At 33.0% G+C, this 57,671-nt stretch carries 44 protein-coding genes and 2 pseudogenes; 31 read left to right on the top strand and 15 right to left on the bottom strand.

Annotation, left to right across the window (positions count from 1 at the left end):
* Positions 1-59 precede the first annotated feature (59 nt).
* Positions 60-638: a winged helix-turn-helix domain-containing protein gene (locus LB941_RS06880; protein ID WP_253360603.1), complete on the bottom strand. Its 579-nt coding sequence runs from the start codon at positions 636-638 to the stop codon at positions 60-62.
* Between the two features lie 115 nt (positions 639-753).
* On the opposite strand from LB941_RS06880, the gene LB941_RS06875 reads away from it, so the two are divergent.
* The 3 genes from LB941_RS06875 (at position 754) to LB941_RS06865 (ending at position 4,300) form a co-directional block, all read left to right on the top strand.
* Positions 754-2,028, top strand: a complete 1,275-nt coding sequence (locus LB941_RS06875; protein ID WP_253360601.1) for an MFS transporter — start codon at positions 754-756, stop codon at positions 2,026-2,028.
* 113 nt (positions 2,029-2,141) lie between these two features.
* Positions 2,142-2,855 carry a response regulator transcription factor gene (locus LB941_RS06870; protein ID WP_253360599.1) on the top strand — a complete coding sequence of 238 codons (714 nt, stop codon included), beginning with the start codon at positions 2,142-2,144 and terminating at the stop codon, positions 2,853-2,855.
* Positions 2,852-4,300 carry a sensor histidine kinase gene (locus LB941_RS06865; RefSeq protein WP_253360597.1) on the top strand — a complete coding sequence of 483 codons (1,449 nt, stop codon included), beginning with the start codon at positions 2,852-2,854 and terminating at the stop codon, positions 4,298-4,300. The genes LB941_RS06870 and LB941_RS06865 overlap by 4 nt, the downstream gene beginning before the upstream one ends.
* Positions 4,301-4,456: 156 nt before the next feature.
* Here LB941_RS06865 and LB941_RS06860 read toward each other — a convergent pair whose 3' ends face one another.
* A complete protein-coding gene (locus LB941_RS06860; protein WP_253360595.1) occupies positions 4,457-5,107 on the bottom strand; it encodes an MIP/aquaporin family protein in 651 nt (216 codons plus the stop codon).
* Between the two features lie 428 nt (positions 5,108-5,535).
* Between LB941_RS06860 and asnB the strand changes: the two genes are divergently transcribed.
* Positions 5,536-7,407 carry an asparagine synthase (glutamine-hydrolyzing) gene (asnB, locus tag LB941_RS06855; RefSeq protein ID WP_253360593.1) on the top strand — a complete coding sequence of 624 codons (1,872 nt, stop codon included), beginning with the start codon at positions 5,536-5,538 and terminating at the stop codon, positions 7,405-7,407.
* 172 nt (positions 7,408-7,579) lie between these two features.
* Positions 7,580-8,104 carry a hypothetical protein gene (locus tag LB941_RS06850; protein WP_253360591.1) on the top strand — a complete coding sequence of 175 codons (525 nt, stop codon included), beginning with the start codon at positions 7,580-7,582 and terminating at the stop codon, positions 8,102-8,104.
* 121 nt (positions 8,105-8,225) lie between these two features.
* On the opposite strand, the gene yicI is transcribed toward LB941_RS06850, so the two are convergent.
* On the bottom strand, positions 8,226-10,505 hold the full coding sequence (yicI, locus tag LB941_RS06845) for an alpha-xylosidase (protein ID WP_253360589.1): 2,280 nt from the start codon (positions 10,503-10,505) through the stop codon (positions 8,226-8,228).
* Positions 10,506-10,776: 271 nt separating this feature from the next.
* On the opposite strand from yicI, the gene LB941_RS06840 reads away from it, so the two are divergent.
* The 5 genes from LB941_RS06840 to LB941_RS06820 all read left to right on the top strand — a co-directional run bounded on the left by LB941_RS06840 (position 10,777) and on the right by LB941_RS06820 (position 18,255).
* Positions 10,777-12,189, top strand: a complete 1,413-nt coding sequence (locus LB941_RS06840) for an MFS transporter (RefSeq protein WP_253360587.1) — start codon at positions 10,777-10,779, stop codon at positions 12,187-12,189.
* A 27-nt stretch (positions 12,190-12,216) separates the two neighbouring features.
* Positions 12,217-13,374, top strand: coding sequence for an ROK family transcriptional regulator (locus tag LB941_RS06835; RefSeq protein WP_253360585.1), 1,158 nt, complete (start codon positions 12,217-12,219; stop codon positions 13,372-13,374).
* A gap of 415 nt (positions 13,375-13,789) precedes the next feature.
* Positions 13,790-15,040 (top strand): MFS transporter, encoded by a 1,251-nt coding sequence (locus LB941_RS06830; RefSeq protein WP_253360583.1) that lies wholly within the window; start codon positions 13,790-13,792, stop codon positions 15,038-15,040.
* Between the two features lie 287 nt (positions 15,041-15,327).
* Positions 15,328-17,292 carry a fructose-1,6-bisphosphatase gene (locus LB941_RS06825; RefSeq protein WP_425270522.1) on the top strand — a complete coding sequence of 655 codons (1,965 nt, stop codon included), beginning with the start codon at positions 15,328-15,330 and terminating at the stop codon, positions 17,290-17,292.
* 141 nt (positions 17,293-17,433) lie between these two features.
* The gene (locus LB941_RS06820) at positions 17,434-18,255 is read left to right on the top strand and encodes a TraX family protein (protein WP_253360581.1); all 822 of its coding nucleotides are present in this window, start codon (positions 17,434-17,436) and stop codon (positions 18,253-18,255) included.
* A 123-nt stretch (positions 18,256-18,378) separates the two neighbouring features.
* On the opposite strand, the gene LB941_RS06815 is transcribed toward LB941_RS06820, so the two are convergent.
* The 3 genes from LB941_RS06815 to LB941_RS06805 are packed head-to-tail and all read right to left on the bottom strand — an operon-like array spanning position 18,379 to position 21,620.
* Positions 18,379-19,845, bottom strand: coding sequence for an FGGY-family carbohydrate kinase (locus tag LB941_RS06815; RefSeq protein ID WP_253360579.1), 1,467 nt, complete (start codon positions 19,843-19,845; stop codon positions 18,379-18,381).
* Between the two features lie 4 nt (positions 19,846-19,849).
* Positions 19,850-20,797, bottom strand: a complete 948-nt coding sequence (locus LB941_RS06810) for a transketolase family protein (protein ID WP_253360577.1) — start codon at positions 20,795-20,797, stop codon at positions 19,850-19,852.
* Positions 20,790-21,620, bottom strand: coding sequence for a transketolase (locus LB941_RS06805; RefSeq protein ID WP_253360575.1), 831 nt, complete (start codon positions 21,618-21,620; stop codon positions 20,790-20,792). The genes LB941_RS06810 and LB941_RS06805 overlap by 8 nt, the downstream gene beginning before the upstream one ends.
* Positions 21,621-21,769: 149 nt before the next feature.
* Here LB941_RS06805 and LB941_RS06800 point away from each other — a divergent pair, with 149 nt between their 5' ends.
* From LB941_RS06800 to LB941_RS06745, 12 genes are all read left to right on the top strand, one after another.
* A complete protein-coding gene (locus tag LB941_RS06800; RefSeq protein WP_253360573.1) occupies positions 21,770-22,792 on the top strand; it encodes a LacI family DNA-binding transcriptional regulator in 1,023 nt (340 codons plus the stop codon).
* 118 nt (positions 22,793-22,910) lie between these two features.
* Positions 22,911-24,356, top strand: coding sequence for an L-fucose/L-arabinose isomerase family protein (locus tag LB941_RS06795; protein ID WP_253360571.1), 1,446 nt, complete (start codon positions 22,911-22,913; stop codon positions 24,354-24,356).
* Between the two features lie 156 nt (positions 24,357-24,512).
* Positions 24,513-26,057 carry a DUF5060 domain-containing protein gene (locus tag LB941_RS06790; protein WP_253360569.1) on the top strand — a complete coding sequence of 515 codons (1,545 nt, stop codon included), beginning with the start codon at positions 24,513-24,515 and terminating at the stop codon, positions 26,055-26,057.
* Between the two features lie 18 nt (positions 26,058-26,075).
* Positions 26,076-26,999, top strand: coding sequence for an ROK family protein (locus LB941_RS06785; protein WP_253360567.1), 924 nt, complete (start codon positions 26,076-26,078; stop codon positions 26,997-26,999).
* Between the two features lie 261 nt (positions 27,000-27,260).
* Positions 27,261-29,345, top strand: a complete 2,085-nt coding sequence (locus LB941_RS06780) for a BglG family transcription antiterminator (protein WP_253360566.1) — start codon at positions 27,261-27,263, stop codon at positions 29,343-29,345.
* A gap of 20 nt (positions 29,346-29,365) precedes the next feature.
* A complete protein-coding gene (locus LB941_RS06775; RefSeq protein ID WP_253360565.1) occupies positions 29,366-29,668 on the top strand; it encodes a PTS sugar transporter subunit IIB in 303 nt (100 codons plus the stop codon).
* A gap of 32 nt (positions 29,669-29,700) precedes the next feature.
* Positions 29,701-30,984, top strand: a complete 1,284-nt coding sequence (locus LB941_RS06770; protein ID WP_253360564.1) for a PTS sugar transporter subunit IIC — start codon at positions 29,701-29,703, stop codon at positions 30,982-30,984.
* 47 nt (positions 30,985-31,031) lie between these two features.
* Positions 31,032-31,424, top strand: a complete 393-nt coding sequence (locus LB941_RS06765; protein ID WP_253360563.1) for a tetratricopeptide repeat protein — start codon at positions 31,032-31,034, stop codon at positions 31,422-31,424.
* Positions 31,425-31,453: 29 nt separating this feature from the next.
* The gene (locus LB941_RS06760) at positions 31,454-32,290 is read left to right on the top strand and encodes a class II fructose-bisphosphate aldolase (protein WP_253360561.1); all 837 of its coding nucleotides are present in this window, start codon (positions 31,454-31,456) and stop codon (positions 32,288-32,290) included.
* Between the two features lie 90 nt (positions 32,291-32,380).
* Positions 32,381-33,004, top strand: a complete 624-nt coding sequence (locus LB941_RS06755) for a zeta toxin family protein (protein ID WP_253360559.1) — start codon at positions 32,381-32,383, stop codon at positions 33,002-33,004.
* Positions 33,005-33,047: 43 nt separating this feature from the next.
* A complete protein-coding gene (gene deoC, locus LB941_RS06750) occupies positions 33,048-33,698 on the top strand; it encodes a deoxyribose-phosphate aldolase (protein WP_253360558.1) in 651 nt (216 codons plus the stop codon).
* A 389-nt stretch (positions 33,699-34,087) separates the two neighbouring features.
* Positions 34,088-34,897 carry a hypothetical protein gene (locus LB941_RS06745; RefSeq protein WP_253360557.1) on the top strand — a complete coding sequence of 270 codons (810 nt, stop codon included), beginning with the start codon at positions 34,088-34,090 and terminating at the stop codon, positions 34,895-34,897.
* A 79-nt stretch (positions 34,898-34,976) separates the two neighbouring features.
* Here LB941_RS06745 and LB941_RS06740 read toward each other — a convergent pair whose 3' ends face one another.
* Positions 34,977-36,050 (bottom strand): GntR family transcriptional regulator, encoded by a 1,074-nt coding sequence (locus tag LB941_RS06740; protein ID WP_253360556.1) that lies wholly within the window; start codon positions 36,048-36,050, stop codon positions 34,977-34,979.
* A 344-nt stretch (positions 36,051-36,394) separates the two neighbouring features.
* On the opposite strand from LB941_RS06740, the gene LB941_RS06735 reads away from it, so the two are divergent.
* The 4 genes from LB941_RS06735 to araA are packed head-to-tail and all read left to right on the top strand — an operon-like array spanning position 36,395 to position 41,579.
* Positions 36,395-37,792 carry a sugar porter family MFS transporter gene (locus LB941_RS06735; protein ID WP_253360555.1) on the top strand — a complete coding sequence of 466 codons (1,398 nt, stop codon included), beginning with the start codon at positions 36,395-36,397 and terminating at the stop codon, positions 37,790-37,792.
* Positions 37,789-39,381, top strand: a complete 1,593-nt coding sequence (locus tag LB941_RS06730) for a xylulokinase (RefSeq protein WP_253360554.1) — start codon at positions 37,789-37,791, stop codon at positions 39,379-39,381. The genes LB941_RS06735 and LB941_RS06730 overlap by 4 nt, the downstream gene beginning before the upstream one ends.
* Before the next feature lie 12 nt (positions 39,382-39,393).
* On the top strand, positions 39,394-40,122 hold the full coding sequence (locus LB941_RS06725) for an L-ribulose-5-phosphate 4-epimerase (protein ID WP_253360553.1): 729 nt from the start codon (positions 39,394-39,396) through the stop codon (positions 40,120-40,122).
* 32 nt (positions 40,123-40,154) lie between these two features.
* Positions 40,155-41,579 carry an L-arabinose isomerase gene (gene araA / locus LB941_RS06720; protein ID WP_253360551.1) on the top strand — a complete coding sequence of 475 codons (1,425 nt, stop codon included), beginning with the start codon at positions 40,155-40,157 and terminating at the stop codon, positions 41,577-41,579.
* Positions 41,580-42,136: 557 nt separating this feature from the next.
* Here araA and LB941_RS06715 read toward each other — a convergent pair.
* From LB941_RS06715 to LB941_RS06695, 5 genes are read right to left on the bottom strand one after another with little or no spacing between them, the layout of a single operon-like run.
* The gene (locus LB941_RS06715) at positions 42,137-42,721 is read right to left on the bottom strand and encodes a polysaccharide deacetylase family protein (protein ID WP_275980007.1); all 585 of its coding nucleotides are present in this window, start codon (positions 42,719-42,721) and stop codon (positions 42,137-42,139) included.
* Between the two features lie 39 nt (positions 42,722-42,760).
* The gene (locus LB941_RS06710; protein WP_253360547.1) at positions 42,761-44,329 is read right to left on the bottom strand and encodes a sialate O-acetylesterase; all 1,569 of its coding nucleotides are present in this window, start codon (positions 44,327-44,329) and stop codon (positions 42,761-42,763) included.
* Between the two features lie 2 nt (positions 44,330-44,331).
* The gene (locus LB941_RS06705; RefSeq protein ID WP_253360546.1) at positions 44,332-45,879 is read right to left on the bottom strand and encodes a glycoside hydrolase family 43 protein; all 1,548 of its coding nucleotides are present in this window, start codon (positions 45,877-45,879) and stop codon (positions 44,332-44,334) included.
* Positions 45,880-45,918: 39 nt separating this feature from the next.
* Positions 45,919-47,283 (bottom strand): MFS transporter, encoded by a 1,365-nt coding sequence (locus LB941_RS06700; protein WP_253360545.1) that lies wholly within the window; start codon positions 47,281-47,283, stop codon positions 45,919-45,921.
* A 40-nt stretch (positions 47,284-47,323) separates the two neighbouring features.
* Positions 47,324-48,943, bottom strand: coding sequence for a glycoside hydrolase family 43 protein (locus tag LB941_RS06695; protein ID WP_253360544.1), 1,620 nt, complete (start codon positions 48,941-48,943; stop codon positions 47,324-47,326).
* 219 nt (positions 48,944-49,162) lie between these two features.
* On the opposite strand from LB941_RS06695, the pseudogene LB941_RS06690 reads away from it, so the two are divergent.
* The 4 genes and pseudogenes from LB941_RS06690 to LB941_RS06675 form a co-directional block, all read left to right on the top strand.
* A pseudogene (locus tag LB941_RS06690) lies at positions 49,163-49,705 on the top strand (MFS transporter); the annotation flags it as partial.
* A 111-nt stretch (positions 49,706-49,816) separates the two neighbouring features.
* The gene (xylA, locus tag LB941_RS06685) at positions 49,817-51,157 is read left to right on the top strand and encodes a xylose isomerase (protein WP_253360543.1); all 1,341 of its coding nucleotides are present in this window, start codon (positions 49,817-49,819) and stop codon (positions 51,155-51,157) included.
* A 125-nt stretch (positions 51,158-51,282) separates the two neighbouring features.
* Positions 51,283-52,788: a xylulokinase gene (xylB, locus tag LB941_RS06680; RefSeq protein ID WP_253360542.1), complete on the top strand. Its 1,506-nt coding sequence runs from the start codon at positions 51,283-51,285 to the stop codon at positions 52,786-52,788.
* A 160-nt stretch (positions 52,789-52,948) separates the two neighbouring features.
* Complete coding sequence (locus LB941_RS06675; RefSeq protein ID WP_253360540.1) at positions 52,949-54,106, top strand: ROK family protein; 1,158 nt, start codon at positions 52,949-52,951, stop codon at positions 54,104-54,106.
* Positions 54,107-54,206: 100 nt separating this feature from the next.
* Here LB941_RS06675 and rihA read toward each other — a convergent pair whose 3' ends face one another.
* The 3 genes from rihA to iolG form a co-directional block, all read right to left on the bottom strand.
* Positions 54,207-55,142, bottom strand: a complete 936-nt coding sequence (gene rihA, locus LB941_RS06670) for a pyrimidine-specific ribonucleoside hydrolase RihA (protein WP_253360538.1) — start codon at positions 55,140-55,142, stop codon at positions 54,207-54,209.
* Between the two features lie 232 nt (positions 55,143-55,374).
* Positions 55,375-55,848: a heme-binding protein gene (locus LB941_RS06665; RefSeq protein ID WP_253360536.1), complete on the bottom strand. Its 474-nt coding sequence runs from the start codon at positions 55,846-55,848 to the stop codon at positions 55,375-55,377.
* 43 nt (positions 55,849-55,891) lie between these two features.
* The gene (iolG, locus tag LB941_RS06660; RefSeq protein ID WP_253360534.1) at positions 55,892-56,917 is read right to left on the bottom strand and encodes an inositol 2-dehydrogenase; all 1,026 of its coding nucleotides are present in this window, start codon (positions 56,915-56,917) and stop codon (positions 55,892-55,894) included.
* A gap of 527 nt (positions 56,918-57,444) precedes the next feature.
* Here iolG and LB941_RS06655 point away from each other — a divergent pair.
* Positions 57,445-57,671 (top strand): annotated as a pseudogene (locus LB941_RS06655) (myo-inosose-2 dehydratase); the annotation flags it as partial.

The raw sequence follows: 57,671 nt of genomic DNA, 5'->3' as shown, positions 1-57,671 counted from the left end.
ATAACATAAGAAAAGATGGACTAGCAGTTAATTAGCTCTTTTGAAAATAATTATAAGGTTTACCATCTTTCAACTAGAAAATTAACTTCGGATTTTTCAGAACCAGTATCATTCTTTTCAGCTTGTGAGATTAATTTACTAATATCTAAGAGTAACTTATTACGAGCATCTTTTGAAAGATTGACAGTGCTATATAAACCACCAACTTTTGTTTCAGTAAGATAATTAGCGTTTTGTTTAGCTTTAGCAATATCTGAAGTAGCAGAATCTAAAAATAGTTGGGTTTTATATAAAAATAATTTAATGAAATCGTTGTCGTGTTTTGCAATCCATTCGCTAGAAATATTTAGATTTTCTTCATGATGCATAAAATCAGTTATAGAAGAATGATCATTTAATTTATAACTGGAATAGTAATATTCTTGTAAATTTTTAACTTGTTTAATAGCAACTAATTCAAGGATATCAACTTCAACTAGCTTCTTTATGGGATAATATAATTGACTAACAGGTACTTTCAATTCTTGGGCAATTTCTTTAATTGTAATTCCTTTTTTGGTATTGGTCACTTTTATAATTGTAATATTTCTTTTGTCTGCTAGAATTTTAGCAAGTTCTGAAACCTCTTTTTCAGACATATAATCACCTCTACAAAACAATAGTAATTTATTGACAAATTTAAATCAAATGATTAGTATTTGTTTAACAATAAAATAATTTTTAGCATTAAATAAAAACAAAAGAAGGATTGTTATGAAAGAAGAGCCATTATTTGAAATTACAGATAAAGCATCAAATATTCAAATTCTAAAAGACGTAGCTAGCAATTTAATTAGTACACTATCAGGGAGTATGTTTAATTTTGCATTAGGTTTGATGCTTTTAAATAATACACATTCTCCATTGAGCTTTGGTTTAGAGATGATTATTATGCCGATAGTTAATATGCTTTTTGTAATTCCAGTGGGCAATCTGGTTGATACATATCCGCATAAGAAAATCATTGTACTGTCGCTTATCTTACGATTAATCGCGCTAGCAAGTTTAGTTATGGTAATTGATTTTTTTCATAATGATGCTCTTTTTATTCCAATTATCGTTTTTGTTTTTATTAATTCAATTACTAATCTAGTTAATACAACAACCTATTCGGCGGCAATTCATGAACTTGTTAATGTTGGAAAAATTCAAACACTTAGCTCATACACACAAGCAGCTAGTGCACTTTCATCAATTGTAGCGCCTGCACTGGGGATGGCTTTGTATGCAATCTTTGGTTTTAGATGGATGATTGTTTTTGAGATAGGAGCAACAAGCGTTTCGTTGTTAATAATCATGAGTATGCGCTTTTTCTATGTTAAACAAAAAAAGATTAAGAAAGATGGTAGTCAAAAAAAGCAGCTTGAAAATTTCAAAGTGGGTATTAATTATATTAAACAACAAAAATTAATTTTAGAAATGATAACAATTGGTGTTTTCGTAAATTTCTTTTTTACAGCATTAAGTATCGGAATGCCTTACATAATTTCTGACCAATTGCATTTAGGAAACGCGCCAATTAGTTATTTAGAAAGTGGTAATGCACTGGGAATGTTGATAGGCAGCTTATTAGTTGGAACTTTTTTAAAGAAAGTGAGTTTTAAAAATAAAATGATTAGCTCTCTTTTGGTAACGATTTTTTCGGTTATGCTATTGGGAATACTATTTGCTTTTTCGATAAATGTTTTTGTAATTAGTACAGTAGGAACGCTAATTATGATGATTTTAGGTTGTTCAATTATAGTATTAAATATCATTACACAAGTTTTTTTACAGATGAAGGTCCCGAGTGAAATTTTAGGTAGAGTTATGTCAACAATCATTACAATAAATACTTCTGCTATGCCAATCGGAACACTAATCTTTACGATTATTTTTGAGAAAGTTAACTCAGGAGCAAGTGTTCTAATTATCTGTGCAGTGATAATGCTAGTATATGTTTTATGGAGAATTCCAACAATAATTAAAATTGCACCAGAAAATGAATGAAAATTATTTTCAACACTATATAGACTAATTGCGATAGACATTTTTCTCTGAGATAGGTTATTATAGTATGGTATAACGAAATTAACAGGGAATGTAAAAAGAGGTTATTAGCTATGGAAAAAATATTGATTGTTGAAGACGAAGAGTCAATTGCGATGATTGAAAAAGATTATTTAGAATTAAGCAACTATAAAACAGAGGTTGTTAAAGATGGAAAAACGGCAATCCAAAAGATTTTAACAGAAAAGTATGATTTAATCTTGCTAGATTTGATGCTTCCTGGGGGAGTAAGCGGACATGAGGTTTGCAAGCAAGTTCGTGATAAGACAGATATCCCTATTATTATGGTAACAGCACGCAAACAATCTTTAGATAAAGTATTAGGTCTCGAAATTGGTGCGGATGACTATATAGCTAAGCCGTTTGATCCGGCTGAACTTGTAGCTCGTGTAAAGGCAAACTTGAAGCAATATGCACGATTAAAAGGTGATAAATCAGATGAAGATATTAAAGAAAAAGAACTAACAGTTGGCAATAATATAGTGATGTATCCAGAAAGTTATCGGGTGTTACAAAATGGCCAAGAGTTGAAATTTCCTAATAAAGAGTTTGAATTATTAAAATTTTTAGTTCAAAATCCTAACTATGTTTTTTCAAAAGAGCAACTTTTTGAACGCATCTGGGGATATGATTATATAGGTGATCCAGCAACGGTGGCAGTGCATATTAATCGAATTCGAGAGAAAGTTGAACAAGATAGTAATAATCCACAAATTATTGAAACAGTTTGGGGGGTTGGCTATCGTTTCAATGGAGGAATGAAATGAGCCTAAAGAGAAGAATCACAACTTCTTATGTAATAATTACCTTAGTAGCATTACTAACATTACTGGGCATCGGCGGAATAGCAATGTTAGGCTATTATGCTAATTATAATGATTCAACGGATATTAGTTATTATCAAGTTGAAAAGAATAGTACCAATGTGAAAAATCTCTTGAGTAATTACACCTATTCTAAGCAAACATATCCGCAATTGGTGAAAAAATTACATCAATATAAGTATCGAGTACGTATTTTTTATCAAAATAGTAATAAAAATATTCATGTAGATAATTTTAGTTCGGATGAATGGTATTTTTTAGATTCTATGACATCACAAGATTATGTGTATACTAAAGCCACGCAATATCAGTGGGGAAGTTCAGCTTTTATTGCACGTGCTTTCAAAGTAAATGGGAAAAAAATTTGTATTGTTACGACAAGGGTAGAAAAATATCGTCAAAAAAAATATTATCGCCATTTAACTAAAATTGATTTACGAAACCGAATTATTTTTACACTTATTGCCGGTGTTTTAATAATTGCGATTGTATTGGCAACGATTTTCTTCTTTAGTCGGCGAACGTTGAGTCGAATTATGCGTCCGTTAGATAAATTAGTTAGTGCATCAAAGAGAATTGAAAAAGGTAAAGAGTTTGTACCGATTGTGTATAATGGTGGCGATTATGAAATGGAAGTTTTAATTAAATCGTTCAATGACATGCAAGAAAGTATTAAACGTTATATGGAAAAAAATTCTGCATATGAAAGAGCACGAACTAAAATGATCTCAGGAATTTCGCATGATTTGAATACGCCATTAACGTCGATTAAAGGGTGTTTGAAGGGGATTTTAGATGGAGTAGCGCGAACCCCGCAAAGACGAGATCAATATATTCAAATCGCATATAACAAAGTTGGTGAAATGGAAACTTTATTACAGCAACTGTTCTATTTGTCCAAACTAGAAACAGGTAATATGCCGATTAATATCCAAACGATAGATTTAGTAGATTTTATAAGGCATATTAATGAAATTAATAAATTAACTTGGGGAGAACGAAATGCACAAGTTAATTTGAACTATGATAAAAAATCACATCAAGTAAAAGTTGATGCCGATCAATTACAGCGCGTATTTATTAATATTATAGAAAACAGTATAAAATATAACGACAAAAAGCAAACCTTTGTTAATATTAGAATAGAAGAAAGTGGTCAATATGAATTATTGGAAATTCTAGATAATGGCCCAGGAGTTCCTGAAAATAAATTAAATGAAGTTTTCAGTGAGTTTTATCGCGTAGATGAGTCACGTAATACTAATACAGAGGGTAGTGGCTTAGGTTTATATATTGCAAAAACGATTATAATGCAGTCAGGTGGAAAGATAACAGCAACTAATGATAATGGATTAAAAATTTCTATTTACCTACCTAGAGTAAATTAATCGTAGTATATCTGATGTAACAGTAAGAACTGTAACAAGTTAGAAAAGCACAATTAATTCCAAAATAAAACAGCACTTTCAAGCCAAATCATTTCAAGCTTGAAGGTGCTGTTTTGCTATTAATATTTTAGCGAATTGGATAAGAATAAAAAAATATTATTCTTCACTACCCAATAAACGACCAGCAAAGGCGGCAATGGCTGCTCCTAAAGTTGGTGCAATTAAGTATACCCAATAATGCGCTAGACCTGAACCACCAGCGAATAAAGCGGGGCCTAAACTACGAGCAGCATTTAATGAGGCGCCCGTTAAGTTAAGTAAAACCATAATCATTAAGGAAAGTGTTACCCCGATAGCAATAGGAGCTAAGTCGGCATTGCCATACTTATTGCTTGTAACCATTAGAATAACTAAAACAAAAATAAAGGTTGCTAATGTTTCAATACCAAAAGCTTGCATAGCAGTTAACTTTGTAAAGTCTGTTTGCCCAAAGCCATTTTTAGTAAGGTTCAGTGCATGAATATAAATTGATAAAATAGCTGAAGCGACAATTGAACCTAATGCTTGTGCAACAATATAAAAAATTCCGTCTTTAATATCAAGACGTTTATTGATAACCATAGCAACCGTAACACCTGGATTAAAATGGCCACCTGAGATACCACCAACGGCAAATGCCATAACAGTAACGGCAAGACCAAACGCAAGAGCAATGGCCAACAAGTCACCTTTACCAACCACAACTGTTCCGGTTCCAACAAAAACTAAGACAAAAGTGCCAATAAATTCTGCAAAATACTTTCTCATATTTTCTCCTCTTTTCATAATTCAATCCTATCCCACTAAAAGTATATAAAAATATATATTTTGTGTAAAGTAATATGTCTTTACGTAAGCGCCATATAGCAAGGTGGTTGGAAAATTCATTTAACAAAGAAGATTTATATATTATTGAATGATTAAATAAAGATAATGTATTTAGTCTTAAAAAATAATATCTTTAGAAATTCTTAAGGGCATTAAAAAATTTGAAATGTGTTTGTAATTTGTTTAAATTTATGTGATATAATTCCAACAAGTTTTGATACAAGAAAATAATATAGAACTGTAACTACTGTAGATTCAGGGAATTTTGAATACTGCTACAGCTATATTAGCAAGGGGCGATTGTTAATATATTATTAACTTGTTTTTGTTGTTAGCTAAGGAGTATTTATTAAGAAGGGGAATAAAATATGTGTGGTTTTGTCGGTTGTCTTACAGCAACGCCGAATACAAGCATCTGTAACGATCAGGAACTTGTAAAGAAAATGAATGCGATGATTGTTCATCGAGGTCCCGATGATTCTGGTTATTTTGAAGATGAAGATATAACAATGGGATTCAGAAGATTGAGTATTATAGATCTTGCAGGTGGTCATCAACCTCTTTCGTATGCAAAAGAACGTTATTGGATGACTTTTAATGGTGAAATTTATAACTATATTGAAATACGTAATAGATTAAAGCAAGAAGGCTATGCATTTGAAACTGATTCGGATTCTGAAGTTATTTTAGCATTGTATGCTAAGTATAAGGAAAAGTGTGTTGAACATCTACGAGGGATGTTTGCTTTTGTTATTTGGGATAAGGAAACAAGGACAATGTTTGCGGCTAGAGATCATTTTGGAATTAAGCCGCTATATTATGCAGAACAAGAGGATAAATTTTATTATGCATCTGAGGGAAAAGCTATTTACAAAGTTTTAGAAAATAAGCATTTTGACGAGCAAACATTGCAAGATTATATGACTTTTCAATTTGTGCCAGAACCTAAAACTTTGACAAAGGAAATACAGATGTTGTTGCCGGGGTCCTATTTGATTAAAGAATATGGAAAGAAAGCTGTTGTAAAGCGATATTTTACTCCGCAATTTACACCGATTATTCGTCCCGAAGCTGAGTACATTAAAAAAGTACGTAACGTTTTAATTGATTCAGTTTCAAAACATATGCGTGCCGATGTTCCTGTGGGTTCTTTTTTATCAGGTGGTATTGATTCATCGATTGTTGTCGCATTAGCTAGTCAAATTAATGCTAATATTAAGACTTTTTCAGTTGGCTTTGAGCGCAGTGGTTACAACGAAATAGATGTTGCTAAAGAAACAGCTGCAAGATTAGGTGTGGAAAATTTCAGTTCGATTATAACTCCTAAAAGCTTTGTTGAGGCTTTTCCGCATTTTATTTGGAATATGGATGATCCTTTGGCAGATCCAGCAGCGGTGCCTCAGTATTTTGTTGCTAAAGAAGCTCATAAACAAGTAAAAGTTGCTTTGACAGGAGAAGGTGCAGATGAATTATTTGGTGGATATGCGATTTATCACGAGCCAAAATCATTAGAAGTGTTTAATCATACAAAAAAAATCAATGGAATTTTAAATGCTTTGGCAAAAATTATGCCAGAAGGAATCAAAGGACGTGGTTTTTTATTACGTGGGACAACGCCTCTAGAGGATAGGTACGTCGGGAATGCATTTATCTTTGATGAACAAGAAAAGCAGTGCTTTTTAAAATGTTATGATTCAAATAATGAATTTAAGAAAGTTACAGCTCCATACTATCAACAAGCAAAAGATTGTGATCCAATAACACAGATGCAGTTTGTAGATATGAATCAGTGGTTAAATGGGGATTTGCTGCATAATGCTGATCGAACAACGTTGGCACATAGTTTGGAACTTCGCACACCTTTTCTTGATAAGGAAGTTTTTGCTGTGGCTAGTGAAATACCAGCAGATTTGCGTATTATTCATCATACTACTAAGCATATCTTGCGCCAGGCTGTAAGAGGAATAGTTCCAGATCATGTTTTATTTCGAAAAAAATTAGGTTTTCCAGTTCCATTACGTTTTTGGCTTCGCGATGAACTTTATGATTGGGCTAAAAATATTATTTTAGAATCAAAGACAGATGAATATTTGAATAAAGCGTATTTTTTGAAACTGCTAGATTGTCATCGTAGTAAAAAGAAAGATTATTCACGTAAATTATGGACAGCAATCTCATTTATGATGTGGCATAAAATTTATGTTGAAAATACTGAATTGCTAGATTCAGTTAGTATGTAAAAAGACGTATTCTACATTTAGACATAGGCTACGTCTTTGAAGTTTAATGAATTTTTTGCGAATATTTAATGATTAAAAACCAACTAATTAAATAATTAACTTTGAATTAGATGTGATAAAGGGTTTCTTGTGGTATAGTTAATTACTGTAAGAAAATAGGGAGGTTATTAATGTGATTATTTCATATCTCGCCTTAAACTATGCGAATGTCTTATTCATATACGTTGTTTTGATTGCAGTTGCACTTATTGCGCTCCATTTTTTCAAAAAGATGGTTCAAGCTTTTAAGCAAACAGATGCATATAAGGGTTTAACTTCAGAGGATGTTAACGAATTTCGTAAGTTAAAGGAAGCTGACAAATCCTTTACCAAATTAACATTGGTTGTATTAGGTGCTGTTTTAGCGATTGTTATTATAACATTTTTCTTGGGAGTTTCTTCAATTAGTCAAGTTCTAATGGAAGTATTCTTCTATGCTGTAGCATTTGCAGCATTGGTGGTATATTACCGTAAAGATGAAAACATAAAAAAACGCGCTGAATTACTTGGAATCGATAAAGAAAAAGATTTTAAGCAGCATTTAAATGTGTTAAAATTACGCGGTTTAAGCTGTAGTGTTGGGATTGTTATTGCCCTTGCGGGTATTGTAACAGCATATTCTATGATACCAGCAATCTTTTCATATTTTTCTATCTAAAGAACAGAAAAGAGTTTAATAAGAAGCAGAACAGTTCATAGCTATAGTAAAAGCTCCTCTAAATGGAAATTGAATCCAATTTAGAGGAGCTTTTTACTGGTTAAATACAACTTTATAAAAATTAAAGAGATAGTACAGATGATGCACTGGAAAGAGTGAATGATTTAACCTGACCATTATTGTGGACATAAACTTTTGAAGTCCCGTTTAAACCCTTAGTGGATAAAGCAATAGTATTGCCATTACGTGTAGCAGTAACGTGACCGACAGGCTTACCCTTTTCGTTAACGATCCGAGTAGTTTCCTTAGAGCTGTCTGTAAATTCATATAAGTGGATATCAGGAGCGTTTGAGTAATCATATTCAGCATGCTCTGCGTTTGGATTTCGTAGGATAATACTATTTTCGCGCGCTAAGAGTGGCAAGGTAAGATTATCGTAAATTTCACTAAACCATTCGCCATTTGCCACATCGTAGGTTTTTTCAGTGAGAATATTGGTCCACTTGCCAGCTGGTAAATAATATTTCACAGAACCTTCAGCGTTAAAAATTGGAGCAACTAGTAGTTTACTACCAAGCATGTACTCACGTTCAAGGTAGTAGGTATTGCGATCGTTAGTATATTCTAAAAAGATAGGACGCATTAATGGTGTTCCAGTTTCATGAGTGTTCACGGCTTCATTAAATAGGTATGGCATCAAAGAAAGCTTTAAGTCAACGAATTTCTTTGTATTAGCTACAGCTTCTTCATCAAAGACCCAAGGTACCTTATATTGTCCACTACCATGGTAACGGGAATGAGAAGATAGTAACCCAAATTGAGTCCAACGTTTATATAGATCTGGAGTTGCTTGTTCCTCAAATCCACTGATGTCGTGAGCCCAGAAACCAAAACCAGATAGTAAGAATGAAAGGCCTCCACGAAGAGAGTCAGCCATTGATTTATAACGTGATAGGCAGTCGCCTCCCCAATGAACTGGGAATTTTTGTGAGCCAACAGTTGCAGAACGAGCAAAAACGGTTGCTTGTTGGTCACCTTTTTCTTGTTTAATCAAATCAAAAACGCTTTGATTATACTGATATGTGTAATAATTATGTTCACGTTTTGGATCAGAGCCATCATAGAAAACAGCATCATCAACAGGGATGCGTTCACCAAAATCCGTTTTGAAGCAATCAACCCCCATGTCAAGAAGGGCTTTTAATTTAGCTTGATACCACTTAACAGCATCTGGATTAGTAAAATCGACAAAACCATTGCCAGCTTGCCAGAGATCCCATTGCCAAATATTACCGTCTTTTCTTTTAATGAAGTAACCTTTTTCTTGGCCTTCTTTAAATAGCTGTGATTTTTGGGCGATGTATGGATTAATCCATACGCAGACTTTGATACCACGGTTGTGAATTTTTTTGATTAATCCTTTAGGGTCGGGGAATTGTTCTTTATCCCAGAGCAGAGTACACCATTCAAAGCCTTTTTGCCAGAAGCAATCAAAGTGAAAGACATCTAACGGTATTTTACGCTCGTGCATGCCATCAATAAACTTCAGGACAGTTTCTTCGCTATAATTAGTAGTAAATGAGGTTGAAAGCCAAAGCCCAAACGACCATGCTGGTGGAAGGGCTACAGGGCCAGTTAAACGAGTATATTTATTTAGGACATCTTTAGGAGTTGGTCCATCAATAATAAAGTATTGAAGACTTTCACCTTCAACGCTGAATTGAGTTCTATCAACGTTTTCGGAAGCGATTTCAAAAGAGACTGTTTCAGGTTGATTAACAAAGACCCCATAACCTTCGCTACTAAGGTAGAAAGGTATATTTTTGTAGGCCTGTTCACTGCCCGTTCCACCATCTTTATTAATGATATCAACAGTCTGTCCGTTCTTTACGAATGCAGTGAAGCGTTCACCTAATCCGTAGATTAATTCATCAACACCCATAGACAATTGTTCACGCATATAATGTTTACCAGTTGACTTATCATAGATAACACCTTCAGCGTTTTCCATGGACTTGGTAATTTCTTTATTTTTATGCAAAAAATTAAGTTCAAAATGTGATTTGAATGGTACCTTGGCTGTTAAATCTCCTGACTTAAAGGAAAGAGAGTTATCGTTTGTAGTAATTTCAATTTTTGGATGTTCATTTTCTAATTCATACGAAGGAGTTTTAGCATTTTGATCAAAGTGAATAAGTTTAACACCAATGACGCCTTCAAGAGGAGACGTTAGTTCAATTGTTGACATTCCAAGATTTAATTCATCGCCCCGTTCGTTGACATATTTAAACGGTGCATAAAGGACTAATTTATCGTTTGATTTACGATAATCGAAAACCTCTTTTGGTGATTGAATCTCGAATTGAGGTTGGTTGAGCCAATAGCCATCAGTAAATTTCATAAAAAACACCTCGGGTTAATAATATTAGGAAATTGAATTAATTAATTATCACAAATAGTGTAAGACGGTTAGTTTGTTTTGTCAACTATTTCATTACACAGTTATTTTTTTGCTCAAAAAGGCAGGCGAAATCCACTTATTTAAACATTTCAAAAGTTGGTTGTATAAATAAACAATTCTCGTTGACAAAAGAAAGCGCTTACCATAAAATGGACGATAGGAAGTTGAACTAATTAATGATCATAATATTTTAAGCGAGAGGTGTTTTTTTATGAATGAAAATGATTCACATAACGAGCATGTTAAAGCTATAACACCTGAACAACAGAATCAGGTGCCATGGAAAGAACGCTTTTCTTATAGTTTAAGTGATTTTGCTTGTAATCTATCCTTTCAGATGATAGGAACGTACCTAATGATTTTTTATACGGATACATTTGGTATCAGTGCTGCTGCAGTTGGGACTTTATTTTTTGTTGCTCGCTTTTTTGATGCTGTCGATGGACCATTTTGGGGAATAATGATTGATCATACCCATACTAAGTGGGGAAAGAGCAGACCATATTGGTTATGGTTTTCGATTCCGTTTGCTGTTTTTTGTGTTTTGGTCTTTACTACGCCAAATTTAAGTTTGACGGGTAAACTAATTTGGGCTTACATCACTTATATTGGTGTTGATGTATTGTATTCGGCAGTTAACATTCCAATTACGTCAATTTTGCCATCATTAACAAGTAATCCTCAAGAAAGGGTTACTCTTTCAACAATTCGGCAATTTATGGGCACTGCTGGTGCTGCTATTATTACTGGGATCACATTGAGTATGGTTGCATTTTTTGGTAATGGTTCAACTACTAGCAAACGTGGTTGGTTTATTTGGGCGCTAATTGTTGGTATTATTGTTGTGATTATTTTTGCAATAGTTTTTAAAAATACTAACGAACGAGTTCAAACCAAGAGTTCTCGCCAATCTATTCCAATTAAGGAATCTTTTAAAGCTTTAAAGAGAAATTGGCCATGGGCTATTATTATATTCATTAATTTTATTTATTGGTTAGGAATGCAAACACGGTCTCAAGTGACGGTTTATTTCTTCAAGTATAATATGCATGATGCAACGCTATCATCATTTATTCTAAGTTTGCAATTTGTTTCATTAATTGCTGTTGTCTTGACTCCGTGGACTTCTAGACATATTGGAAAGCGAAATACTATGCTTGGTGGGATGATTCTTGCTTGTGTTGGTCAACTATTATTGAGTTGGGGAGCTAGTTCCCTTAATGTACCAATTATTGTGGGTGCTACTATTGTCGGCTATATGGGTACAGGGTATGTTTCAGGGCTAATTGCTGTTATGTTAGCTGATGCTGTTGACTATGGTGAATGGAAAAATGGAGTTCGTGCTGAAGGAATAGTGACGTCATTCTCAAGCTTTTCTGCTAAGCTAGGAATGGGTTTTGGTGGTGTTATTACAGGTTGGATTCTGACGGAAACAGGCTATATCGCCAATCATGCACAAACTAGTGCTGCTCTTCATGGAATTGAATTAAACTATATTTGGGTACCACTTTTTGGATTTGCACTTTCAGGAATTTCACTTTTGTTCTATCATGTTGATAGGATTGAAAAAAAGATGCAAAGCGATCTTGCAATAAAGCATACAAAGGAAAATGCTGAGCAATAAACCGTGGAAAGTGAGTGTACAAGGAACATGATTATTAATAAAGATGTGATGCGTGACTATAACGAACGCTCGGTACTTCAAGCTATTGTGAACTATGGTCCAATTTCGCGAAATGAGATTTCAAAGAAGCTAGGGTTAAATAAAGTTTCTGTTTCAGATATTGTGGGTTCATTTGCTGATCGAAAGTTGGTTTATAGTTTAGGCGAAGCTAAGTCTTCAAGTACTAGTGGTCGGAAACCAGAGTTAATTGAATATAATTCTGCATATGGATATGTGATTAATTTTAGTTTAAATGGTATGATGCTAGAAATGTTAGTAACTAAATTGGATGGACGCTCATTGGATTACAACACCACATCTATTAATAGTCAGTCTATTTCTGAAATAGTTAGTAAAATGGAGGAAATGATTGTACAGCTGCCAAACTTTGAAACTGAATTTGGACTGCAAGCTATTTCTATTGCAATCTTTGGTATGGTATATCAAGGAGAGGTCGTAACATCGCCCTTTGTCGATATTGATGACTTTGATTTAGTCGGTCATTTTCAAAACAAGTATAATGTTCCGGTTATTGTTGAAAATGAAGCTAATTTAGCTGCTATTTTTGAACAGGATTTTAGTAAACAAGAGCTTCAAAATATTGTTACTGTTAGTATTCATGATGGAATAGGGGCTGGTATTATTATCAATACACAGTTGTATACCGGTAACTATGGTCAAGCAGGGGAAATTGGTCGAGTTATTGTCCAAGATGAAAGAGCCAAAAAACGTCGGTTGTCCAAACTTCCAAACTTTGATTCAGAGTGGTCACAAAAAGCATTGCTTTATAAAGCCACTAAACTTAAAAATAATCCGAATTATGCACTAGATCAGCTAGTCGCCGATTATAATAGTCAAGATGAGGCTATTACTGGATTAATTGAAGATTTTTGTTATCATCTAGCTGTAATTGTAAATAATTTGATAGCTCTCTATGATCCACAAATGATTTTTTTCAATGCTCCTTTGATTGATAAACTGCCAGAGATTTTGAAGAATATTCAAATGAAGCTAGGATTTATGCCACTAGTGCCACCATTGGTTATGTCAAAGGATGTAACCTATGCAACGTTGCTTGGTGGAGCATCGCAGGCAATTCATCGTGTATTGCACATGGAAGGTGCTAGATTGATTTTCCACCACTAATTAGGTGAGAACTTATGTAATAATATGAATTAATATAATTCTACTAACAAGTCTAAATAATACTAGAGCCTTTGGTATTATTTGGACTTATTGCGTTACTTATAAGCGTGAAAACATAAATACCAATGTTTAAAGTTAAAAGGTGTCTATATTCTACTATTGCCTTTTTAACATAGTTATCTATATATTATTTAATGGAAAGTTTTGGTGCGATATTTTTTAGATGGCTATATCTATATCTTTTTTATCTAATAAGGTATTTTAAGAGAAGATTCTCGATTTGAATTCAAAACTATATTTTGTCATAAAAATAACAGCTGTTTTTACGAAAAAAAGACAAGAGCTTTACATAATAAAAACAAAAACTTCTTTTTTATCTGTAGAATTGAATTAAGGATAAGAAAGGATGAGGCTATTGAACTTTACCAAAGAAGAAAAAAGTTGGATGTTGTACGATTGTGCTAATTCAGCTTATTCGTTGATTATTGTAACGGCTATCTTACCTGTGTATTTCAAGTATGTTGCTGGTAATGGTGGACTTTCTGAACAAACAACAACTGTATATTGGGGATATGTAAGTTCATTTTCAACTTTTATTATTTCGGTTTTAGCTCCTTTATTAGGAACACTTGCTGATTATATGGGAAACAAAAAGCGTTTTTTTAATTACTCGGTGTTAATAGGAGTAATTATGACAGGAATGTTAGCATTCATCCCGCAAAATCAATGGGAGATATTATTGATTGTATATACTTTATCGCATATTGGTTATCAGGCGGCTAATCTTTTTTATGATGCATTCATTACAGACATAACAGATAATAAACGTAATGATATGGTATCTTCATATGGTTTTGGAATAGGTTATATTGGAAGTGCAACTTTATTTGTTGTAGTTATGTTATTGATAACAACTTCTGGCTTTGGAATGTTAAATTCAGTTTTAGCAATACGACTATCATTTTTATTGACAACAATCTGGTGGCTCCTTTTTTCAATTCCGATGTTAAGAAATGTAAAACAACACTATGGAATAGATGCTGTTCAAAATCCAATACAGAATAGTTTAAAAAGAATAGTAAAAACAGTAAAGAAAATACAGCAGTACAAAAGAGTACTAGGATTTATGGTAGCTTATTTCTTCTTTATTGATGGAGTAGATACCATTATAACGATGGCTACTGCTTTTGGTGTTGATATGGGAATTAAAACAAGTAATCTATTATTGATTTTGTTGATTTTAAATATTATAGCTTTTCCATGTACTATTATATATGGTAAATTAGCACAGAAATTTGGTACAAAAAAGATGATTCTTATAGCTATTTTTGTATATATAATGATTTGTTTTTACGCTATTTTTATGAAAACAGTATTAGATTTTTGGATTTTAGGAATTTTAGTAGGCTCCTCACAAGGTGGGATACAGGCATTAAGCCGTTCTTATTTTGCTAGAATAATTCCTAGAGAACAAGCAAATGAATTCTTTGGATTTTATAATATTTTTGGGAAGTTTTCAGCGGTTTTAGGGCCATTACTGTTTTCTGTTACAACACAGATGACTGGAAAATCACAGTTTGGAATTGCTAGTTTAGCTTTACTTTTCATTTTAGGAGCGTACTTCTTGATACGCTTAAAAGAAAATGAACCTGTTAACGAGATATAACTAAGAAATATAATAGTAATGAAACATAGAGAAGTCTGGGACAAAAGTTCAAGACTTTTTTTATTTTCCAATGTAACTATTAGCCCTGTAATTCAGATAATACAAGTTTTTGATAATTCGATTTACGATGTTAATTTATCTATAGATAATAGCCGTTTTCACGAGTTAAACTAATTTCAATGATATTTATATAATTAATTATGCTCAATTGCTTATTTTTACCTATTGAAAACACTTAAATTAAGGAATATAATAAAGGGAGTTTTTTTAACAATGGGGGTTTACAGATGGTGATGACTAGAAGTCGTATAAAAGACGATAATAATGATTATGTGGCATACACGCAGAGTCTATTAGCGGAAAAATTTCCAACCAAAGAAGCAGTGATCACAGAAATAATGAACCTTGAGGCAATTTTACATCTACCTAAAGGAACAGAGCACTTTGTTAGTGATTTACATGGAGAATATGGTGCATTTGACCATATTTTACGTAATGGATCGGGTAATGTGAAACAAAAGATTAAAGAAACCTTTGAAGGACGACTAACGGAAAAAAATTTACAAGATTTTGCAATATTAATCTATTATCCAGAAGATAAGTTGGATTATCAAAAAAAGCAGTTAAAAAATAACGAAGATTTGCAACAATGGTATTTAGATACAATTTCGCATTTGTTGGAGCTTTTACAAGTTGTGGCAACTAAGTATACGCGTTCAAAAGTTAGAAAAGCAATGGACCCGAATTTTGTATACATAACAGAAGAATTACTCTATACTGATCCGCATGAATTGGATAAAAGAAACTATGTTGATCAATTAATGAAAAACTTAGTAACAATGGGTGTAACAGATGAATTTATCATTGCAACTTGTTACACTATTCAGCGTTTAGTTGTTGACCACTTACATGTTATTGGTGATATTTATGATCGTGGGGAACATCCAGACATGATTATGGATAAATTAATGAATTATCATTCTGTTGATATTCAATGGGGAAATCATGATATGTTATGGATTGGCGCAGCAGCTGGTTCACAATTGTGTATGTTAAATTTATTGCGAATTTGTGCACGCTACAATAATTTAGCAATTGTAGAAGATGCATATGGTATCAGTTTGCGGCATTTATCGAAATTTGCAGAGGAGAATTATACAGAAAATCCAGCTTTTACACCTAAGTTAGTCAAAGGTGATACGTATAATTTTCAAGGAGAACAACTACAATTAACGCAAATCCAACAAGCTGTTGCAGTTATGCAATTCAAGTTAGAAGGGCAAGTTATTGCACGGGAACCAGATTTTAAAATGGATGAGCAAGCACTATTAGGAAAAATTGATTATCAAAAGAAATCGATTCAGTTACATGGAAAAGTATATTTATTAGATAATACTTGTTTTAAAACGATTGATCCGCAAGATCCATATAGTTTGACGATAGAAGAAAAACAAATTTTAAGTGGTTTAACGCAATCATTCATTAATTCAAAAGCACTGCGACATCACCTTGACTTTTTGATGGAAAAGGGCAGTATGTATTTATGTTATAACGGAAATTTATTGGTTCATGGTTGTTTACCAGTTGATGTTAAGGGGAATTTCTTGGCATTTACCTATGCAGGCAAAAAGTATGCAGGCAAAGAATTACTAGATTTCTTCGAAAACCAAGTTAGAAAAGCATATACTACTCCTTTTTGTGAAGACGAACATCCTGCAGATATTGTATGGTATCTATGGCAAGGACCAGTTTCACCATTGTTTGGCAAACAAGAAATGACTACATTTGAACGTTATTTTATTAAAGATAAAAAAACGCATGAAGAAAAAAGAAATCCATACTTTGCATTACGTAAGAATGAAGCATTTTGTGATAAATTACTCGAAGAATTTGGCTTGGATCATAATGGACATGTAATCAATGGACATACTCCTGTTAAAAGAGGCCATGACGCTATTCAAGCAAATGGAAAGATGTTAGTTATTGATGGCGGTTATTCTAAGGCATATCAACCAACTACTGGTTTTGGAGGTTATACATTATTGTATAATTCATATGGTTTACAATTAGTGGCACATCATCCATTTACATCTAAAGAAGATTCTATAAAAAATGGACAAGATATTATTTCTACAACAAGAGTTGTCAATAATGAATTAAACCGTAAACTAGTAGCAGACACAGATATCGGCAAGCATTTACAAAAAAATGTTGTATTATTGCGAGCACTACTTGAGAAGCAAAAGGATTAGGAAAATAATCTGTGAGAGGGTTCATAAAATTAGATAAAGTAATATCATGATAAAATAATAAAACAGTTTAAAGACTTGTTTAATTTTAATAATATATAGTATAATGTGTCCTATCTTAAAATTAAGGGGGATATTATTAAGATGACAGCTTTTTTAGATAAGCATAAAAAGATGACAACTTTTGATTTGAAAGTTATTGGCTTAATATTAATGGTTTTAGACCATGTGCATGAAATATTTTCTGGTGCAGGGGTACCTTTTTGGTTTGATTGGTTTGGTAGACCAGTAGCAACTATTTTTTTCTTCGTTAGTGTGGAGGGGTTTACACATACAAGGAATAAAAAGAAGTATTTATGGCGTTTATTAATCGGTTTTTGGATTATGGGTATTGGTGATGCAATAATTCAGCAATTCTTTAGTGTAAGTAATGTTTCGCTGATGAATAATATATTTGCAGATTTATTTATTGGTGTTTCAGCAATGTATGGAATAGAAAAAGTAAAGACAGCATTTAGCAAGCATAGCTTTAAAGACGGTCTAATAGGAACTATACTATTAGTTAGTCCAATTCTAATGTCAATATATATTCAATATGCACTTCAAGTTCCAGGTATAATACAAATATCAGGACTTGCTGCGGGATTTATATATCCAGCAACAGTAACTGCTGAAAACTCATTCTTTTGTTATCTAGCTGTATTTTTATATTTAGCAAAAGATAACCGGATGTTGCAATGTATCTTCATTGCTATTACGGCATTTTTGTACACTGGATATACTTCAGGAAATCAATTTAACAATTTATTTACAGTTAATACACAATGGATGATGATTCTAGCAATAATTCCAATTATTTTCTATAATGGGCAACGTGGCAGAAGCATGAAATCATTTTTCTACGTGTTCTATCCAGGCCACATTTGGTTTCTCTATATTTTAGCTAGTCTATTAGGTATAAAATAGCTAACTAAATTTAAACAATAAAATGAACTTGCCGCTTTTAGTAGTTATTAAAAGCGGCAAGTTCATTTTATTGTTAATAAATATTTTAGTTTTTATCTTATACAAACAAATGGATCTTATGGTCTAGCTATTAAAATTTTTACTAAATGAGCTAATCCAATAATTCCAATTATTAATAATATTTGTGCGCTCAATTTGAGACATACAAGGTACATATGTTGAAGTATATGTTTGACAAACAGGTAATTGAGAGCTGCTATTAAGAGTAGTTCCTAAGGCACTAAGTTCTGAAATAGCAGAAATATCAATTTTTCGATTACTAATATCGCTTAAAAACTGCATTAAGTAACGATTATTTACCATACCACCATCAACATGGATTTCAGATTCCAATTGAGGACAGATTTTTTTAAACTCATGTAAGATATCGTTGATTTGAAAAGCAATCGAATTTAGAGCAGCACGAACAATTTCCTTTTTAGTCGTTGTTCGTGACATACCAACAAAGGCTGCTTTTAAATTAGGTTTCCAGTAAGGTGCACCTAAACCACTAAAAGCTGGAATAAGTACAGTTTTATCATCTTTATTGGCACTAAAAGCTAATTGCTCAGTATCGGATGCAGAGTTGATAATTTGTAGCTCATTTTGTAACCAACTAATAATAGCGCCAGCATAGTTGATATTGCCTTCGACAACATAGTTAACTTTTCCTGAGCGTTTCCAAGCAATTGAAGTATTTAGTTTGTCATCTAGTACATTAGGAAGTTTATCTCCGATATTAAGCATGACAGAAGAGCCTGTCCCAAAAGTAACTTTAAAAGAACCTTTAGTAAAGCAGTTTTGAGCAAATAAAGCGGCTTGAGAATCGCCTAGAATGCTTGTAATAGGTACCTTATGCGAAAGAAGACCCCAAAAATCAGTTTCTCCAAACAAGGAATTGGAATCAGTAATTTCTGCTAATGCAAAGCGAGGTATCTTGAAATAAGAACAAAGTTTTGTATCCCAAGTTAGCTGAGCAATATTCATTAATTGTGTCCGACAAGCATTAGAAGGCTCTGTTTTGAAGGACTTTCCACTAGTTAATGTAAAAAGAAGCCAACTATCTATAGTTCCTAAGCATAAATCTTGCTGTTGCATAGCTTTTTTAACAGCAGTTTCATTTTGTAAGAACCAAGCAAATTTAGCTGCTGAAAAATAAGGGGATAATTCAAGTCCACTTGTTTTTTTGACATATTTTTTTAAATCAGGAGAATCTAATTTAGCTATAATCGTCTTTGCTCTATTGCACTGCCAAACAATAGCATGACAAAGAGGTTTTCCTGTTGATTTTTGCCAAGCAGCAGCTGTTTCACGTTGATTAGTTAAAGCAATATTTTTAAGATTAACATCTGGGTACTTTTTTAATAAATCTTGAACTAAATCATGAATATTAGTTTGAATTTCCACTAAATTATGACTAATCCAGCCTTGCTTATTAACAATTTGAGTATGCTTTTTGATAGCTTTGTAAACAGGACAGTTATTTGAGTCTAACAAAATAATTTTAGTACCCTGAGTACTTTGGTCGATTGCAAGTGTATAGCTTTTCATAAAATCACCCTTTTAGAGATAAAATAGCTTTTTGAGCAATACTTTCAGCATCTAAACCGTAGTAAGCAAAAACTTCATCTTGTGTTCCAGAAATAGCTGGTTCATCTGGAAAACCTAATATTTTTAATTTAGCGTGTGCATGTTGTGCAATAATTGTAGCAATTTGTGCACCAATGCCATTGATAATAGAATGTTCTTCGACACTTAGAATTAAATTGAACTTTTGTGCTAATTTATGCAGTAACTCAGTATCTAAAGGTTTAATTGAAACTAAATCAACAACAGTCGCTTCAATTCCTTTAGTAGCAAGGATAGAAGCAGCTTGAAGGGTCGGAAAAAGTGTTTCACCTGCACTGATAAGACAAATATCAGCTCCATTACGCAAGATGTTTGCTTTACCAGGAACAAATGTAGACCAGTCCTTTGGATAACAGTTATCCAGTTTACGTTTGCCAACACGAACATAGGCAGGTTTCTTAGAATGGATTAAATAATTTAATAAAGCACGCGTTTCAAATTGATCAGCAGGGGTGTAGACTTCTAGGTTAGGAATTGCACAGGTTATAGCTAAATCTTGCAAAGAGTGGTGAGTGGTACCTAAATTGCTGTAACTATTACCGCCACTAATTCCGATAAGTTTAACATTTGTTTTAGAATAAGCAACGTCAACTTTGACTTGTTCAACACTGCGCATTGTCAGAAAAGCTGCAGGTGAAAAAACAAAGGGACGTTTATGTGCATGCGCAAGTCCAGCGGCGACGGTTACTAAATTTTGTTCAGCAATCCCAGTTTCAATAGAATTTGCAGGATTATCACTTATAAAAGAAGTCATACCAGCAGAACCGCGTGAATCACTGGTTAAAACAACAAGATCAGGTGTAGTTTTAACAGCATCACTTAGAGTAGCACAAATTACTTCATTAGCAGTTTTAGATTCAATGGAATTAGTCATTTTCAAGTGCCTCCTTTTGAGCCTTTAATTCGTTTAATCCTTCTAGATATTGGCTTTCAGAAGGAACTTTATGATGCCAGTTAGCTTGATTTTCCATAAAACTGATACCTTTTCCTTTGATAGTATTAGCTAATATTAGACGGGGTTTGGAAGTTAGATTATCTTGATGTAGTGCATCTAGTAAATCTGTCATATCGTTACCATTTATTTCAATAACATCCCAACCAAAAGCTGTATATTTGGAAGCTAAAGATTCAGAATTCATAACAGATGTTGTGCTACCAGAAATTTGTAATTTGTTATGGTCAATAATTCCAATTAAATTATCCAAATGATAATTTCCAGCAGCCATAGCAGCTTCCCAAATTGAGCCTTCGGCTTGCTCACCATCACCCATTAAAACAAAAGTCTTTTTAGTTAACTTATCCATTTTAGCAGCTAAAGCAACACCAACACCAAGACCGAGACCGTGACCTAAAGATCCTGTATTCATTTCAATTCCATGAATGTCATTAGTGGGATGACCAATATAGTGGGTTTTAAAGCCTGAAAAATTGTTCAAATCAGTTTTTGGAAAATAACCGCGAAGAGCAAGTGTTTCATACAATGCTTCAACAGCATGTCCTTTACTTTGGATATAAGTGTCAGTTTCGGGTTTTCCAAAAGTATCAGGTGTTTGTTGTAAAACGTCAAAATACAGAGCTGTCAGAATATCAATACAGGAAAAATCAGAGCCTGTATGTCCTGTTTTAGCTGAATAGATTAGTTCCCAAACTGCCTCACGAATTGTTAGTGCCTTTTTTTGAAGTTCTATAGTATTCATTAGAAAACTCCTTTCGTTTTTTAAATAAATGTAAATGCTTTCTGAAAAGTATGTTATCATCTAACATAAGGATATACAATAATTTTACTAGAATTATATTTTAGTTTAGTTTTATTCTAGTTAGGATTGAGATGCAGGAGGAAGATAATATGAGTTTAAAAATGGATGATATAGCAAAGATGGCCAATGTATCAAGATCTGCAGTGTCATTGGCTTTGAATGGAAAAGAAGGAATTAGTCAGGCGACACGTGAAAAAATATTTAAAATAATTAATAAGGAAGGGTATAAGCCATTAAGAAAGAGCAAAAATGGAAATTCACATCAATTATCCAAGATTTGTTTATTAGTAATTAGTAATAAAGATGGGTTGGTAAATTCTAATTATCGTTCACTTCCTTTTTTTGATCGATTGGTATCTTCAATATCAATAAGTGTGAGTAACTTTGGTGGTAGCTTGCAAATTGAAACAATTGATATAAGTGAAATAGAAAGTGGAATTAACAAATTAGTAGAAGACGGGAAAGTTTTACCAACAATTGTATTAGGAACGGATTTACATGCTAAAGATATTGGAATAATTCAAACAAAGCTTCCAGATGTTGTTTTCGTAGATACGTATTTTCCTGAAATATCTGCCGATTTTGTAACAATGGATAACTATCAGGGGGCGCACAGTGCGGCTAAATTAATATTAAGTAAAGGCTATAAAAATATTGGATATGTAGCATCAAATAAATGGATTTCTAATTTTCAAGAACGAAGAAGAGGTTTTTATCAAGCGTTGTTTGAGGTGGGGATGGATGTTGCACCAGAACATTTTTATACAATATCACCAACTAAATTAACTCCAGATAAAGATGAATTGCCAGAGATGTTAAAAGATAAGTTGCCGGAAGCTTTATTTTGTGAAGATGACTATATAGCGATTAGATTAATAAAGGAATGTACTAATCATGGAATTAAGATACCTGAAAAAGTTGCAATTATGGGATTTGATGATATTTACGGAGGAACATTAGTAATGCCAGAGTTAACAACAATCCATGTTCCAATTGATCAAATTGTCAATCAAGCCTTACATCAATTGAAAACGAAGGTTGCCTGGCCTAAAAAGTGGCAACCACAAAAATGTTTAGTGGCAACATGTGTAGTAGAAAGAAGTTCACTCTAGATTTAGATTTTATTCTAGTTCTATTTTAGTAGAATTGTATTGTTTACATAAATTCCTTGTGTTAATTTATAAATGTAAAGAAAGCGAATACAAAATTTGCTAAGGAGGAATTTTTATAATGACAACTTTACTAAAAAAAGTTAAATTGGGTTTTGCACCAACGCGACGGAACATTTTTTCAGCAGATGCTGCTATTGAATATGCAGACTATACACGCGCTAAACTAGATGAGTTGGACATTAATTATGTTGATATTAAAGATATTAATGAGGATGGATTACTCTATGATGATATAGGGATGGAAAAAATTGCAGCAAAGTTTAAAGCAGCTAAAATTGATGGTTTATTTTTAGCTAATGAAAATTTTGGGACAGAGTATGAATGTGCTCGTTTGGCAAAAAAATTAGATGTGCCTGTTTTATTATGGGGACCAAAAGATGAAGCTCCAGCACCTGATGGATCACGGTTGCGAGACACACAATGTGGTTTATTTGCCATTGGAAAAGTTTTGCGACGTTTCCAGATACCATTTACATATATTAAGAACTGTGATTTAGATGATCCTGCTTTTAAGCAAGGAATTATTGATTTTATCAAAGTATGTAATGTAGTAAAAACATTTAAAAATACACGGATTTTACAAGTTGGACCACGGCCATTTGATTTTTGGTCAACAATGGTGAATGAAGGGGAATTACTGGAAAGATTCAATATTTCGTTATCACCAATTCCCTTAGGTGAATTAACGCAGCTTATCCATGAGTTAATAGCTACAAAGGATCAGGAAATTAGTCAAACAAAAGAATATTTACATGAAATTGCGGATATTCAAATTGCAGATAAAGATTTAGAAATGGTAGCAGCTTTGAAAGTAGCTTTGAAACGTAAAATGCTAGAGTATGGTTGTAATTCAGGTGCCATCCAGTGCTGGACTGAACTTCAAGATGAAATAGGTATTTTACCGTATGCATCAGAAGCATTACTGCAAGATGAAGGGTACCCTGTTACATGTGAAACGGATATTCATGGGGTGATTTCAGAATTATTAATTGAAGCGGCAACTTTAGATGAGCACAAAGCTATTTTTGCAGATGTAAACTGTCGCCATCCTACAAACAATAATGGAGAGTTACTCCAACATTTAGGTGTTTATCCATTCTCAACAGCCAAGAGTAAACCAGTATTACCGCCATCACATTTTGTATTTGATTATCCTGGGTCTATTGCATTTGAATCGCAACCAGGAAATTATACCTTGTGTCGTTTTGATGGAGATAATGGTGAATATTCAATGCTTCTGGGAAATGCTAAAACGTGTGAAGGGCCATTTGAACAAGGAGTATACACATGGCTAGAGTTTAAAAATCTTAACCGATTTGAAGCAAAGCTAGTGTATGGACCATATATTCATCACATTGCTGCGGTTAAAGATGATGTTGTGCCAGTATTAGCAGAGGCTTGCAAATACCTTAATGTGCAAGTAGATTACTATGATCCTATTGAAGAAGACGTGGCGGCATATCTTCGCGGTGATATAAATACGATATTGAATACCGATATTTGATTAATTAAGCAGCAAAATTTTATAAGTTCTTTATTTTTTATTAATAATATATGTTATTGGATTTAGTAATCTATTAAGAACACTGATATTTTAGGAGAAACGTAATGAAATAGAAAAATGAATCTTAAAAATTATCAGAAAGGAAGACAGATAGAGATGCAAAAAGTTGAAAAATGGAAACGCTATGAAATGACCTTAGATGGTCCGGTGGATGGAAACCCTTATACAGAAGTGTCTTTAATAGCAGAATTTGTAAATAATGGTACAAAAATAAGTGTAAAGGGCTTTTATGATGGTAAGGGCAAATATAAAGTTAGGTATATGCCTCAAAAAGAAGGTATGTGGGAAGTAAAGACAAGATCAAATGTTGCAGAACTGAATGAAAAAACTGATATATTTGAATGTACGGAGGCTAATAAAGAAAATCATGGTCCAGTTGTTGTTAGTGGAAAAACGCATTTTAGTTACGCGGATGGTAAAGGATATATTCCATTTGGTACGACTGCATATGCATGGACTGTTCAGCCGGAAAACATACGACAAGAAACCCTAGCTACATTGAAACAAAATAAATTTAACAAAATTAGGATGACGGTTTTTCCTAAAAATTATAGTTATAATACTGAAGAACCTGAACTATACCCTTATGAAGGGGGACCTAAGAAAACAGCAGATACCTTTGATTTTGATGACTGGATGGTATCTTCTGAAGATATAGGTTTTGATTTTAGCAGATTCATTCCTGAGTATTTTAAAAATTTAGAACGCTATATAGATGAGTTAGATAACTTAGGGATTGAGGCGGATTTAATAATTTTTCATCCCTATGACCATTGGGGATTTGCAAGAATGGGCAAAAAATATAACAAACTATATATTCAGTATTTAGTTGCTAGACTTGCAAGTTTTAAAAATGTTTGGTGGTCTTTAGCAAATGAATATGATTTGATGGATTTGTGTGGACAAATCAGGCTAGATGAGTGGGATAGTATTGGAAAACTAGTTCAAGATGAAGATCCATCTGGACATTTGCTATCGATTCATAATTGGTATGATCCGCCTCAGCATAAAGATAATACAAAGAATTGGTATGACTATAGTAAACCATGGATTACGCATTTAAGCGTACAAAATGATAATGTTTTTAATGTTCCTAAATGGGTTAGTGAATATCGTAAGCCTGTAATAATAGATGAATGTAGATATGAAGGAAATATTGAATTTGGTTGGGGAGATAACACAGCTAAAGGAATGATGGACTTCTTTTGGAGAATTATCCTACGTGGTGGTGGAGCTACTCACGGGGAAACCTATATTGATAAACCAAACACAAAACGACCTATATGGTGGGCACATGGTGGAAAATTATATGGAGATAGTCAAAAACGAATTAATTATTTCAAAGATATCTTAGATAAAAATGGCTTTTCATATATAGTTGCACAAGCTACAGAAGGACCTCATTGGGAATTGGCAGCAGGATCAACACCTGATTTGAAGAAATTTATAGTATATTTTGGAGAGAATCAACCAGAGTTTGAAATTTTAGATTTTTTACCAAAAGAGAAAAAATATTCAGCTCAATTAATTAATGCTTGGGATATGACAGAATCTAAGTTAAATCAAAAAGTTACGGCGAACGAAGTAACGTATTTACCAAGAAATGAATTTAATGTACTAATCTTAACAGAAGATAATTAATTTATGAGGTGAATAATATTGGCTAAAGAATACTTGAGTATTGATGTTGGAGGAACAAACATCAAGTATGGTCTATTAAATGCTGCTGGCAAAATAATAGAACACGGAGAAACAACAACTCCTACAGAAGATTTAGATATTTTTTTAGATGTAGTATATAAAATAATCGAAAAATATTTAGGTAGAATCAGAGGTGTTGCATTTAGTGTACCGGGAAAAGTTGATGTAAGTAAAGGTATAGTTTATTTAGGTGGGTCGTTACCTTTTTTAGATGGTATTTGTCTAAAAGATGTAGTTAATAAAAAACATCCAAAGTTAATGGTATCAGTTGTGAATGATGGAAAGGCAGCTGCTATGGCAGAAATGTGGCTTGGAAATTTAAAAAATATTGATAACGGAGCTGCAATTGTATTAGGAACTGGTGTTGGCGGTGGAATTGTCGTTAATAATAGATTATTGCAAGGAACTAATTTTCAAGCAGGTGAGCTAAGCTTTATGTTAAATGATATTACTGCAACTGGATTTAAAGGTATGGTCGGAATGAATTGTTCGGCAGTAGGAATGATTGAAGATATAGCAACTGCGCTAAGTTTAGCAAATAAAAAGGATGGAAGAAAAGCCTTTGAATTAATAAAAAATGGAAATGTAGTAGCAAAGGGTATTTTTGAAGAATATTGTAGAAAAGTGGCATTGCTTATATTAAATGTTCAAACGGTTGTTGATTTACGACGTTATGTACTAGGTGGTGGAATAAGTGCACAACCTATTGTGACAAGAGAAATTAATAGGCAGTACGAATTATATTTAAGTAATAATAGTTTAGTTGATAAAACTTTGAAAAAGCCAGAGATTGTAAAGGCAAAATTTGAAAATGAAGCAAATCTTTATGGTGCCTTATATGGATTGCTATTAAAAGTAGACGAAGAAAAAATATATAGTTAATTGGAAAAGATATAGATTAAAATACACTATATAATTAAAAAACAGGTTCAAGGTAATATACAAAGCATGTATTATGCGATGTATAAAATTACTTTGAATCTGTATTTTTTTTATGAAATATAAAAACCTGAGTAGTGACAGATAATATATATTTTATAAAGTGAGAGAAAAGTAGCATGTAATTTCCCAAAGCGTGTGAAAGAATCAACACTTTCAAAAAAGTAAGCGTTCGCATAATATATAGACGTGGGGGTGATAAAAATGCGCGATAAGTTAATTCGGGTATTGGAATTGACAAGTGAGTGGAATGAATTGAAACTGAAAGATTTAGCGAATCAACTAGGAGTAACTACCAAAACTATTCGTAATGATATTAGGCAACTTAATGAATTGCTGGCCAGCAAAAAATTTGATCAGATATTTATTAGTAAAGGTATAATTTATAACCCATTCCCATCAAAAAAAATAAAAAATATTATTCATATTGTAGATGAAAATGAACAAGATGATTTATATTTGCCCCCCAAACAAAGAATTGTATTTCTATTGATGGAATTTATGGTTGCTAAAAAGCCGGTATTTTTAATTGACTTACAAGAAAAAATGCAGATTAGTAAAAGTACGATGGATAATGATATGCGTGATTTGAGAAAATTAGTGCAGTCATATGGATTACAAATTGTGACTAGTCACACAAATGGTGTGAATGTACGAGGTAGTGAACGTGCAATTCGAATGATGTTTACTGATATGTTTACTCGACAGCCAAATATTTTAGATCTAGTTCTTGATGGATTTAAATGGCCGGTAATTTTAGTAAAAGAAGCAAGAAAAATTTTTGATATAAACGATATTATCTATTTAAAAAAGATTTTACAAGATGTTTTCTACGATTCCCATCTAGGAGAAAATGATAATTATCAGCAACAAGCAATTGTTTTAACAATGGTTTGGGTTTCTCGTATACAGAATGGTCATAGCGTTGATAGAGATACCGATGTAAGCGAACTTAATACACATCAATTAAAATTCGTGAATCTAGTGATAGAACATTTTAATTTGAAACTTGTTAGTAAATCAGAGATGAGTTACCTTGCCTTTGTAATAAGCAGTTTTGATTCTAGTGAGACTTCTGAACTGGAGAATTGGGCAAAATCTCAAATTATATGTTTAGCGTTAATCGAATGGATGGAAGAAAAATTGGAATTTCCATTTTCAAAGAGTGAAAGTCTATTTGAACGAGTATATAAGCATATTTCAGCATTAATTAGACGACAAAATAGGAATATAAATGCATATAATCCATTAAAAAAAACAATTATGCAAAGCTATCCTCAAATCTTTGATGCAGTTAAACATTTTTTTGATAAAAAGAATCAGAAATATAAAATGATTCTTTCTGATGATGAAATTGGATATCTTGCTATCTATTTTTCAACTGCTCAGGTAGAGATTCGTCAAGAACAAGTTTACAAATACAGAATTGCAGTTATATGTAACTACGGATTAGCAACAGGACGTTTATTGGCAGCAAGTCTTGAGGAAAATTTTAACGTTGATGTTTTAGCGATTTTAAGTATATCTGAATTAGATGTTTTGAATAAGATACCTATAGGATTGGTTTTTAAAACAGTTGATGTTGATGTTGAGGGATTTCCAAGTTTAAAAGTAAGTCCAATATTGTCTACTAAAGATATACAAATAACAACTAAGTTTTTGAAAAAGCACTCTAATTTAGCAAAGCATGAAAAAAGACATCTAGAGCCCACACGATTATTTAATAGCATATTAATTGCACTTAAGAGTAGCAATATCAATATTGATAATAATTTGATTTTTGAATTGCAGCGAGTGTTTGAAAAAAATAAGTTAAAAATAAATGAGAGAGAGGTTCAACCGATGTTAAAAGATATCATTAATAACAATCAAATTCAGCTAAAGGTAACTGCTAATGGATGGAAAGATGCGATTACGAAATCATCGCAACCTTTGCTAGATGAAGGATACATTAAACCTGAATATATAAAGGCTATGATAGACTCAGTTGAAGATTACGGCCCGTATATAGTTATAGGACCATCAATTGCATTAGCGCATGCAAGGCCAGAAGATGGTGCAAAAAAACTTGGCGTATCAATAATGACATTAGCACATCCAATTAATTTTGGTAATTCTGAAAATGATCCTGTTAAAATAATATTTTGCTTAGCTGCAGTTGATAATTATTCACATTTGAATGTGATGAAAACTATTGTTCAGTTGATTAATAATCAAGACAAAGTTGAAAAATTAATCGGTATTTCTGATATTAATGAATTTCGTAAAGTATTATTTGATCCTAGTTAATTTAAGGAGATGACTTTAAAATGAACAAGAAATTGAAGATTTATTTTATTTGTGGTAATGGATTAGGTAGCTCTTTAGCATGCCAGATGGTAGCAGAAGATGTATTAAATGATGAAAAACTTGAAGCAAATATGGAGCATGAATCTATATCATCAGCACCGGGTTTAAAAACAGATATCATTGTTTCAGCGGAGAACTTTAAAATGCAATTTGAAAAATTTGAAATGGATCCAGGGATACAGTTTGTGTTCTTACACAATATTGTTAGTAAAGAAGAAATTAAGGAAAAACTTGTCCCAGTTATTAGAAAATTGTCAGAATAAAAATCAATAATTTGGTCTGGAGGTAAGACGACATGGTTGTTATTAATTTTATTATCCACAATATTTTGACTCAATCGGCTGTTATTATTGCACTTATTGCATTGTTAGGCTTGGTTTTACAAAAAAAATCATTTGGTACAGTGCTTACAGGAACTTTTAAAACGCTATTAGGCTTTGAAGTCTTGAGTGCAGGATCAGCTGTTATCGTTGCTAGTTTGACTTATTTTGGTAAAATTTTCCAGCATGCATTTCATTTAAATGGAGTTGTTCCTAGTATTGAAGCAATTAATGGTCAAGCTATGAATACATTAGGTTTAGGTAATGAGATAGCTTTTACTTTTCTAGGTATTTTTATCGTTAATATTATTATTGCACGCTTTTCTCCTTGGAAATATATTTTTTTAACAGGTCAAGCATTATTATGGATGTCAACAATGACGGTTATTGGAGGAAAAATATGTGGTTTTAATACAATGGTAACCGTTGTTTTAGGAAGTATTGTCGGTGGTATATTTGCTGTTGCAATGCCTGCATTAGCGCAGCCATTTGTTCGTAAAATTACAGGAAATGATGCAATAGCTTTGGGACATTTTTGTACAATAGGTTATTTATTTGAAGCAGGTGCTGCTTGGATTTTTGGTGAGCGTGGTGAAAATAAACATTCTGTTGAAGATATTAAATTACCTAAAGCACTTGAATTTATGCAAGATACCTATTTATCAGTTGCAGTTGTCATGGTTCCGTTATATTTAGTTACTGGAGCATTTGCTGGTCCTAAATGGGCGGGTGTTGGAACTACAAATTACATGGTTGAAGCGTTTTTACAAGCAATTCAATTTGTTGTGGGTGTTTATGTATTACTAGCTGGTGTTCGTCTCTTGTTGGGTGAAATTGTTCCTGCATTTCGTGGGATTGCTATGAAGATCGTACCTAATGCAAAGCCTGCATTAGATTGCCCAGTTCTATTTCCTTATTCACCCAATGCGGTTATTCTTGGATTTGTTACAACTACAATTGGTACAGTTATCGGCATGTTTTTAATGCCAGCAATAGGTTTGGCAGTTATTTTACCAGGTATGTTAACGAATTTTTTTGCAGGTGGTACGGCTGGAATTTTTGGTAATGTTGTAGGCGGACGTCGAGGAGCTATTATTGGCGGTATACTTCATGGATTGTTTATTACGTTGCTACCAGCATTATTGGTTGTTGCTTTGCAAAGTCTTGGTTTTGTAAATGCAAGTGCAACTGATTCTGATACAATCGTTGCGGCATTGATGTATGCTTTTGTGTTTGCACCTATTTTAAAAGCAATTTAGATCTACAAGAATTATTGTTTTCATAGAAGTGCTAGGAGGAAGATGTCATGTTTGGTTTTAATAAAAAGAAAAAAGTTGAAAGTATTGACAACAAAAAATTAACTCCAGAAACAATTGATGTTCTTACAGTTAAACTATCAGAATTGCAAAAGAAGCTTGATATGACTGATGATGAAGATGAAAAGATAAAAGTATATGAAGAACTTGGTGCAGTATATATAAAACTTAATAAAACAGATGAAGCAATTGTAGCCTATGAAACCAGTATTAAGATTAAAGAACAATTTGGTAAAGCATACAACGCATTACTAAACTTATATGAGGAAAAGCGTAAAGCTGCTGCTCTAACTAAAGATGATACAGAAATTCAGAAATGGATAAGAAAAACTGATAATTTGTTGGATATGTCAAAGCGAGTTTTACGAAAAAACATGTTTTAAAAACAGGTATAAATAGGAGGAGATTTATTATGTATAAGAATCTTAAAAGTATGTTGGATGAGGCAGAAAAGCTAGATTATACAGTGGGGGCTTTCAATGCTCATAACCTTGAAATGGTACCTGATATGATAAGAGCAGCTAGAGATGCTGGTGCGCCAATTATAATTCAAACCAGTGAATCTACTGCTAAGTATGTTGGGATGAAAAATTTTGTGGCTATATGTAAGATGATGGCTGAAGATTTACTTGTAGATGTTGATTTACATCTAGATCATGCAAAATCTTTTGACAATATTAAGGAAGCTATTGATGTGGGATATAGTTCAGTTATGTTTGATGGGTCAGCGCTGCCGTTTAGAGAAAATATGGAACGGTCATTGCGTGTTACTGACTACGCGCATAAAAATAATGTTTCAGTTGAATGTGAAATTGGAACAATTGGTGGTACTGAAGAAGGAATAACTGTCGCTGAAGGAGTGTACACTGATCCTAAGCAAGCGTTAGAATTTTTAAACAATGTACCTGTTGATGCTCTTGCGGTTGGTGTTGGCACTCATCATGGTCAGTTTGAGTCTAAAACAAAACTTAATTGGGAGTTAATTGAAGAACTGCATTCTAAAATATCTACGCCTTTGGTAATTCATGGAGGTACAGGTGTTAATGAAGATGATTATCATCGTTTAACTGAAAATGGTATTCGGAAGTTTAATGTGGGAACTGAGCTATTAGTAGCTTGGACTCGGACAGCCAAAAAATATTTTAATGAAACAGAAGTTAATAACTCTTTGAGAAATAATATAATGCCATGTAATAAAGAAGTATATGAAGTGGTTAAACATAAGATAGGATTATTTTTGAACAAATAGTAAATGTGACTAATAGTAGGATTGAAAGATCATTGAATTGTTCTTTCAATTTTTTACGTAGCAACTAGTTGTTGGGATATAGGTGATAGTATGGAACCCAAAAAAACTTTAATTTTATTAGCTGGAGCTCCTGGTACAGGGAAAAGCTATACTGGACAAATTATAAGACAAGCATTTCCAAGTTTGATGTACACGCCTTTAGATATGTTCAAAGAACATATTTATGATGAAATAGGTTTTGATAATTTAAGTCAGAAAAGTATCCTTGATGAAGAGGCACGCCAACGTTTTTATCAAGCAATTGACCTTATGATGGGTTATGGTAAACAGATATTAGGTGATTATCCTTTTAGTTATAAACAAAAACCATATCTTGAAAAAATTGCTAATAAAAATAATTACCAGGTAATTACAATAAGGTTAGAAGCTCCTGTTGAGATCTTGTATCAACGCCAACGTAATAGAGATCAAGAAGAGCAGCGTCATTTAGGTCATTTGATGAATCATTATCATCGAGATGATGTGATTACGTCAGATGTAGAGCTTGATGGAATGCCAACTATGGAAGTGTTTAAAAAACGAATGAAAGAACGAAAATATTCGAATTTTAGTTTAGGGAAATTATTGCGTATTGATGTGAGTGACTATTCGCAAATTAATTATTTGCAATTAATTCGCTCAATTGAAAAAATAGCGGGTATTTCTGCAAACTAGATAGATATGTAATCAAGGAACAAGAGGAAAGAGGTGTTAGTTTTTGAAGTTAAATAAGTATATTGATCACACTTTACTAAAGCCTGAAGCAACAGCAACACAGATTGATAGAGTAATTCGTGAAGCAAAAGAGAATCATTTTGCTTCAGTTATGGTTAATCCATACTGGGTGTCACGAGTGCATAAAGCTTTAATTGGTACAAATGTGCATACTGCAACAGTAATAGGCTTTCCCCTAGGTGCTAATGCAACTAATATTAAATTTCAAGAAACAAAACAAGCTATAAATGATGGTGCTGATGAACTTGATGTTGTTATGAATATTGGTGAATTCAAGTCAGGCAATTATTACATGGTTAAAAACGAAATTATTAAATTAGTAGTATTTGCACATGAAAGGAATAGGATTTTAAAAGTAATTGTTGAAACATCTCTTCTTAATGATGATGAAAAGGTTAAAGTTAGTAAACTAGTAGTTAGCACAGGTGCAGACTTTATAAAAACATCAACAGGTTTTTCTGACAGTGGTGCGTCTATTTATGATGTTAAGTTAATAGTGAAAACTGTTGGAAATCAACTAGCAGTTAAGGCATCTGGTGGAATTCATACAATTAGTGATGCAACTGCTATGATTAATGCTGGTGCTTCACGATTAGGTGTTAGTAATAGTATGCAAATAATTGGTAGAAATTAATAGCAGTATAATAAAAGAATCTGATTATTTTCCAAACTTATGATGTGGATCTTTACAGTTAGATAAATATAGTTAAGCTACTTTCTGAACGGTGAGCTTCCGATAATTATCGGGGACTTACCGTTTAATATTGCTTTAATTCGATATTTTTGTGGAAATCAATCTAATCATTCAAGAATTAAAAAAATTATTTCTTTAAAATGTTTATCCTTAATTTTGGCAAGGTTTTAATGATTTGCATTTTTATTTAATAATCAATTATAATTTTAATTGGTAAACTTTTGAAAATATTTAAAAGTTGCTGGTTTTTAAGGATTTATGAATAGTTCGTAGCTAAAAGGCATAATGAAATAAAACAATATAATTTATACTTTGGGGGGTATGGTTGTATGAAAATAAAGAAATATTCCAGTCAGAAAACACGGGCACAACATACATATCAATTTTTTAAAGATCGGCGCAATGATCCGGCCTGGCAAGAAGATTTTTTTCGTGTTAAAGCAATTCGCCGGCGTAATTTTATACTTAAAGTAGGTTTGATTCTTTGTATATTGTTAATTTGTGTTACTGTTTATAATATTAATCAGACTGATACTGATAAGACAGCGCTAAATAACAATGTAAAACAGAGTTCTAGTTCTATAGAGTCATCGATAGCAAATTCTAATTCTAGTTCTAGGGTAAATCATCAAGTAAACAATCAGAGTAGTAGTACAGGTCAAGGATCTATAATTATTAATGACTATTCTAGATATACTAACTATTCTGGTAATTATGATAGTTCGGATAATTCATATTATTTGGATGTTGAAAAAGGCACACTAACGTATAATGGTCCGGAGAAACAACAAATATATTATTTTGATAAGGTTATTTTACATCCTGACGATAGCTTAGTAATAAATGTACATGGTAATTATCACTATAATGCTTATGATGGGAATGGTGAGCAGTCTAAGTTAATGTATTTGAGTGTTTTGTTGGCACCTGCTAATAAGAAAATTGAAAAAAATTGGCAGACAGGATTAAACATTGAAGATGAGACAGATTTTTCTAAAAATCGCTTAGCCTTTGCTACTTCATATGATAATGGTAAAACTTTTAATATGGAAACGGCGTACACTGTTTTTGAAAAAGGATTAACAACATCCGCAGAAGGAAATTCGGATTTAGAACTATTCTATTCATCGACAGATTAAAATAATAGAACAAAGAAACTGAAAAAACCACTTAATTGTCGCGGAATATCACTGATAATTAAGTGGTTTTTATTAAGTATTAGATTCTTGCAGTCGATGATCCTTTTATTAATTGGGGTTTATGGATAATGGAATCGAATTTTTTTGTATTAATAAGTTGTAAGATTCCGTGCCCAGCTTCCTTGCCAATTGAAATAGTATCGTAATTTAAGGTGGTTAATGTAGGTGTTAAATATTTTGATAATTCATAATTGTCAAAACCAACAATAGAGATGTCACCAGGGATAGAATATCCAGTATTTTTTAAATAGTCCATGATTTTAATAGCAATTTTATCATGATAACAGACAATAGCAGTTGGTCTATTTGTAGATTTAAGATATAACTCCATTTTTTCAATAATTGTTTTAATATCATCACTTGAACGATACATAATAATATTACTTTTAGAAGAATCTGCTCGATATTCTTGGTAGGCAGCGATGAATCCTTGCATGCGGTAAACCCCTTGCAAATCACTGGTTTGGAAAATACCTAGGATTTTTTCATGGCCTAAGTCGAGTAGATATTGGACAACCTCTTTTTCTGCTTCGGAATCTGCATTGGTAATAGATGGAAAAGTGAGTTCAGGATATTCAGCATTTAGAAATAATGCAGGTATATTATTTTGTTTAATTGTACGATAAATATCTAAATTAGGATTGGGTAAGGCACTTTGGCTAGGTTCTATTATTAAACCAGCAACATGAGAGTCAAGCATATTAATAAGACAGTTACGTTCGCTAACAGTATTGTTATGAGTACTACTGATTAAAATAGAGTAGCCCTCCTTACTGAGAATAGTATCTATTTGTGAAATGATTTGTGGAAAAATATAGCTTGCAATATGTGTGCAAATAATCCCGATAGTTTTACTATCAACATGTGCATTCCATTTTTTGTTCCAATCTTCTACGAAAATGCCAGCACCTTGAATTCGATAAATTAGATGTTCGCTTTCTAGATTAGCAAGTGTTTTTCGAATTGTATAGCGTGAAACACTAAAGTATTGCATTAATTCGTTTTCTGTAGGTAGTTTTTCGTTGATATGATATGAGCCAAAAAGAATCTTGTTTTTTAAAGTTTCTTTAACTCGTAAATAGTTATTTTCCATGATTATCCTCAATAATTGATTAGAATTAATATTTATAAATATATATTTGTATGATAAAAAATTACAAATATAGAATACCACATTTTAAATCGTAATAGTACAATATTCAACGATTTTAATGCTGATATTATCGGACTAATCAAATAAAAAGCAAGTTAAAAAAAACAAATTATTTTTTTTTGGAACAGAGTATCCTTAAATGTAAGGATATTTTTTTGATATCATCTTAAAATTAATTCGAATGAATTTTTGAAGGTGTTGAATTGTACGAATGAAAGTATTAATATGAAATCGTTCAAAGAAAGCGCTTTTATTAAACGATTTTTAATCGAGGAGGAAACTTAATGTCGCAAGAAAAAAAGATATCAAGTGGATTTATTTATTTCTTCGGATCATTTGGTGGAATATTATTTGGATATGATATTGGTGTAATGACAGGAGCACTTCCGTTTTTAGAAAATGTATGGCATTTACAAGATAGTGCTACTATTGTCGGATGGATTACATCATCGGTTATGTTTGGTGCTATTTTTGGTGGTGCACTAGCTGGACAACTTTCTGATAAATTTGGTCGGAGAAAAATGATTTTAGCGTCATCACTAATTTTTGTTTTAGGTTCATTGTTATCGGCAATTTCACCTGGTAATGGATATATATATTTGATTTCTGTACGTATTATTCTTGGATTAGCTGTTGGTGCAGCTTCTGCTCTTGTCCCTGCTTATATGTCAGAGATGGCACCAGCAAAATTACGTGGACGGTTATCAGGAATAAATCAAACAATGATTGTTTCAGGAATGTTGATTTCATATATAATTGATTTCTTATTAAAGGACTTATCCGATAATCTAGCTTGGCGTTTGATGTTAGGGCTTGCCGCTGTACCAGCGGTTATCTTATATGCGGGAGTACTAAAACTTCCTGAGTCACCACGATTTTTAGTTAAAAATAATAAATTAGATGAGGCACGTAAAGTTTTATCTTATATTAGACCAGCAGAGCAAATTGATGCTGAATTAACTGATATTAATAAAACTGCAACGGTTGAGAAAAAGGCATATCAAACATCTTCATGGGGTGACTTATTTAGTGGTAAATATCGCTATCTTGTAATTGCTGGAGTGGGTGTTGCTGCTTTTCAACAGTTCCAAGGAGCTAATGCAATTTTCTATTACATTCCATTAATTGTTGAAAAGGCTACAGGTCATGCAGCGAGTTCATCATTAATGTGGCCGATTATTCAAGGCATTATTTTGGTTGTTGGATCTTTAGTCTTTTTAGTGATTGCAGATAAATTCAATCGGAGAACACTTCTAACACTTGGCGGAATGATAATGGGACTATCATTTATACTACCAGCGATTATTAATACTTTGGCACCTAAAACAAATTCAATGATGATTGTAGTCTTTCTATGTATTTATGTAGCTTTCTATTCATTTACATGGGCTCCTCTAACATGGGTTTTGGTAGGAGAAATATTCCCCTTAGCAATTAGAGGACGGGCTTCTGGGTTAGCATCATCTTTTAATTGGATTGGGTCTTTCTTAGTAGGTCTACTTTTTCCAATTATGACAGCATCAATGTCACAGGAAGCTGTATTTTCAATCTTTGGAGTTATTTGTTTGTTTGGGGTAGCTTTTGTACGGATATGTGTCCCAGAAACAAAAGGGCATACCCTTGAGGAAATTGAAACATCTGGAACAAAGAAAAACTTACATGTAAAGGAGCAACACATATGAATGTAAGTCAGACAGCTAAAGTTATAGAAGAAGGAAAAACAGCATTAGGTATTGAGTTAGGATCAACGCAAATTAAAATTGTTTTAGTTGCGGAAGATTTTAGTGTTATTGCTGCGGGAAGCTGTGTTTGGGAAAATAAATTTGAAAACGGTATCTGGACTTATTCTTTAGATGAAGTATGGGATGGAATTCAAAGTAGTTATTCTCAACTAGCAGCAGATATTAAAAGTCGTTATCATGTTACGGTAAAAAAAGTTAGTTCGATTGGTGTTAGTGCAATGATGCATGGCTATTTGGCATTTGACAAAGATGATAAGCTTTTAACACCATTTCGTACTTGGCGTAATAATATAACCAAGCAAGCGGCTGAAGAGTTAACGGCATTATTTGAATTTAACGTTCCACAAAGATGGAGTATTGCGCATTTGTATCAGGCTATTCTAAATAAAGAGGAACATGTTTCAAAAATAACTTATCTAACCACGCTTGCAGGGTATGTTCACTGGCAGCTTACAGGTGAAAAGGTGTTGGGAATTGGTGATGCATCTGGAATGTTTCCTGTAAATGGAAAGAAATTTCGTACAGATCTAATCAATAAATTTATGCAGTTAAAAGAAGTTAAAAATTATACTTGGGAACTAACGGATATTTTGCCAAAAATTTATAGCGCGGGTGAAGTCGCTGGTAAATTGACCGAAAAAGGGGCAAGAAACTTAGATACGAGTGGTAATTTACAAGCAGGAAGTTTGTTAGCGCCCCCAGAAGGTGATGCGGGAACTGGGATGATTAGCACTAATAGTGTGCGTGAAAAAACGGGTAATATCTCAGTCGGAACATCTGCTTTTGCAATGGTTGTTTTGGATAAACCACTGGAAAAAGTGCATAAAGATATTGATGTTGTAACAACACCTGATGGTCAGACAGTAGCAATGGTGCATACAAATAACTGTTCTTCAGATATAAATGCTTGGGCTAAGTTATTTAAGGAATTTGCAGCACGATTAGGAAACAACATTGGATCAAATGAGCTATATGAAACGTTGTTTTTAGATACTACTAAGTCAGATTCCGATGCAGGTGGACTGATTAACTACAGTTATTTATCAGGTGAAAATATTACTGAAATTCAAGCCGGACGTCCTTTATTTGTTAGAACTCCAAACAGCAAGTTTACGTTAGCAAACTTTATGACAGCACAACTTTATTCAGCCTTTGCGCCTTTAAAAATTGGAATGGATATTTTAGTTAAAGAAGAAAAAATTCACACTGATGTCATGATTGCGCAAGGCGGATTATTTAAAACGCCTGTTGTTGGACAACAAGTGTTAGCCAATGCATTAAATATCCCAATAACCATTATGAATAATGCAAGTGTAGGTGGCCCTTGGGGGATGGCAGTTCTTGCTATTTACTTGTTAAAGAAAAAAGAACAAACATTAGCCGATTTCTTGGATACACAAGTTTTCTCTAATCCTGAGAGTATGACACTAAGTCCAGAGCCAGTAGGAGTAGCAGGATACCGTAAATTTATAGAGCGATATCAAAATGGCTTAAAGGTTGAAGAAACAGCAGCTGTAATTCCAGATTAGGAGGAGTAAAAATTGTTAGAAGAATTAAAAAAAGAAGTTTACGAAGCTAATATGCAACTCCCTAAACTTGATTTAGTAACTTTTACATGGGGGAATGTTTCAGGAATTGATCGAAAAAAAGGTCTATTTGTTATAAAACCGTCAGGTGTTGATTATGAAAAATTAACACCTGAAGATATGGTTGTCGTGAATTTAAAAGGAGAAGTCGTTGAAGGACAATTGAATCCATCAAGTGATACGCCTACACACACTGTTTTATACAATGCGTTTCCAGAAATAGGTGGGATTGTGCATACGCATTCTCCATGGGCTGTTTCATTTGCAGCGGCAAACATGGATATCAGTCCTTTAAGTACAACACATGCGGACACATTTTATGGAGAGATACCGGTTTCTGATCCTTTAACAAAAGAAGAGATTGAAACAGATTATGAAGGAAATACTGGCAAAGTAATTATTAGAACTTTTAAAGAACGTAATATTGATCCACAAGCCGTTCCCGCAGTTCTTGTTTCACAACACGGTCCTTTTGCTTGGGGAGCTACACCAGCTAAAGCGGTATACAATGCAAAAGTTCTCGAAGTGGCTGCGCAAATAAATTATCATGCATTAACGTTGACACACGCTAATATCAATGTACCACAATATTTATTAGACAAGCATTATTATCGCAAACATGGAGCAAAAGCCTATTATGGTCAGGATAATGCTGAATCAAAAAATCATGCGATTAGAAAATAAACAGATAAAATTTATTAAGGAGTGAAGTTAAGATGTTAAAAGTACAAGATTATGAATTTTGGTTTGTCACAGGTAGTCAATTTTTATATGGTGAAGAACAGCTACGCAATGTAGAAAATGATGCTAAGAAAATTGTTGCGGGACTAAATGACAGTGGTAGATTACCATACAAAGTAATATTAAAAGGGGTTATGAAAACAGCCGACGATATTACCAGTTTTATGAAAGAAGCAAACTATCAGGATAATGTAGCTGGTGTTATTACTTGGATGCATACATTTTCTCCGGCTAAGAATTGGATTCGGGGAACTAAGTTATTGCAAAAACCATTGTTGCATTTAGCAACTCAATTCTTGAATCATATACCATATGAAACAATTGATTTTGATTATATGAATCTTAATCAAAGTGCACACGGTGATCGTGAATATGGGTATATTAATGCACGTTTGAAGAAAAACAACAAAGTAATTTATGGTTATTGGAATGATGCAGATGTTCAAGCTGAGATTGCACGTTGGGAAGATGTAGCGGTGGCATATGTTGAATCCTTTAAGGTTAAAGTAGCCCGTTTTGGAGACAATATGCGTAACGTTGCTGTAACTGAAGGTGATAAGATTGAGGCGCAGATTTCATTAGGCTGGACAGTTGATTATTATGGAATTGGTGATTTGGTAGATGAAATCAAGCATGTTTCAAAAGAAGATGTTGATAAAGAGTACGCAGATTTAAAGGAACGCTATGAATTAGTAGTTGGTGACAATGCAGCTGATAAGTATGAACATTCAGTTCGTGAACAATTAAAACAATATATAGCAATTAAACGCTTTTTGGATAAGGGGAATTATACAGCATTTACAACTAATTTTGAAGATTTATGGGGAATGGAACAACTTCCTGGGTTAGCAGTTCAACTTTTGATGCGTGAAGGTTATGGTTTTGGTGGTGAAGGTGATTGGAAGACCGCCGCATTGGATCGTGTTTTGAAGGTAATGGCACATAATGAGAAAACAGCATTTATGGAAGACTATACCCTTGATTTACGTAAAGGGCATGAAGCTATTTTAGGTTCACATATGTTAGAAGTAGACCCAACAATTGCTTCTGATAAGCCGCGTGTTGAAGTGCATCCTCTTGATATTGGGGATAAAGAAGATCCAGCTCGATTAGTATTTACAGGTTCTGTTGGAGATGCACTTGATGTTACATTGACAGATTTTAGGGATGGATTGAAATTTATCGGGTATCCAGTTAAAGCCAATAAACCAGAAAAAGAAACACCACATTTACCAGTAGCTAAACAATTATGGACTCCGCTTGTTGGACTTAAAGAAGGATCAACTAAGTGGATTCAAAATGGTGGTGGTCATCATACTGTATTTTCATTTGCAATAACAAAAGAACAGATAGTTGATTTAGCTAAAATGTACGGTATTAAATCCGAAATAATTGACTAAAATAAAAAACATAGAAAGTTAGTGTAATAAAAGTAGGAATATAGCATAATTTTAAAGATGATAAATCTGAAAAAATTCTAAGCTCTTTCTATGATTATGAAGTACAACAAAAAAGTTAGATATTTAAATAAGTTTTAGCTTTTTAAGGCCTGTTTTCGATATTCAATCGAAGATAGGTCTTTTGTAGATGATTAAATTGGTAGCTTTTAAGTGTAAGAGAGAAGGTGCTATATGAGTGAGTACTCTAAGGAGATATTTAAATAGTGTAGATTACGATATAACAGCTCTTGTGGTTAGAATATCTTTTAGAAACGATTTCATAAATTGTGCGAAAGCAATACACTTTTTCCTATAAGTTATATCAAAAAAGCTAGCCAGTAGAATTGTAGATTCTTTTAGGCTAGCTTCTATTTGTAAACTAATGACATAAGTATATAAAACGATATTTTTGATGGGTTTTGTCAATTTAATATATAAATCAGTTACAACATTGTATAATGAAGTAAACACTATTGCTTACTTTACTTTTTTGTCCGTTAAGATTTATATACAAATTTTTATTTAAATACGATATGATTTTTACTATATATAATATCTGCATTTTTAAGAGTTTTTCTGCTAATTAAATTATCAAGCGAAACTATATTGAAGTCATTTTTATGCAAAATATTAATTGCGTCTTCTAGCGCAGCAACATCAGCTTGTTGAGAATCATGCATTAATATTATGTCACCGTCCTTAGCTCTTTGTATATTTTTTAGTACTTTAGATTTACTATGATGATCCCAGCTTTTAGTATCAAGTGACCAAATAATAAATGGTCGAGGTTCGTTTAATTTATTTTCTGTTGTAAATTCACCAAAAGGTGGTCTAACAAATCTTGGTGTTTTATTTATTATTTTTTTAATAACATAATCATTTTCCTTTATGTTATTAATTGCATCAATTAATGGCAATCTAGGTAAATGTGTATGAGTTAAAGTGTGATTTCCAAATTCTAATTTTGAATTTTCAGCTTCACGTTTTAGTATGGAGGGATATTTTAGAGCATGTTCTCCCCAAATCATAAAAGTTGCTGGGACTGCATATTTTTCTAAAATATCAAGAACGTGAGGGGGTAGTTTCTTCCCAAGCGCCGTCATCAAAAGTTAGTGTTATTTATTTTATCATTAATTTTACCTCTACAATGAAATTTTGAAAGGGCGAATAGGTATGTTGTTCTCGTTAAATATACTTGCATGACTATACGGCTGTTGTTGATAATAGACACAAATCGAATCAGATACTTTAATGTTTGAATGAAGTGATATAGTAAGTATATTAATTTTCGATGATATTTTATCAATTATAGTAGTAGTTCCATTCACTTTAACAAATAATACTTTCCGTGTTAGTAACGGATTCAGTTCCAATTGAGTGCAGTTATCAAACATAAGCAAAATATTGTTTTCAATAACTGTGTGTTTTATAATTTTTGAAGTTTGACCATTTTGAATATAGTTATAGATTTTATCTGAAGCAAGTAAGAAAAATCTTTCTGCAGCTAGTGATTTATTTTTAGGGTGAATATCGAATCTAGCACCGTCATCCATTATATTTGTAAGGTATACAGCACTAACAGTATCTGCGATATTTGCCTGCTTTTGTCGTATTTCTGGATAGAATTCTCCTTTAAAACTTCCAAACCAATGTTCAAAAGGTGCTAGTTGCATAATCAAAAATGGTATTTTATAACCCCAAAGAGTTCTCCAATTGTTAATTAGTGCTAAAAGTAGATAATCGTAAGCTTCAGCATGTTGGTCATCTGATTCACCTTGATACCAAAGTATTGCTCTAACTCGATAGCCATATATCGTTGATACCATTGTATCAAATAGTCCATGTGGACGATTTTCAGATTCAGGGCCTAAGACATAATCTACGAATAGTTCATGGTGTTGGTCAAATGCTTTTTGTAAAGTATCGTGGTCAATTTTTCCAGCTAGTACTTTAGACCAAAAAGGTTCTATTTCAGGGTTTTTATTCTGCCTAGCTACGGTTTTTAGAAAGTTTTCATATCCATCTACTGGTCTAGTTGTAAGTAGATGCTCATAGGATTGAATATATGTTTTATTTAAAACTGAATCGCTTGTTAATGCATCTTTTGAGATCCAGGCTGATGCGGTTGTTCCACCATATGTCATCCAAATTAATCCAATTGGACATTTAGGTATTTTATTTGAAAGTTTTATACCAAAATAATAGCCAATTGCTGAAAAAAATTTAGCATTATCTTTATTAAGTTTATGCCATTCACCCGGATGATTTTTCATATCAATTTTAGAATTTAATTTAATTTTTTTTGGAACTTCGAAAAATGATATATCTCCAGCAGTTGTTAAAATAGTAGTAACATGATTGGGATTTTTTTGATAGGTACTATCATATAGTAAATTAAAATCCATATTTGATTGCCCAGCTAGCAACCACACTTCGCCGATTTTTATATTTATTGATTTTAGTATGATATTATTTGATTTAAAAATTAAAGCAATCCCATTATTTGCTGGATGTTGCGAAAGATTAGCTTTGAAAGATCCCTCAGTATCAGTAACAGTAGTTACGGAATCATTTTCAATACTTATTTGAATATTTGTGTTTGGGATATACTTTCCCCAAACGTGAATGGGGGTATCCTTTTGTAGGATCATGCCATCCTGAAAAATTGGGGGTAATTTTAAATTGTTATTAACTTCTTTGTTACTGTTCATAACTACTGATCCTCACTTACATTAAATTCTAGTAACTCTACGTAGTCAGAAGTATTAACTGAGGTACTTGAAATATAAATTCCTCGTACACATCCAGTAAATCCACCAGCAATCTCTGTACTCAAAAATTTAGTATCAACTTTAATATTGAACCAATGATAATCTTGAGAATTACGCAATACATAGCCAAAAGTAGTCTGTTGAGCATTTTGCTTAACAATTAATTTATTTACGGTTATATTTAAAGGCTTTGTCAGTAATATTTGATTTGTGCCATCTCTAAATTTAGCAAGGTTAAGAGAATATCCTATTTTTTCTTTTTTTACAAAAAAATTAAGATTATTTTTGTGATTTTGGTAGATAGTAAGACCTAATTCAGAATCTAGCAAGTGGATTTCACCAAATGATGCTTCAAAGGTTCCGAACATTGAGCATTGTCTAAGTCCAATAAATGTTGGAGAATCTAAGTCGGATAATTTTACATTTGAACTTTTCATGACTAGATTTCCATTAATATTAAATTTATATTTTTCTTCTTTGGGATTACGTAAGAATAGTAGTCTGTTATCAAATTTTTGATTTGAAAAATTAATTGTCTTTCGAGGTTCTGAAATATTATTTTCAGGTAGAAAAATTTTACCATATTTCTCAAGTATTCCCATTCCTGGATTTAGTACAGGCCAATTATTCTCCCAGGAAATATGGCCAAGAAATGTTTCTCTACCAGTATTAACAACATTTTCGCATTTACGGCTTCCTAGACATACAAAGTACCAATCATTTGTAAATGCTTTGACAAAATCACCGTGACCAACATTTGCGACATTGTATTTATTTCCCATATTTCGATGTGTCAATATTGGATTATCAGGATTACTTTCATATGGTCCTGTTAATTCTTTACTTCTTGCGATTGTTATTGAATGGTGACTTTCCGTACCGCCTTCTGCTATTAATAAATAGTAATATCCTCCCTTTTTATAAATATGAGGCCCTTCAGGCCAAACAACATTTCTTAGTGCACCATTCCAGAGGGGAATCACTTTTCCTTTAAATTGAAGAGTAGTTGTATTTAATTCAACAAGGTAGATTTCATTGTCTCCAAAAAACTTAGTTCCTTTTGAATTGTTATGTGTACCTACATAGAATATTTTTTTATTTTCAAAATATAGACTTGGATCAATCCCATCTGCATCCTTAATGAATGTAGGATCAGACCAAGGCCCCTTAGGATTAGTAGCGGTGATAATAAACACACCGCCATGTGCTTCATTCGAAGATATTATATAGAATAACCCGTTGTGAAATCTAATTGTAGGTGCATAGATTCCTTCAGAATCTTCATTATTACTTAAATCTACCTGACTTTTACGAGTAAGAGCATTACCTATTTGCTTCCAGTGTACTAAGTCAGTGCTGTGAAATATTGGAATACCTGGAAAATAAGAGAATGTTGAATTTACAAGATAAAAATTTTTCCCAACTGCACAAATAGATGGGTCTGGATGAAAACCTTTAATGATAGGATTTTTAAAATTAATCGCTTTCATAAAATATTAACTTCTTTCATAAGTTGCTAATCGTTTGAATCATTTTGCATTCTGCGCATCAATTTCTATATTCATCTGATTCATTAACTTATCTGTAATTGGATACATTTGAATTAAACCCATGCTAAGTAGAATTAGCAATGCAGGGATGTAACACATAATCCAAAGAATGCCACTCATTGCATTAGCTGATTGAACACTAAGATTTGCATTAAAGCCAACAGCTTGGAGGATATATCCAGGGATAACACCACCAATAGCTAAACCAATGGCTACTGCAAATTGGTAAGTAGAGCTAATAATTGCATTTTCTCTTTTACCTGTTTTCCATTCGCCATAATTAGTAATTTCAGGGACAAATGCCCACATGTATCCAGTTGTGACAATCATACCTAATGATGCTAATAATTTGCCAAACATAGCTAAAGCAATGTTGTGTGCGTTACTAAATGCAAGAATCATAAGCCCTACAATTAGTAATACACTAAATGTATGCATCATTCCTTTACGCCCCATTTTCTTTTTCATCCAAGGGATTGCAGGTACGATTAGAAATGATGGTAAGGTACCTAAAACATTAAAGTATTTTAGCATATTTGGATTTGCCATATTATAAGTTACATAATATGAAGCACCAGAGTTAACCATTGTCATAAACGTAAATGCAAGTATCATGTAAATAAAGATTAATACATAAGGTTTATTAGCTTTAGCTTGGGTAGCAAAATCTTTAACAGATACTTGTGCGGCATCTGCCTCATCCATGTGATAATGCTCTTTGACTGTTTTAAAGCCAAAGAGTAAGCCAAATAATCCTAAAATAGCAAAAATCCCCATTGTTAAAGACCAACCAATTTGTGATTGAGGACCAGAGTACGAACCTGAAATATTTGTAACTAACAAAGGTACACAGAATGAAACAAGAACTCCACCTGTGTTTGAGCAAAACAAACTATACGAGTTTAGTACGGTGATTTCATCATTATCACGTGTCATAGCTGCAGGAAGTGCCCCATTAATACAAAGACCTACATTAAGTAATGACAAGAATACGTATGTTGTGTAAGCATATACTAATTTGAGCGTATATCCAACATTAGGTGTTATAAAAGCAATAACGGAGAAGAAAGCATAAGGTAGGGCTAAGTAAAGTAAATAACCGCGATATTTACCAAATTTAGTTGTTCTTTTGTCTACAAATGTTCCCCAGAGTGGATTTCCGATGGCGTCGACTACTTTAACAATTAAAAACATTAAAGCGGAATCAGCCGGTCGAAGCCCATATACATTAGTATAAAAGAAAAGCAGATACGTACTTACAACATTGAAAATCAAGTTTACGGCCATGTTTACGAAACCATAACCTAACTTCTCACTAAAGTTTAGTTTAATTTGTTGAACCATAATTTGAATCCTCCTAATTTAAGGCAACAATTGTAATTTTTTATTTTAATTCTTTGTAATCAAACGAATCAAAAGTGGCTGTTTGTTTATATCCTGAGTAGTCAACAGCGGCTACCCCAACAAAAGCACCTGTAAAGAAACCGCCATAAGTTTGTAAGACATAGTCATCAGAGAGAATAGCTGCATCTAGAATGACTGGCGTTGAGAACCATGTTATACCATCAAACGAATATTCATATGAGTATTCTAATTTACGAATTTTGGTACGGAACCAAATGTAATTGACAGTATCGGGTATTTTAATAGAATTATCCTTCAGATAAGATGTGTAGTTATTATTATCATTTTGAGCAATTTCAATAACCTTTCCCTTGTTTTCGTCATGTGTAATATAAATCCACGACCAATGTTTTTCATTATAGAAATTGACTAAACCAGCCATCTGTTGATAATTAAAGGGATTAAATTGCACTTTAGTTTCTGCATCAAAATTAAACGATTGCCACCTTTGTGCCAACATTGAAACATCAAATGTGCTTGCAAGTGAACGTTGACCAATTAGTTTTAATTTGCCATCTCCAAATGAACCCATTTTATGTGAGAAAGGTACACGTAATGTGTTCCAATCTATATTTAAAGATTTTTCATCAAATTCATCGTGACGTGAATGATCCAATGATGAAGTTGTTTGAATTGCATCTTTTGGTGCCTCGACTTCAATTTGACCGCCATGGCCACCAACAATTCGAGGCCAACCTTGATCGTCCCAGTATACTTTTTGAATAGATGTCTCACGTCCTAATGTGCACCATCCCATAGGATCATGTGAAGATTCAGTTGGATGATTTAATGGTCTGCTCATCAATGATGCATAATACCATTCGCCACTTGGAGTACTTGCTAAAGCACCGTGACCTTGTTTTTGTATATAGAAATCAGGAGTATCAAAGTTAGTGATAAATGGCCCATTAGGTTCAGTCTCAAATGAATGAGCTTCAAGGCTCTTTGATCGAGAAACTACTTCTTCATGTGTCCAAACAGTTCCACCTTGTGCAGTGAATAAATAGTATTGACCATTAATTTTGTAGAGATGTGGACCTTCAACTAATTTAACGTCTGTTCCATCATAAATAGTGCGTGCGGTTTCCGGCTTCAAATGCATGTCACTTGTATCAAATTCTGTTAATGTAATTCCATTAAATTCATGATGGTATTCACGGTGATCCCAAGTTTGTTGGACTAAGTATTTACGTCCGTCATCATCATGAAATAAGGAGGCATCGAAACCAACACCATTCACAACAATAGGGTCTGTCCATGGACCGTGGATATCTGTTGAGGTTGTTAAATAATTAGTTGCATCTTTAAATGGACCTTCAGTAACTTTAACGTCGGTATAAATTAGCCAGAATTTTCCATCGGCATATGATAAATCAGGTGCCCAAATACCACCTGAAGAAGGATTGCCTACCATGTTGAGTAATTTAGTTGTTGAAAGTGGAGAAGGCAGTAGTGTCCAATGTATTAAATCTTTTGATTCATGTAGGCGAACTCCAGGGAACCATTCAAAAGTAGAATTAGCAATATAGTATGTGTCACCAACACGAATAAAACTTGGATCAGCATTAAATCCAGGTAAAACAGGATTTTTAATTTTCATAAGAGATTTCCTTTCTTTCAAATAAAATAGTTCGTTATAAGTTGACTAATTTTATTAATTTTTGAATGTAAGTTGATTTATTAAACGAACTTACGTAAGCCTGGCCAGACAAAAAAACAACTTTATTCCCTTTGATTGTATCCGCTTGCATTAACTGTGTCAAGAACTTTATATGAATATTGATTCTGTTTTTTACAAAATTGTATTAATTATTTTTGTATTTTCAATGTTATCGTAACAGCAATTGCTGTAAAAATTATGGATAAAATTGATCGTAAAAAAATGTTAATCTATGGTGCTATTGGGATGGGAGCTTCTCTTTTTATCATGTCGATTGCAATGATTTTATTAAAGGCTGGTAATGGTAATTTAGGTTCATGGATTTGTGTTATTGCATTAACTTTGTATATCGCCTTCTTTTCTGCTACATGGGGCCCGGTTATGTGGGTTATGATTGGTGAAGCTTTCCCACTTAACATTCGTGATTTAGGTAACTCTTTTGGTGCTGTAATTAACTGGGCAGCTAATTTTGCTGTATCTGAATCATTTACGTATTTACTAACAGTGTTTAGTCCAACGAATGTTTCTAACCCTGAAGGTCAAGGGATAGCAAGATTATTTATTGTTTACGGAATTCTTTGTTTTGTAGCTATTTGGTTTGTAGCTAAACATACAATTGAAACACGGAATAAGTCACTTGAATCAATTGAAGCATATTTGCGTACACAAGCGCATAAGAAAGGATACAGTGAAGAAAATTAAAAGCATTTATTAAATCGAATGAAAGGGCTTGCTTTTTTTGAAAATTTAGTTTACAATTTTGGTTGACAAGTTGGTTTTATTAACCAACTAACTTTAAAGGAGGAATTTAACATGAGTAATTATTGGAATGTGGACAAGATACAATATATCGGGAATAAGGATAGCAAATCGCAGCTTGGTTTTCAGTATTATAATCCAGATGAAGTTATTGGCGGTAAAAAAATGCGCGATTGGCTACGTTTTTCAGTAGCATACTGGCATACATTTGACCAACGATTAGTAGATCCATTTGGTGATGGAACAGCTATTAGACCATACGATAAGTATAAAGACCCAATGGATCAAGCATTGGCTAAAGTTGATGCTGCGTTTGAATTTTATGAAAAATTAGGTGTTGACTATCTCTGTTTTCATGATCGTGATTTAGCACCTGAGGGAGCTACTCTAAGAGAAACAAACAAAAATCTTGATAAGATTGTTGATAAAATTGTTGAATATCAAAAAACAACAGGAATGAAGGTATTGTGGAATACAGCTAATATGTTTACCAATCCACGTTTTGTTGCAGGTGCAGCTACATCACCATACGCAGATGTATTTGCATATTCAGCAGCCCAATTAAAACATAGTCTTGAAATTGGTAAGCGAGTTGGCGCTGAAAATTATGTCTTTTGGGGTGGTAGAGAAGGTTATGAATCACTTTGGAATACAGATATGAAACGCGAACAAGAACATGCAGCTAAGTTCTTCCATATGGCTAAAGATTATGCTAATGAAATTGGCTTTGATGCTCAGATGTTGCTAGAACCAAAGCCAAAGGAACCAACAACACATCAATATGATTTTGATGCAGCGACAACAATAGCGTTTATGAAAGAATATGACTTAGACAAAGACTTCAAGCTTAACTTAGAAGGAAATCACGCTAACTTAGCAGGTCATACGTATCAACATGAAATTAGAGTGGCTCGTTCAGCTGGTTTGTTAGGATCATTAGATGCAAATCAAGGAGACAAGTTGATTGGTTGGGATATTGATGAATTTCCATCTGATTTGTATCAAACAACAGCAGCTATGTGTGAGGTTGTTGAAGAAGGAGCTATTGGACCTCGCGGTGGTTTGAATTTTGATTCAAAACCTCGTCGTTCATCATTCGAACCAGAAGATTTATTCTATGGTCATATCGTTGGTATGGATACATTTGCAGCGGGCTTACGTGTAGCAGTTAAGATGAAAGAAGACCATGTTCTTGATGATGTTATTAAGGAACGCTACAGTTCATATGATTCTGGAATCGGGGCAGATATTGAGTCAGGAAAGGCAGATTTCAAGTCGCTTGAAGCATATGCTATTGATAAAACTGCAGAACAGTTACGTGCAGCTACTCACTCAGATCATCTAGAGCAAGTAAAAGACACGATAAATCATTATATTGTTCAAGCTTTGAAATAGAGTAACAGATATTAAAATAGAAAAGACTGGAATGGTACTGACCTTGAATAAAGCTTTATGAAGGGATATAGCAACATTAATAACTTTTCTATTTTAGCATTAATGAAAGTTAAGGAGAGACGGTCATGGATAATTGTGTACTCGGGATAGACTTAGGAACTAGTGCGGTAAAGGTTTCTGCAGTTAATCAAAGTGGCAAGATTATAGCTCAAGAAAAAATGGATTTTCCAATACAACAACCACATCCGGGTTATGCTGAACAAAATCCAGAAGATTGGGTAAATGCAACTACTGTAGCGATTGTTCGATTAATACTGAGTGATAAGTTAAATCCTAAGCAAATAAAGGGAGTTAGCTATTCGGGTCAGATGCATGGCTTGGTTTTATTGGATAAAGATAATCAAGTTTTACGTCCAGCGATGCTTTGGAATGACACACGGTCAAGTAAACAACGCTATGAAATTATGGATCGAATGGGAGAACGTTTTGTTGAAATTACGCATAATCAACCATTAGAAGGGTTCACACTGCCTAAATTGTTATGGGTTAAAGAAAATGAACCTGAGGTCTTTGCAAAAGCACAAACCATGCTATTGCCTAAAGATTATTTACGGTTTAAAATGACGGGTAATTTAGCAATTGATTATTCAGATGCTACCGGAACTGTTATGTTGGATGTAAAAAAACAAGAGTGGAGTCAAGAAATCCTAGATACTTTTGAAATTCCAGCAAGACTGTGTCCACCACTTATAAAGTCAATTGAAAATTCAGGTAGAATAAACCAGTGGTATGCAGATTATTCAGGACTAACAACGGAGACACTAACTTTTGGTGGCGGTGCAGACAATGCATGTGGAGCAGTAGGCGCAGGAATTACTAGTTCAAATAAGGTTCTTTCAAGCATTGGAACATCAGGTGTGATTTTGAAATATGAAGCTGATAAAAATACAAATTATCAAGGTGATTTGCAATATGAGGATCATGCAATACCAAATGCATTCTATTCAATGGGGGTAACTTTAGCAGCTGGTTTTTCATTGAGTTGGTTTAAACAAACATTTGCAAAAAATGAAGATTTTAACGAAATGGTTAATAGTGCGACAAAATCCCCAATTGGAGCTAATGGATTGATGTTTGCTCCATATATTGTTGGAGAGCGTGCTCCATACGCAGATGCCGATATTAGAGGTAGTTTTATAGGGATTGACAGCATCCATAAGCGCTCAGATTTTGTTCGTGCTGTTTTGGAAGGAATAATCTTTTCTTTTGAAGATATTCTTGAAAAGTATCGCGAAAAAGATAATGATTTTGATACGATTGTTGCTATCGGTGGTGGAGCCAAAAATAAATTATGGCAACAAATCCAAGCTGATATCTTTAATGTTAAAGTGGTAACTCTTGAAAACGAACAAGGACCAGGCCTTGGAGCTGCAATGTTAGCAGCAGTTGGTTTAGGTTGGTTTAAAGATTTGCAAGAATGTGCAAAGAGTTTTGTGAATTTTAAGGATGTTTTATTACCGCATAAAGACAATGTAGCAAAATACAAAAAACTACACAAAATATATCAGAAAATATATCCAGCAACTAAAGAAATAACCCATAGTTTGGTTGAGTATAGAAGGGAAAATTAAGTTTAAAGTTTAGCTACTTTAGTTTTGAAAAGTCTGCGCAAAAATATTGTGCAGACTTTTTCTGTTTACATAGGTTTAAGTAATAAATGTAGTATACTTATTAATAGAAGCAACTTTGATAACTGGATGGCGTAGATGAATAACTTAAAGGAATAATTATATGAATGAATTAGAAATGATAAAAAACAATAGTACTAAGTCTATTTTACAAGAACTATTTAATAATAAAGTAACTACAAGAGCGGAGATTTCGCGTTCAGTGGGTTTGAATAAGTCAACTATTTCAAGTATTTATGATACTTTAAAGCAATTAAATCTTGTGGAAGAATTAGGTGAAGGAGAAGCTTCCAATCTAGGCGGGAGAAAACCAACTAAGATTAGGATCAATGCTAACTATGGCTTTACGGTCAGCTTTGATATTTCTTTTCACAACTTGCATTATATGGCCAACTTGCTCAATGGTGAAATTGTTACACAGGGGAAGGTCTCAATTTACGGTGATGAAACAGCGGAAATTTTGAAAATCATTGATGATAAGATTAAGCATTTCCTAGCCACCGTTAAAACAGATAGAGGATTATTGGGAATTTGCTTTTCAGTGCATGGGGTTATTGATGATAATCAGATTATTTATTCTCCATTTGTAGATTTAGAAAATATAGATTTACATAGAATGTTTGCAGAAAAATATGAAGTTCCAGTCCTAATCGAAAATGAATCTAATTTAGTAGCTTTATATGCAAGGGATTTTCTTAATAAGAATACGATTGAAAACTTGATTGTCGTAAGCATCCATAAAGGGATAGGTTCTGGTGTAATAATTAATGGGAATTTATTTCGTGGCTTTCATGGTCAAGCGGGAGAAATAGGCCAGATGCTTGTTAGCAAAAACGGTGGTACCTATGCAGATATTGAACAATTATGGTCAGAAGATGCAATGATTAAATTCTTAGCTAAATCCTTAAATATAGAGACTTTTTCAAGAGAACTACTTATTAAGTATTTGAATGAAAAGAATAATGTAGTAGAAAAAGTTATAGCAGATTTTGTTAGTGAAATAGCGCGTTCGATTTATAATATATCTAAGTTTTGTGCGTCGGATACGGTGTATTTATGCTCACCACTAATGGAAGAAGAACCGCTAATCTTTCAAAAAATTACTAAAGAAGTCGATATTTTAAATAAAAAAAATAAACGAAGTTATGAAATCAAATTGAATTTGATAGAACATTCGAATCAAGCAACATTATTAGGAGCATGTTCATTAATAACGCATCATGTCTTACATTTAGATGATTTTGATTTGAACTTTAATTAATAGTAACAAACATCGCTGGTAAAGACGGATATAAGTGTCTTTGCCAGCGATGTTTTGGTGTTGCAGAAAACATATTAAGAACAATAATGTTTTAATAAATTCAGTCGAAAGAATTAACAGCCTCAAATATTAAATTAGCAAACCACTCTCGATCAAGATGAAAAAGGACATTTGCGTTGGGTTTTCTTTTTGTTATATGGTGATAATCAATGACAGATTCTCCTGTTGTAAAAATACCCTGAGTTTCAACTTCTACATTACATTTTTGTGATACAAATTTACTAGGATCAATGAGCCAGGCTATTGTACATGGATCGTATAAAGGAAGTCCTTTAAAGTCCCAATGTGTATTAAATGATAAACCATAAAAATCAATCAGACCAGCTACTGCTTTTCCAACAGAGTTTTTAACTTTATGTATTTTAGCTTTGTCTTTGTCGAGTAGTTGAGCTTCAAAACCAACATTTAAGGGAGCAAGAACAATTGGTAAACCTGAAGACATAACAATTTTAGCTGCTTCTGGATCGGCTTGGAAATTAAATTCAGTTGTAGGACACCAATTGCCAGTTCCCATTGCACCACCAAAAATTACTAATTGTTTAATATGATTTTTTAAGTTAGGATATACAGTTAAGAATAAAGCGATATTAGTGCAAGGACCAGTAACAACGAGGGTAACTTTTTTCTCGCTTTCTGAGACTAGTTTCGCAATCAGTTCAATTGCAGTTAGAGACTGAACTGCAAAGTTTGGGATAGGCAAATCAGCACCGTCTAGTCCTGTAAGCCCATGCATACTAACGCCAGATATAAGCTCTCTAAGCAAAGGGGTATGATTACCAGAGGCAACAGGAATTGTTTTTTCATTCATTAAAGTTAAAATAGACATGGCATTGCGAAGTGTTTGACTATGTTTTTGATTGCCTGCAGAAGTTGTAACACCGAGTAAATTGATTTTAGAGGAGTATACCGCTAAAATCAAGGCAATAGCATCATCATGTCCAGGATCACAGTCAAGTATAATATTTTCAACATCCATAGTAAAATCTCCTAGCTATTAATATATGTTTAACGTTTTTAGATAGCGGTTACAAAAAATTTAATTATGATATAATCATAGCGCAATAAAATAGTGATTAGCAAGCTAATATTAGCTTTTCTTAGAAGAAAATTCAAAGAATAAAATAAAACTAGTAAATTAATTATTCGTGACTGAGTAGTTAATTTACTAGTTTTATTATAAGGAATCAGAGTGGTAGATTGCTGTAAACTTATTGTTTTTTCAGTAAAAGTTCTTTGTAGGCTAATAATGCACGACAACCGAAGTCATGATCTTCAATGTCAGATAATCCAGAGATAGTTAAGCTACCAATTATACCGGTATCTTTAACGATTATTGGAATGCCACCTCCAACGATGGCAAATTGTGTAGGAGATAAACCTGTTTCTTGATAAAACTTTTCTGGTTTATCCGTGTACAATAATTTCTCATATAACGATGAGTGATCAAACATATCTACAACATTTTCTTTTTTCTTAATCCAAATATTGTTTTCATTAGTAGTTAACTTGCCTGCATGAAAAAAGACAGGACGTTTATTTAATTTGATTAAAACACAGACTTTTTCATAGTTAGTAGAATCTATTTCTTTTAGGATAGATACAAAACTGTTTAAATCTGCTAGTCCAAAGTGCGGTAAGACAATTTCAGTTTCTTGTTTTAAAACTTCTTGCGCTGTTATCAATGTAAGACTCCTTTTTAATACATAAAATAAGCTAATATAGTTGTTAAATCAAAGGATACGAAGCATCTACTTTTTGAGGTAGACCTGTTTCGAGCGATTTTTGTGCAGCACTTGCAGCACGTTGAGCCATAATAACGTCTAATCCTTCAGCGACAACTGGTTTGTTGAGTAATAATGATTTAACAAAAGCTTTCATCTCAGCGATGTAAGCTGGGCGATATCTTTCTTGGAAAACAGGTAATGGGTTACTAAGTTCAGTTCTTTTAGAATTATAAAGTTCAACTGTACTCCCACTAACATTTTCAGCTTTTAGCATACCTTCAGAACCAAAAACTTCTACACGTTGGTCATAACCATAGACAGCACGACGACTGTTATCAATTAAACCGTATGTTCCATTTTCAAATTGTAGAACAAGAGCAAGTGTGTCGATATCGTTAATATCTTTTAATGTAGGATCAATTAATGTTCCGCCTTTAGCGTAAACTTCGGATATATTACTATGCATCATATATCTTGCAATATCAAAATCATGCATAGTGAAGTCAAATAATAAGCCACCAATACGTTTAATTAGTTCATGTGGAAGGACATCGGGATCGCGAGATGTTATCTTGACCATTTGAGGAGTTCCGATTTTACCATTTTGAATATTTTCATGAACAGCTCTAAACTGCGGATCCATACGGCGATTGAAGCCAATTTGTAAAGAAACCCCGGCTTTTTTAACTTCTTGAAGAACCTTTATACTAGCTTGTTCATCAGTGTTCATGCTAAGTGGCTTTTCACAAAAAATATTTTTCCCCGCTTTAGCTGCGGCAGTAACAATTTCTTCGTGAGTATCAGTTGAAGTGAAAATGAAAACGGTATTAATTTTAGGATTACTTAACAGTTCATGATAATCTTTAGTTTGATTTGTTATTCCTAAAGCATTTAGCTTTTCTGAAACGTTTTCAATGAAAACGTCAGCAACTTGAACAATTTCAATATCAGAAATAGTTAGTAAATTCTTTAAATGCATTTGCCCCGCTCTACCTAAACCAATAATACCAGCATATACTTTTTCCATAAAAAACACACCTTTCAAAAATCAATTCATATCTCTGGTTTGAAAAAATTACTTTTATAGTACTTAGCGACTAATTCGCTATAAAATGAATTAGTTTTATATTTACTTATAGAAGAGTAAATTTTTCTTTTTTAAAAGTAAGTTACATATAGCACAAATGTAAGCAACCTTACACAAGACATTATTTCACTATGTATTGTGAATGTCAATACTTTTATAAACATTGAACTTTAAAAAAATATTTTTCGTATCTTTGTTGACAAATGCTAATTTAGTGGTAATCTAATGGTGAAAAGAGTAAGCAAATGCTTTGAGTTTGCTGTTACCTTATTCAAAAAAATATTTAATTCACAAGCATTTGCTCAATAAAAAATGCGTTTACAAAGCGCTGAATAATTATTGAATGCTAAAAAAATCACAATATCTAAATAGATAATGTGTGCTTGTGTCTTATGAGTTTGGTTTTAACTTCATGAAGTGAATTTTTAACAAGTTGTGGTTTGTGGGTAAAGATGGAGGTAAAAATTATGGATTATGATACAAAAAAAGATATAAAGTGGGGAATCGCACCAATCGGTTGGCGTAACGATGATATTCCTTCAATTGGAAAGGATAACAACTTACAACAATTATTAAGTGATATTGTTGTAGCGGGTTTTCAAGGAACTGAAGTCGGAGGCTTTTTCCCTGGACCAGAAAAGTTAAATTATGAACTGAAATTACGTAATTTGAAGATTGCTGGTCAATGGTTTAG

Origin of the sequence: Ligilactobacillus ubinensis (assembly GCF_024160875.1) — a bacterium.
GTDB classification, from domain to species: Bacteria; Bacillota; Bacilli; order Lactobacillales; family Lactobacillaceae; genus Ligilactobacillus; species Ligilactobacillus ubinensis.
Note: the sequence above shows the minus strand (reverse complement) of the source record. Positions and strands in the feature narration are given on the sequence as shown.

What these genes read in the sequence shown, in the direction of transcription:
- LB941_RS06770 (WP_253360564.1), top strand. Translation starts at nt 29,701, where the DNA reads ATGGTTGTTATTAATTTTATTATCCACAATATTTTGACTCAATCGGCT.
- LB941_RS06780 (WP_253360566.1), top strand. Translation starts at nt 27,261, where the DNA reads ATGCGCGATAAGTTAATTCGGGTATTGGAATTGACAAGTGAGTGGAAT.
- LB941_RS06735 (WP_253360555.1), top strand. Translation starts at nt 36,395, where the DNA reads ATGTCGCAAGAAAAAAAGATATCAAGTGGATTTATTTATTTCTTCGGA.
- LB941_RS06835 (WP_253360585.1), top strand. Translation starts at nt 12,217, where the DNA reads ATGATTATTAATAAAGATGTGATGCGTGACTATAACGAACGCTCGGTA.
- LB941_RS06710 (WP_253360547.1), bottom strand. Translation starts at nt 44,329, where the DNA reads ATGAACAGTAACAAAGAAGTTAATAACAATTTAAAATTACCCCCAATT.
- LB941_RS06705 (WP_253360546.1), bottom strand. Translation starts at nt 45,879, where the DNA reads ATGAAAGCGATTAATTTTAAAAATCCTATCATTAAAGGTTTTCATCCA.
- xylA (WP_253360543.1), top strand. Translation starts at nt 49,817, where the DNA reads ATGAGTAATTATTGGAATGTGGACAAGATACAATATATCGGGAATAAG.
- LB941_RS06675 (WP_253360540.1), top strand. Translation starts at nt 52,949, where the DNA reads ATGAATGAATTAGAAATGATAAAAAACAATAGTACTAAGTCTATTTTA.
- iolG (WP_253360534.1), bottom strand. Translation starts at nt 56,917, where the DNA reads ATGGAAAAAGTATATGCTGGTATTATTGGTTTAGGTAGAGCGGGGCAA.
- LB941_RS06730 (WP_253360554.1), top strand. Translation starts at nt 37,789, where the DNA reads ATGAATGTAAGTCAGACAGCTAAAGTTATAGAAGAAGGAAAAACAGCA.
- LB941_RS06765 (WP_253360563.1), top strand. Translation starts at nt 31,032, where the DNA reads ATGTTTGGTTTTAATAAAAAGAAAAAAGTTGAAAGTATTGACAACAAA.
- araA (WP_253360551.1), top strand. Translation starts at nt 40,155, where the DNA reads ATGTTAAAAGTACAAGATTATGAATTTTGGTTTGTCACAGGTAGTCAA.
- LB941_RS06840 (WP_253360587.1), top strand. Translation starts at nt 10,777, where the DNA reads ATGAATGAAAATGATTCACATAACGAGCATGTTAAAGCTATAACACCT.
- LB941_RS06825 (WP_425270522.1), top strand. Translation starts at nt 15,328, where the DNA reads ATGGTGATGACTAGAAGTCGTATAAAAGACGATAATAATGATTATGTG.
- LB941_RS06805 (WP_253360575.1), bottom strand. Translation starts at nt 21,620, where the DNA reads ATGAATACTATAGAACTTCAAAAAAAGGCACTAACAATTCGTGAGGCA.
- xylB (WP_253360542.1), top strand. Translation starts at nt 51,283, where the DNA reads ATGGATAATTGTGTACTCGGGATAGACTTAGGAACTAGTGCGGTAAAG.
- LB941_RS06860 (WP_253360595.1), bottom strand. Translation starts at nt 5,107, where the DNA reads ATGAGAAAGTATTTTGCAGAATTTATTGGCACTTTTGTCTTAGTTTTT.
- LB941_RS06760 (WP_253360561.1), top strand. Translation starts at nt 31,454, where the DNA reads ATGTATAAGAATCTTAAAAGTATGTTGGATGAGGCAGAAAAGCTAGAT.
- LB941_RS06865 (WP_253360597.1), top strand. Translation starts at nt 2,852, where the DNA reads ATGAGCCTAAAGAGAAGAATCACAACTTCTTATGTAATAATTACCTTA.
- LB941_RS06745 (WP_253360557.1), top strand. Translation starts at nt 34,088, where the DNA reads ATGAAAATAAAGAAATATTCCAGTCAGAAAACACGGGCACAACATACA.
- LB941_RS06740 (WP_253360556.1), bottom strand. Translation starts at nt 36,050, where the DNA reads ATGGAAAATAACTATTTACGAGTTAAAGAAACTTTAAAAAACAAGATT.
- LB941_RS06880 (WP_253360603.1), bottom strand. Translation starts at nt 638, where the DNA reads ATGTCTGAAAAAGAGGTTTCAGAACTTGCTAAAATTCTAGCAGACAAA.
- LB941_RS06700 (WP_253360545.1), bottom strand. Translation starts at nt 47,283, where the DNA reads ATGGTTCAACAAATTAAACTAAACTTTAGTGAGAAGTTAGGTTATGGT.
- asnB (WP_253360593.1), top strand. Translation starts at nt 5,536, where the DNA reads ATGTGTGGTTTTGTCGGTTGTCTTACAGCAACGCCGAATACAAGCATC.
- LB941_RS06790 (WP_253360569.1), top strand. Translation starts at nt 24,513, where the DNA reads ATGCAAAAAGTTGAAAAATGGAAACGCTATGAAATGACCTTAGATGGT.
- LB941_RS06820 (WP_253360581.1), top strand. Translation starts at nt 17,434, where the DNA reads ATGACAGCTTTTTTAGATAAGCATAAAAAGATGACAACTTTTGATTTG.
- LB941_RS06715 (WP_275980007.1), bottom strand. Translation starts at nt 42,721, where the DNA reads ATGACGGCGCTTGGGAAGAAACTACCCCCTCACGTTCTTGATATTTTA.
- LB941_RS06800 (WP_253360573.1), top strand. Translation starts at nt 21,770, where the DNA reads ATGAGTTTAAAAATGGATGATATAGCAAAGATGGCCAATGTATCAAGA.
- LB941_RS06875 (WP_253360601.1), top strand. Translation starts at nt 754, where the DNA reads ATGAAAGAAGAGCCATTATTTGAAATTACAGATAAAGCATCAAATATT.
- yicI (WP_253360589.1), bottom strand. Translation starts at nt 10,505, where the DNA reads ATGAAATTTACTGATGGCTATTGGCTCAACCAACCTCAATTCGAGATT.
- LB941_RS06695 (WP_253360544.1), bottom strand. Translation starts at nt 48,943, where the DNA reads ATGAAAATTAAAAATCCTGTTTTACCTGGATTTAATGCTGATCCAAGT.
- rihA (WP_253360538.1), bottom strand. Translation starts at nt 55,142, where the DNA reads ATGGATGTTGAAAATATTATACTTGACTGTGATCCTGGACATGATGAT.
- LB941_RS06755 (WP_253360559.1), top strand. Translation starts at nt 32,381, where the DNA reads ATGGAACCCAAAAAAACTTTAATTTTATTAGCTGGAGCTCCTGGTACA.
- LB941_RS06795 (WP_253360571.1), top strand. Translation starts at nt 22,911, where the DNA reads ATGACAACTTTACTAAAAAAAGTTAAATTGGGTTTTGCACCAACGCGA.
- LB941_RS06810 (WP_253360577.1), bottom strand. Translation starts at nt 20,797, where the DNA reads ATGACTAATTCCATTGAATCTAAAACTGCTAATGAAGTAATTTGTGCT.
- LB941_RS06815 (WP_253360579.1), bottom strand. Translation starts at nt 19,845, where the DNA reads ATGAAAAGCTATACACTTGCAATCGACCAAAGTACTCAGGGTACTAAA.
- LB941_RS06775 (WP_253360565.1), top strand. Translation starts at nt 29,366, where the DNA reads ATGAACAAGAAATTGAAGATTTATTTTATTTGTGGTAATGGATTAGGT.
- LB941_RS06870 (WP_253360599.1), top strand. Translation starts at nt 2,142, where the DNA reads ATGGAAAAAATATTGATTGTTGAAGACGAAGAGTCAATTGCGATGATT.